The organism is Streptococcus sp. HMSC034E03, from assembly GCF_001811505.1.
Taxonomy (GTDB): Bacteria; Bacillota; Bacilli; order Lactobacillales; family Streptococcaceae; genus Streptococcus.
This window is the reverse complement of record NZ_KV804964.1, coordinates 1-42,712: the sequence shown is the minus strand read 5'-3', so window position 1 is coordinate 42,712 and position 42,712 is coordinate 1. Positions and strand designations below refer to the sequence as shown.

General features: G+C 39.9%; 35 protein-coding genes and 1 pseudogene. 8 read left to right on the top strand and 28 right to left on the bottom strand.

Translation table 11 applies throughout. The features are described from left to right. Positions 1-495 precede the first annotated feature (495 nt). The 4 genes and pseudogenes from HMPREF2805_RS02185 to HMPREF2805_RS02170 all read right to left on the bottom strand — a co-directional run bounded on the left by HMPREF2805_RS02185 (position 496) and on the right by HMPREF2805_RS02170 (position 5,218). The gene (locus HMPREF2805_RS02185) at positions 496-2,487 is read right to left on the bottom strand and encodes an ABC transporter permease (RefSeq protein ID WP_075231212.1); all 1,992 of its coding nucleotides are present in this window, start codon (positions 2,485-2,487) and stop codon (positions 496-498) included. Between the two features lies 1 nt (position 2,488). Continuing rightward, complete coding sequence (locus HMPREF2805_RS02180; protein WP_006152604.1) at positions 2,489-3,247, bottom strand: ABC transporter ATP-binding protein; 759 nt, start codon at positions 3,245-3,247, stop codon at positions 2,489-2,491. A 327-nt stretch (positions 3,248-3,574) separates the two neighbouring features. Next, a pseudogene (locus HMPREF2805_RS02175) lies at positions 3,575-4,548 on the bottom strand (sensor histidine kinase). Continuing rightward, a complete protein-coding gene (locus HMPREF2805_RS02170) occupies positions 4,541-5,218 on the bottom strand; it encodes a response regulator transcription factor (protein ID WP_000548968.1) in 678 nt (225 codons plus the stop codon). The pseudogene HMPREF2805_RS02175 and the gene HMPREF2805_RS02170 overlap by 8 nt, the downstream one beginning before the upstream one ends. A 95-nt stretch (positions 5,219-5,313) precedes the next feature. Here HMPREF2805_RS02170 and HMPREF2805_RS02165 point away from each other — a divergent pair, with 95 nt between their 5' ends. Together HMPREF2805_RS02165 and HMPREF2805_RS02160 are read left to right on the top strand one after the other, a co-directional pair. Continuing rightward, positions 5,314-6,390, top strand: coding sequence for a DUF2974 domain-containing protein (locus HMPREF2805_RS02165; RefSeq protein ID WP_075231211.1), 1,077 nt, complete (start codon positions 5,314-5,316; stop codon positions 6,388-6,390). Positions 6,391-6,492: 102 nt separating this feature from the next. After that, positions 6,493-7,122, top strand: coding sequence for an MBL fold metallo-hydrolase (locus tag HMPREF2805_RS02160; protein ID WP_075231210.1), 630 nt, complete (start codon positions 6,493-6,495; stop codon positions 7,120-7,122). 39 nt (positions 7,123-7,161) lie between these two features. Here HMPREF2805_RS02160 and HMPREF2805_RS02155 read toward each other — a convergent pair whose 3' ends face one another. Next, positions 7,162-9,054 carry a M13 family metallopeptidase gene (locus HMPREF2805_RS02155; protein ID WP_075231209.1) on the bottom strand — a complete coding sequence of 631 codons (1,893 nt, stop codon included), beginning with the start codon at positions 9,052-9,054 and terminating at the stop codon, positions 7,162-7,164. 179 nt (positions 9,055-9,233) lie between these two features. On the opposite strand from HMPREF2805_RS02155, the gene HMPREF2805_RS02150 reads away from it, so the two are divergent. The 5 genes from HMPREF2805_RS02150 (at position 9,234) to HMPREF2805_RS02130 (ending at position 13,115) form a co-directional block, all read left to right on the top strand. Beyond that, positions 9,234-9,956, top strand: a complete 723-nt coding sequence (locus tag HMPREF2805_RS02150) for a metal ABC transporter ATP-binding protein (protein ID WP_075231208.1) — start codon at positions 9,234-9,236, stop codon at positions 9,954-9,956. Then, positions 9,953-10,801 carry a metal ABC transporter permease gene (locus HMPREF2805_RS02145; protein ID WP_075231207.1) on the top strand — a complete coding sequence of 283 codons (849 nt, stop codon included), beginning with the start codon at positions 9,953-9,955 and terminating at the stop codon, positions 10,799-10,801. The genes HMPREF2805_RS02150 and HMPREF2805_RS02145 overlap by 4 nt, the downstream gene beginning before the upstream one ends. Before the next feature lie 31 nt (positions 10,802-10,832). Beyond that, positions 10,833-11,762, top strand: coding sequence for a metal ABC transporter substrate-binding protein (locus HMPREF2805_RS02140; protein ID WP_075231206.1), 930 nt, complete (start codon positions 10,833-10,835; stop codon positions 11,760-11,762). A gap of 118 nt (positions 11,763-11,880) precedes the next feature. Then, complete coding sequence (tpx, locus tag HMPREF2805_RS02135) at positions 11,881-12,375, top strand: thiol peroxidase (protein WP_075231205.1); 495 nt, start codon at positions 11,881-11,883, stop codon at positions 12,373-12,375. Between the two features lie 89 nt (positions 12,376-12,464). After that, positions 12,465-13,115 (top strand): metal-dependent transcriptional regulator, encoded by a 651-nt coding sequence (locus HMPREF2805_RS02130; protein WP_075231204.1) that lies wholly within the window; start codon positions 12,465-12,467, stop codon positions 13,113-13,115. A gap of 43 nt (positions 13,116-13,158) precedes the next feature. Here HMPREF2805_RS02130 and dtd read toward each other — a convergent pair whose 3' ends face one another. The 23 genes from dtd to HMPREF2805_RS02015 form a co-directional block, all read right to left on the bottom strand. Then, positions 13,159-13,602 (bottom strand): D-aminoacyl-tRNA deacylase, encoded by a 444-nt coding sequence (gene dtd / locus HMPREF2805_RS02125; RefSeq protein WP_075231203.1) that lies wholly within the window; start codon positions 13,600-13,602, stop codon positions 13,159-13,161. A gap of 29 nt (positions 13,603-13,631) precedes the next feature. Further along, positions 13,632-15,848, bottom strand: coding sequence for a RelA/SpoT family protein (locus tag HMPREF2805_RS02120; protein WP_075231202.1), 2,217 nt, complete (start codon positions 15,846-15,848; stop codon positions 13,632-13,634). A 145-nt stretch (positions 15,849-15,993) separates the two neighbouring features. Continuing rightward, positions 15,994-17,124: an ABC transporter ATP-binding protein gene (locus HMPREF2805_RS02115; protein WP_075231201.1), complete on the bottom strand. Its 1,131-nt coding sequence runs from the start codon at positions 17,122-17,124 to the stop codon at positions 15,994-15,996. Positions 17,125-17,237: 113 nt separating this feature from the next. Then, complete coding sequence (locus HMPREF2805_RS02110; RefSeq protein ID WP_075231200.1) at positions 17,238-18,107, bottom strand: helix-turn-helix domain-containing protein; 870 nt, start codon at positions 18,105-18,107, stop codon at positions 17,238-17,240. Positions 18,108-18,110: 3 nt separating this feature from the next. Next, positions 18,111-18,497, bottom strand: coding sequence for a Mini-ribonuclease 3 (locus tag HMPREF2805_RS02105; protein WP_075231199.1), 387 nt, complete (start codon positions 18,495-18,497; stop codon positions 18,111-18,113). Beyond that, a complete protein-coding gene (cysS, locus tag HMPREF2805_RS02100) occupies positions 18,490-19,833 on the bottom strand; it encodes a cysteine--tRNA ligase (RefSeq protein WP_075231229.1) in 1,344 nt (447 codons plus the stop codon). The genes HMPREF2805_RS02105 and cysS overlap by 8 nt, the downstream gene beginning before the upstream one ends. A gap of 228 nt (positions 19,834-20,061) precedes the next feature. Further along, on the bottom strand, positions 20,062-20,823 hold the full coding sequence (locus HMPREF2805_RS02095) for a nucleoside phosphorylase (protein WP_075231198.1): 762 nt from the start codon (positions 20,821-20,823) through the stop codon (positions 20,062-20,064). 3 nt (positions 20,824-20,826) lie between these two features. Continuing rightward, positions 20,827-21,693, bottom strand: a complete 867-nt coding sequence (locus HMPREF2805_RS02090; RefSeq protein WP_075231197.1) for a GNAT family N-acetyltransferase — start codon at positions 21,691-21,693, stop codon at positions 20,827-20,829. 11 nt (positions 21,694-21,704) lie between these two features. After that, on the bottom strand, positions 21,705-22,322 hold the full coding sequence (gene cysE, locus HMPREF2805_RS02085; protein ID WP_061088317.1) for a serine O-acetyltransferase: 618 nt from the start codon (positions 22,320-22,322) through the stop codon (positions 21,705-21,707). Positions 22,323-22,337: 15 nt separating this feature from the next. Beyond that, positions 22,338-24,551 (bottom strand): polyribonucleotide nucleotidyltransferase, encoded by a 2,214-nt coding sequence (gene pnp / locus HMPREF2805_RS02080; RefSeq protein WP_075231196.1) that lies wholly within the window; start codon positions 24,549-24,551, stop codon positions 22,338-22,340. A gap of 354 nt (positions 24,552-24,905) precedes the next feature. Next, positions 24,906-25,772 carry a methylenetetrahydrofolate reductase [NAD(P)H] gene (gene metF / locus HMPREF2805_RS02075; protein WP_075231195.1) on the bottom strand — a complete coding sequence of 289 codons (867 nt, stop codon included), beginning with the start codon at positions 25,770-25,772 and terminating at the stop codon, positions 24,906-24,908. A 62-nt stretch (positions 25,773-25,834) separates the two neighbouring features. Next, a complete protein-coding gene (metE, locus tag HMPREF2805_RS02070) occupies positions 25,835-28,084 on the bottom strand; it encodes a 5-methyltetrahydropteroyltriglutamate--homocysteine S-methyltransferase (RefSeq protein ID WP_075231194.1) in 2,250 nt (749 codons plus the stop codon). Positions 28,085-28,436: 352 nt separating this feature from the next. Beyond that, the gene (locus tag HMPREF2805_RS02065; RefSeq protein WP_075231193.1) at positions 28,437-28,730 is read right to left on the bottom strand and encodes a helix-turn-helix domain-containing protein; all 294 of its coding nucleotides are present in this window, start codon (positions 28,728-28,730) and stop codon (positions 28,437-28,439) included. Continuing rightward, on the bottom strand, positions 28,720-29,085 hold the full coding sequence (locus tag HMPREF2805_RS02060) for a type II toxin-antitoxin system RelE/ParE family toxin (RefSeq protein WP_075231192.1): 366 nt from the start codon (positions 29,083-29,085) through the stop codon (positions 28,720-28,722). The genes HMPREF2805_RS02065 and HMPREF2805_RS02060 overlap by 11 nt, the downstream gene beginning before the upstream one ends. 155 nt (positions 29,086-29,240) lie before the next feature. Continuing rightward, positions 29,241-29,606: a TIGR02328 family protein gene (locus HMPREF2805_RS02055; protein ID WP_075231191.1), complete on the bottom strand. Its 366-nt coding sequence runs from the start codon at positions 29,604-29,606 to the stop codon at positions 29,241-29,243. After that, positions 29,590-29,994 (bottom strand): YbgA family protein, encoded by a 405-nt coding sequence (locus HMPREF2805_RS02050; RefSeq protein WP_075231190.1) that lies wholly within the window; start codon positions 29,992-29,994, stop codon positions 29,590-29,592. Before HMPREF2805_RS02050 ends, HMPREF2805_RS02055 begins: the two co-directional genes overlap by 17 nt. Before the next feature lie 81 nt (positions 29,995-30,075). Then, on the bottom strand, positions 30,076-31,677 hold the full coding sequence (locus HMPREF2805_RS02045) for a type I restriction-modification system subunit M (protein WP_075231189.1): 1,602 nt from the start codon (positions 31,675-31,677) through the stop codon (positions 30,076-30,078). A 44-nt stretch (positions 31,678-31,721) separates the two neighbouring features. Next, the gene (locus tag HMPREF2805_RS02040; protein ID WP_075231188.1) at positions 31,722-33,587 is read right to left on the bottom strand and encodes a DUF4435 domain-containing protein; all 1,866 of its coding nucleotides are present in this window, start codon (positions 33,585-33,587) and stop codon (positions 31,722-31,724) included. A 9-nt stretch (positions 33,588-33,596) separates the two neighbouring features. Further along, positions 33,597-34,823 (bottom strand): restriction endonuclease subunit S, encoded by a 1,227-nt coding sequence (locus HMPREF2805_RS10490; RefSeq protein ID WP_083301264.1) that lies wholly within the window; start codon positions 34,821-34,823, stop codon positions 33,597-33,599. A 19-nt stretch (positions 34,824-34,842) separates the two neighbouring features. Beyond that, positions 34,843-37,044 carry an AAA family ATPase gene (locus HMPREF2805_RS02030; protein ID WP_075231187.1) on the bottom strand — a complete coding sequence of 734 codons (2,202 nt, stop codon included), beginning with the start codon at positions 37,042-37,044 and terminating at the stop codon, positions 34,843-34,845. Between the two features lie 236 nt (positions 37,045-37,280). Then, entirely contained in the window at positions 37,281-38,042 is a 762-nt protein-coding gene (locus HMPREF2805_RS11230; protein WP_075231186.1) for a DUF6261 family protein, read from the bottom strand. A gap of 22 nt (positions 38,043-38,064) precedes the next feature. Then, entirely contained in the window at positions 38,065-38,277 is a 213-nt protein-coding gene (locus HMPREF2805_RS02020; RefSeq protein WP_075231185.1) for a hypothetical protein, read from the bottom strand. Positions 38,278-38,685: 408 nt separating this feature from the next. Beyond that, on the bottom strand, positions 38,686-41,676 hold the full coding sequence (locus HMPREF2805_RS02015; RefSeq protein ID WP_075231184.1) for a type I restriction endonuclease subunit R: 2,991 nt from the start codon (positions 41,674-41,676) through the stop codon (positions 38,686-38,688). 156 nt (positions 41,677-41,832) lie between these two features. On the opposite strand from HMPREF2805_RS02015, the gene HMPREF2805_RS02010 reads away from it, so the two are divergent. Next, positions 41,833-42,453, top strand: coding sequence for a TVP38/TMEM64 family protein (locus HMPREF2805_RS02010; protein WP_075231183.1), 621 nt, complete (start codon positions 41,833-41,835; stop codon positions 42,451-42,453). The last annotated feature ends 259 nt before the right edge of the window (positions 42,454-42,712 follow it).

Sequence of the window (42,712 nt, the reverse complement as noted above, 5' to 3'; positions counted from 1 at the left end):
GTGGTTTGAATTTGATTTTCGAAGAGTATTAAATATCCATCAGTCTATCCTTGATATTATATCAAAAATTTTACAGCCTTTCTCTGAAGAAATCAATTAATTTAAAAGATAGAGAAAAGAAGAAATTTTTGTATCCTTATCCGAATAAGAAGAAGAAAAACGATATCTCCTCTGAAAGTGAATACCGTTTTAATGTTTAAACATGATGAGTTTGTAGCAGCAATCCTAGCTGATATCGCCAACAAATCACGTGTTGTGAAATAAGAGATAAAACCTTGTACAAAATCCCAGCTCTAGAAAAGAGGCTGGGACAAAAGTCCTAGCCTCTCAATTGTCTTTGGATTGTCGAGCAAGACGCAGTGGTTGAGTGGGCTCTACTACGCTGATTTCATCAGCTTTTACAGCCCTACTCAACTGTGCGGAGGTGGGACGACGAAATCGAATTCTAACGAATTAACGATTTCTGTCCCACTCTCTTTTTTGATGTTTCTGTTTTTACATTTGAACAATTTTGCGATAGCTTCTTGAAGTAATCATAAAGATTAGGACATAGACTAAAGCAAAGATACCACAAATGGAAAGAGTTACGCTTAACATCATGGCTGAATCAACAACACCAACGACCTTGAGAATCAGGCTCAACATGTGATAAGCAAAAGCCAGATGAAGGAAGGCAAAGGCCAGAGGTAGGAAGAAAACAGTCAAGACCTGCTTGTTAATGGTTTGCTTGATTTGTTTTTGATCCAAACCAACCTTTTGCAGAATGACAAAGCGTTCACGGTCTTCATAACCTTCTGAAATTTGTTTATAGTAGATAACGAGTACAGTACCTACCATAAAGATGATAGAGAGAAAAATACCGATAAAGAGGACTCCACCAAAGAGAGCGTTCATTTCGACAGTTGACTCACTCGCAATGTTTGCACCGTAAACCATACCATTCTCGTTCTTGAGATTGTGACTGAAATTATTCACATACGCATCGAAATCATCAGATAGCTTTAACTGTTCCTCTTTACTTGCTGTCACATCCATTCCACCATATAGCTGAGTGTATATAGCAGAATCCTGGTATTTATCTAAAAAGTCCTGCAAATTTGAGACAACAAGGTAGTTATAATCTGAGATCAAAAGTACATACTGGTTAGCAACATGGTCTCTGAGGAAATCTTGCTGGATTGCTTCCTTGATAGTATAGTTCTGATTGTTAAGACTGAATGCTTTTTGACCTTTAAGGCCATCGTTCTTAGCGAATAGTCCCACCTCATTATTCGTAAGGTTCAGCTTTTGTCCAGTCATTTTTTCATAATCTTTTTGATCAAAAACCAGGAAGACTGTCTTAGGCATGACATTGTTTTGCCCTTTTTCAAAGGCGGTTAATTTTGTCCCGTCTTGACTAGAAAGGCCGAAACTTGCATAGCTAAGAACATCCTTAGTGCTGATTGTTAGGTTCTTTTCCTTGGCATACTGAGTTAAAAGTTGGTCTAAATCCTCAACTTCTACATTTTGTCCTGAAATTGACATATCGTGAGGATACAGGAGTTTTTTAATATTTTCAGAACCATTGTAGATACTGGTTGCTGCCGACATGGTGACCAAAACCATGGTGGAAAGGATGGCGATAGTCGCTAAACCAACCGCATTTTTCTTCATACGGAAAATGAGGTTAGAAACAGAGATGAGATTGTTAGGTTTGTAGTAATATTTCTTGTTTTTCTTGAGCATTTTCAAGAAAACTGTAATCCCAGCATTGAACAAGAGATAGGTTCCTAAAATGACCAGTATTACAGCTAAAAAGAAGGTAGAAATAGCTAATAGAGCATTTGTTACGCTTTGAGCTAGATAATAGCCACTACCTAAAGAGAGTAGTCCCAAGATTGTCTGAAACACTAGGAAACGGCCCTTCTTCTCACCTTTTGCTTTCTCACGAGATAGTTGGAGAGCATCCATACGGATAATGCGGATAGCATTTAGGAGGACAATGACTAAAAAGATAAGTCCAAATACCAAAAGAATTGAAAGTACTACGGACCATTGGAAGGTTGCGACTAGATCTACCTTCATCTTTGAAAGTTTGAGCAATAAAGCAAAGATGAGATTGTCAAAGAGGGCACCAATCCCAATCCCAGCAGTGACTGTTACTAGCCCAAAAATCAAGAGTTCCTTAAAGGTCATGCTAATCAAATGACGCTTTTCTAGTCCCAACATGCCATATATACCCAGTTCTTTGGAACGGTTTTTCATGACAAAACTATTGGCATAAAGCACGATAATGGCAGATGCAAGTGTCACTACGATGAGACCTAGTTGTAGGGTAAATTGAATAGAAGATCCACCCCGCATTTCTACCATTTTAGGATTAAAAGTTAATGAATAAAATAGATAGCTGATAGTAACTGCAAGGAGAACTGCTAGTGCAAAAGGATAATAGAGTTTGCGGTTTTTGATTAAGTTGGAGATGGCCAACTTATTGGTTAATCGAAACATACTAGTTCACCTCACTTGCCATAACAGTCAAGGTGTCAGAGATTTCTTGGAACATCTGACGATCCGTCTTTTCACCACGGTAGATTTGATTATAGAGAATACCGTCCTTGATGAAAAGAACACGTTTTGCACGGCTAGCTGCTGCTGTTGAGTGGGTCACCATGAGAATGGTTTGCCCTTGCTCGTTGATCTGATCAAAGATATCAAGGAGGGCTGCAGACGATTTGGAGTCTAAGGCACCTGTTGGCTCGTCCGCAAGAAGAATTTCTGGTTCTGTGATGATAGCCCGTGCAACTGCAACTCGTTGTTTTTGCCCTCCAGAGATTTCATAAGGGTACTTCTCCTGCAATTGATTGATGCCAAGATTTTCGGCCGTCACGACCAATTTTTTCATCATTTCTGTAATAGGCTTTCTAGACAATACCAAAGGGAGTAAGATATTGTCTTTGACAGAAAGTGTATCTAATAAATTGAAGTCTTGGAAGACAAAGCCTAACTTTTCGCGACGGAAGCTTGATGCTTCAGAATTTTTTATGGTAGCTGTATCAGTTCCGTTTAGGAAGACCTGCCCACGCGTTGGCTTGTCAAGCATAGCAAGAATATTGAGTAGGGTCGATTTACCAGATCCAGACTCACCCATGATAGCGACGTAGTCGCCTTTTTCAACGGTAAAGTGAATATCTTTCAGGGCTTCTACTTGGTTGCCTTGAAAGCGAGTTTTATAAATCTTTTGAACGTGTTTTACATCTAATAGTGTCATTTTAACTTCTCCTTTTTAATATCCCATTAATTGAAACTGAGCTTGCATCATTTCGATGCCGATTTGAACTCGCTCGATATCCTTTGGACTCGGCTTACTTGTTTGTTTCTTTTGTAAAATTGTTTTCATGGTTCCTCTCCTTTTTCTTTATGCTCTAAGTTTACTCCAAAAAAAGATGGCTTGCCATAACATAACCTTACAAAAGAGGCCTTTAATCTTACATTTTTGTAAGATTACATTTTTTATCTAATTGAAGCCTTTTTTCTCACCATATCAAGGTCTAAAGAAGAGCTTGAAAGGTTTCTTCCAAGCTCTTCACAATTCTTTTCATTCAATCAGTAAATTCACTTCAGAGAACTTAATCCTCACCGTTGTTCCTTGCCCAAGTTCGGATTCTATTTGAATCTGATGTCCTAATTCTTGGCTGATTTTCTGGGTTAGATAGAGCCCAAGTCCAGATGACTGCTGGGTCATTCGACCATTATATCCTGAAAATCCACGTTCAAAGACTCGCAACCGATCACTGTTTTTGATACCAATCCCAGTATCTTTGATACAAAGGTCTGAACCTTCCATGTAGATTTCAACCCCACCTTCATTTGTGTACTTGAGGCTATTTGACAGGATTTGTTCAATGACTACCAACAGCCATTTTTTATCCGTCACAATCCTTCTGTCCAAGTCATGCAGATTAATACTTAGAGATTTCTGGATAAAGAAAATGGCATATTTGCGAATGACTTCCTTGACCAGATCTTCTATATTTTCTTTTTTCAACACCAAATCATCATGGAAGCTTTCTAAGCGCAGATATTGGAGTACGAGGTTGGTATAGGAATCAATCTTAAAAATTTCCTGCTCCAACTGTTGTTTCAGTTGGCGATCTGCCACCTCACTTACAAGGAGTTTACTGGCTGCAATTGGTGTTTTTATCTGATGAACCCAGAGTGTATAGTAGTCCACCAAATCATTATAGCGGTTTTCAGCATCTGATTTCTTTTGATAGAGTTCAGATTCGCTTTTCTCTAATTTTTCAGTTAGAAGGACTTCCATTGGTGACTTAGCTTTTCTTTCGCCATAGAGCAATTCCTTACGATAACGTTGCAATTCTATCAAGAAATCAAATACCAAAAACAAAAATGTCAAAAATGTAGATAGAAAGAAGAAATAGTTAAAGTAGGGCCCTTGCTTATCAAACAAGATTTCAAATAGAAAAAGCAAACCTGTTAGCGATAGAATAAAAGCAAAAAACGGCTACGCGAACGGATATAAGCTAGAAAAAAACTTTTAAGTTCAAGCATGTTTCAATCCATACCCTATCCCTTTCTTAGTTTCGATAAAACCAATCAAACCTTCTTCCTCCAGTTTCTTGCGCAAGCGAGCGACATTAACAGATAAGGTATTGTCGTCGATAAAAAAGTCACTGTTCCAGAGTTCCCGCATCAAGTCGTCACGCGCTACGATATTTCCTGCATGCTCAAATAAAACTCGTAAAATCTGAAATTCATTCTTTGTTAAACTGATAGCTTTGCCATTGACATGCACATCCATAGACTTGGTATTGAGGATAACTCCTGCATATTCTAAAAGACTCTCATCCCTTCCAAACTCATAAGAGCGGCGCAACAAACCCTGTACCTTAGCTAAAAGGACCTGCTGGTCAAAAGGCTTGGTCACAAAATCGTCTGCTCCCATATTAATAGCCATCACGATGTCCATAGCCTGGTCTCTTGAAGACAAAAACATAATAGGAACTTTGGAAATCTTGCGAATCTCCTGGCACCAGTGATAACCATTAAAGAGAGGCAATCCAATATCCATGAGAACCAGATGAGGCTCAGATTGAACAAATAGCGTCAGAACTTCCATAAAGTCTTCTACCATGACTACTTCAAAACCCCATTCGGAAAGCATTTTCCCAACTTGCTGACGGATTACTGGATCATCTTCTACTAGTAAAATCTTATGCATCTGCTCCTCCTTTTTTTATATTATAGCAAAATTCTTCTGACTACTAGCGAAATTGATGTAAATCTGATATGATAAAAGTTAAGAAAGGAATTCTCATGGCCAATATTTTTGACTACCTAACTGACGTTCAATACGATTCTTTTTATGATCTTCCCTTAAATGAACTGGATATACTTGCTCTGACTGAGTTGACCTATCTTTCTTTTGATAACCTATTGGACCAGCCTGTCAATCGTTTAAGCGATGTTGCAACACGTGTCCCTCGAGAAAGTACCATGTTGACCAATAAAGAACGACTTCAGCTCCTCAATCAGTTATCCCAACACAAACGTTTTAAAAATAGCAAACTTTCTAATTTTGTCAACGAGGTCGACACAGAACTTCAAAAGCAGTTCGCTGCTATGACCTATCGTCTGAACCTAGATACTTATCTGATTGTCTTTCGTGGCACAGACGACAGTATTATTGGCTGGAAGGAAGATTTCCATATGACCTACATGAAGGAAATCCCTGCCCAAAAGGATGCTCTTGAATACTTGGAAGATTTCTTTACCCAACATCCAAAACAAAACGTCATGCTTGCTGGACATTCTAAAGGTGGGAATCTAGCCATCTATGCCGCTAGTCAAATCCAACCTGAATTGCAGGAAAAGATATCTGCGATTTATACCTACGATGCCCCTGGTTTGCAGGCTCATCTGACTGAAACCACTGGTTATCAAGATGTTATTCCAAAAATTCGCCGCTATGTCCCACAGGGATCTGTTATTGGCATGATGCTAGAAGTCCCTGATACACCTATCGTCGTCAAGTCTACAGCTCTCGGAGGAATCGCTCAACACAGTACCTTTAGTTGGCTGACAGAGGGACACCACTTTGTCCAACTAGAGGCCATCAGTAGCGAAAGTCTCCAAATCAAAGACACTCTTAAAAAATGGGTGGACAGTGTTCCCGATGAAGAACTGGAACTCTACTTTGATCTCTTTTTCGGAACCATCCTAGAATCTGGAATCAGCTCCATTAATGAACTGTCTTCTAAAAATGCTATTGACCATGTTCGACAACTTGTTTCTCAAGCTCAGACTCTAGAGCCTGAGCAAGTTGAAATCTTAAAAAATCTGACACAACTCCTACTAGATGCTCGTTTCCATGCCTGGAAAAATCATTTTTAATCAATAACAAGGTCTCTTCTCTGAAGGGACTTTCTTCTTGATTCCTTATTTTATTCTTCTGTGTTATACTAGTAGGAGTAAATTCTTTGAAAGAGGAAACCTATGAAAATCCATAAAACTGTGAATCCTGTTGCTTATGAAAATACTTATTATCTCGAAGGGGAGCAACACCTGATTGTAGTCGATCCTGGTAGCCATTGGGAGGCCATTCGCAAGACTATCGAGAACATTAACAAACCAGTCTGTGCCATTCTTCTGACCCACACTCACTACGACCATATTATGAGTCTTGACTTGGTCAGAGATACTTATGGAAATCCTCCAGTCTATGTGGCAGAAAGTGAAGCTAGCTGGCTCTATACTCCTGTTGACAACCTTTCAGGACTCCCTCGACACGATGATATGGCGGATGTCATCTGCAAACCAGCTGAACACGCTTATGTCTTTCATGAAGAATACCAGATTGAAGAATTCCGCTTTACAGTCTTACCAACGCCAGGCCACTCTATCGGTGGAGTTTCATTGGTTTTCCCAGATGGACACTTGGTCTTAACGGGAGATGCCCTTTTCCGAGAAACCATTGGTCGGACAGATTTGCCAACTGGTAGTATGGAACAACTCCTTCATAGTATCCAAACACAGCTCTTTACCCTTCCTAACTACGATGTCTATCCAGGACATGGTCCAGCTACGACTATCGCGCACGAAAAAACCTTCAATCCATTTTTCTAGCAAGAGAAAAACCAAGGACAATCATCCTTGGTTTTTTGATTACCAAATAATCACACGGTCTTCTGGTGAACGCCACATACCGTCGCCTTCTTTGACATCATAGGTCGTAAAGAAGTCATCAAAGTTTGGCACTTGGACGTTGACACGGAGTTTAGCTGGAGCGTGTACGTCGACGCTAGCCATGAGTTTCATCAACTCTGGGCGACCTTTCATACGCCAGATACGAGCAAAGTTATGGAAGAACTCTTCAGCTGAGAAATCTGGTTCTCTCTTGGCAGCTTCTAGCGCTGCAGCGATTCCTCCAAGGTCCGCAACGTTTTCGGATACAGTTAGTTTTCCGTTGATCCTTGCACCGTAAGATTCTTGACCATCAAACTGGTCGATAACCTTCTGCGTTTTTTCTTTAAAGGCAGCATAGTCGTTCTCTGTCCACCAGTCCTTGAGGCTACCATTTTCATCAAAGGAAGCCCCATTTGTATCAAAGGCATGAGAAATTTCATGGGCGATAACCGCTCCGATACCACCATAGTTGGCAGAAGATGACTGATGCAAATCATAGAATGGAGCCTGTAAGATAGCAGCAGGGAAGACAATCAAGTTCTTTTGTGGATTGTAGTAGGCATTGACCATATGAGCAGGCATTCCCCACTCCTTATAGTCAACTGGCTGGTTCCACTTGCTCCAGCTGTGCTTGATTTCCACACGCGCAAAGGCAAGAGCATTCTCAAAGAGGCTAGAAGATTCATCCACTACCTTGTCCTTATAGCGAGCTGGTAGCTCTTCTGGATAACCAATATAAGGCTTGATAACATTGAGTTTGACGATAGCTTTTTCTCGTGTTTCAGGAGTCAGCCAGTCATTCTTAGCTAAGCGTTCCTTATATACGTCAATCATGGTCGCTACTTTTTTCTCTACATCCGCCTTAGCTTCAGGAGAGAATTTTTCGTGGGCATACCAAAGTCCAAGGGCTTGTTTGAATGGTCCTTGCGCTAAGTGGTAAGCAGCCTTGCGTTTATCTTGGGCTTCTGGAACACCTGAAAGAGCACGACCATAAGCACCTGACAAGATACGAATCTCATCTGTCAAATAGCTCGTTGAAAGATTGACCACACTCAAGATCAAGCTTGCCTTGAGCAAAGGCCAAGCTTCTTCACTATAGAATTGCTCTGCTGCTTGCCAGAAACGTTCTTCATCTACAATGACCTTATCAGGTACTTGACCAAGAACAGCTTGGAAAAAGTCATCCAATGGAAGGGCAGGAGCAAACTTTTTGAAATCGTCATAAGAATATGGATGATAAAGTTTAGCATATTCTGAACTTTCTTCGTTAGAGAGGACCACAGCTGCGATACGGCGGTCCAATTCCAAACGTTTCTCTAAAAGATCTTCGATTTCTTCATCTGAAAAGTTATAGGCTTTGAGGAGATTAGAAGTACTTTCTTTCCAAAGGTTCAACAATTCCTCACGCTGTGGATGGTCTTCCGCATAGTAGGTTGTGTCAGGTAAGATTGTTCCTGGAGCACTAGCCCAAAGAACATTGGTTCTAGCATCCATAAAGTCTGGTGATACTCCAAATGGAAGGAAGTTTGGTTTACCAGCTAATTCGAATGCAGCTAGTTTACTTGCGAAATCCGCAAAACTTTCCAAATCTTGATATTCATTCAGTAAAGGGAGGACTGGTTTGATTCCATCTGCTTCTCGTTTGTCAAAATCTCTGACCATACTATGGTACTTAACAAAATTTGCTAATATGGCATCTTCAGGAACATCTTCTCCAGCCAACCACTTGTCAGTTGTTGTTAGCATCAACTCTTCAATTTCTTCGTCAAGGTCGATAAAACCACCTGTTCGTGATTTGTCAGCTGGAATGACGGCAGTCTTTTCCCATTCACCATTTATAGCATCATAAAAATCATCTTGATAACGTGTCATTTTATTCTCTCTTTCCTATTTTAACTTATTCCTAGCTTAGCAAAAATCCCTGGGGAATGCAATTAAAAATGCCGTCTTCTTCTGATTGTTTTCTAGTTAATATTTTAAATATTTACAAAAATTAACTTGACTTAATTTTTATTTTAAGGTATATTAAAAGATAGGAGGAATATAACTGTATGATACGTATCGAAAACCTCAGTGTCTCCTACAAAGAAACGTTGGCACTAAAGGATATTTCACTAGTGCTCCAAGGACCAACGATTACCGGAATTATTGGCCCAAACGGCGCTGGGAAATCAACATTATTAAAAGGTATGCTGGGAATTATCCCACATCAAGGTCAGGCATTTCTCGATGACAAGGAAGTTAAAAAATCCTTACATCGAATCGCCTATGTCGAACAAAAAATCAATATCGACTACAACTTTCCCATCAAGGTCAAGGAATGCGTCTCGTTAGGACTGTTTCCCTCTATTCCTCTCTTTCGAAGTTTAAATGCTAAACATTGGAAGAAAGTGCAAGAGGCCCTTGAAATCGTCGACCTAGCTGACTACGCTGAACGGCAAATCAGTCAACTCTCTGGAGGTCAATTCCAGCGGGTCTTGATTGCCAGATGTTTGGTGCAGGAAGCCGACTATATCCTCTTGGATGAACCCTTTGTTGGGATTGACTCAGTCAGTGAGGAAATCATCATGAATACGCTGAGAGATCTGAAAAAAGCTGGGAAGACGGTTCTCATCGTCCACCACGACCTCAGCAAGGTTCCCCACTACTTCGATCAAGTCTTGCTTGTCAATCGAGAAGTGATTGCCTTTGGTCCGACCAAAGAAACTTTTACCGAAGCCAATCTAAAAGAAGCTTACGGTAATCGACTCTTTTTCAATGGAGGTGACCTATGATTGCAGAATTTATCGATGGATTGCAAAAATTCCATTTCCTACAAAATGCCTTGATAACAGCTATTGTCGTCGGGGTCGTAGCTGGAGCTGTGGGATGTTTCATCATTCTACGCGGGATGTCACTCATGGGAGATGCCATTTCACATGCTGTCTTGCCAGGTGTAGCCCTCTCCTTCATCTTGGGCCTTGACTTCTTTATCGGAGCCATTGTCTTTGGATTGCTAGCTGCCATCATCATTACCTACATCAAGGGGAACTCGATTATCAAAAGCGATACCGCCATCGGCATTACCTTTTCTTCTTTCTTAGCCCTCGGTATCATCTTGATTAGTGTCGCTAAAAGTTCAACTGACCTTTTCCATATCCTTTTTGGTAATATCCTAGCCGTCCAAGATACGGATATGTTTATTACTATGGGTGTAGGGGTAGCCATTCTCTTGTTAATCTGGATTTTCTTCAAGCAACTCTTGATCACTTCCTTTGATGAACTCTTGGCTAAGGCCATGGGAATGCCTGTCAATTTCTATCACTACTTACTCATGGTACTCCTAACTCTGGTGTCTGTGACAGCTATGCAAAGTGTCGGAACTATCCTGATTGTAGCCATGCTGATTACCCCAGCAGCAACTGCTTATCTCTATGCTAATAGCCTGAAAAGTATGATTTTCCTTTCCTCAACCTTTGGAGCTACAGCTTCAGTTTTGGGACTCTTTATCGGCTATAGCTTTAACGTTGCGGCAGGTTCTAGTATCGTGCTTACAGCCGCTAGTTTCTTTCTTATTAGCTTCTTTATCGCTCCAAAACAACGATATTTGAAACTGAAAAATAAACATTTGTTAAAATAAGGGGCAAAACCCCAATAAATTGGAGGATCTAATGAAAAAATTAGGTACATTGCTGATTCTCTTTCTTTCCGTCATTGCTCTTGTAGCATGTTCTACTGGAAAGAAAGATGCAGCTTCTGGTCAAAAACTAAAAGTTGTTGCTACAAACTCAATCATCGCTGATATTACTAAAAATATTGCTGGTGATAAGATTGATCTTCACAGTATCGTTCCTGTTGGTCAAGACCCACACGAATACGAACCACTTCCTGAAGATGTCAAGAAAACTTCTCAAGCTGATTTGATTTTCTACAACGGTATCAACCTTGAAACTGGTGGCAATGCTTGGTTTACAAAATTGGTAGAAAATGCTAAGAAAACTGAAAACAAAGACTACTTTGCAGTCAGCGAAGGCGTTGATGTTATCTACCTTGAAGGTCAAAACGAAAAAGGCAAAGAAGACCCACACGCTTGGCTTAACCTTGAAAACGGTATGATCTTTGCTAAAAACATCGCAAAACAATTGAGCGCTAAAGACCCTAGCAACAAGGAATTCTACGAAAAAAATCTCAAAGAATATACTGATAAGCTAGACAAACTTGACAAGGAAGCTAAAGAGAAATTTAACAACATCCCTGCTGAGAAAAAATTGATCGTAACCAGCGAAGGATGTTTCAAATACTTCTCTAAAGCCTACGGTGTCCCAAGTGCCTATATCTGGGAAATCAATACTGAAGAAGAAGGAACTCCTGACCAAATCAAGACCTTGGTTGAAAAACTTCGCCAAACAAAAACTCCTTCCCTCTTTGTAGAATCAAGTGTGGATGACCGTCCAATGAAGACCGTTTCACAAGACACAAACATCCCAATCTACGCTCAAATCTTTACTGACTCTATCGCAGAACAAGGTAAAGAAGGCGATAGCTACTACAACATGATGAAATACAACCTTGACAAGATTGCTGAAGGTTTGGCAAAATAAACATTTAAAAAACGTCGTTCTCACGGAATTGGCGTTTTTTTGATTCAAATTCCGGTCAAATTATTGGAAGAGTCTGAACATTTAATGTAAAATGAAAGAAAAAAGATTGGAGTAGCTTATGACTACATTCCTTGGAAACCCTGTTACTTTTACGGGAAAACAACTACAAGTAGGAGACAAGGCACTTGATTTCTCTCTCACAACGACTGACCTCTCTAAAAAAACACTAGCTGATTTTGAAGGCAAGAAAAAGATTTTGAGTGTCATTCCTTCTATCGACACTGGTATCTGCTCACTTCAGACTCGTCGCTTTAACCAAGAATTGGCTAGCTTAGACAACACTGTTGTCTTAACGGTGTCTATGGACCTCCCCTTCGCTCAAAAACGCTGGTGTGGTGCTGAAGGAATTGAGAATGCCATCATGCTCTCAGACTACTATGACCATTCCTTTGGACGCGATTATGCCCTCTTAATCAATGAATGGCATCTGCTTGCACGCGCAGTTTTTGTTCTCGATGCTGATAATACCATCCGCTACGTCGAATACGTGGATAATATCAACAGCGAGCCAAACTTTGAAGCAGCCATTGAAGCAGCAAAGTCGCTTGACTAAAAGAAAGCCCACTTGTAACAAGACAGAAAGCTAGAGAAATCTAGCTTTTTTTGGTATACTAGATGGAGATAATAAACAAGGAAATACGAATGACACCAAATAAAGAAGATTACTTAAAATGTATTTATGAGATTGGCATGGAAGTTCCTAAGATTACCAACAAGGAAATCGCTGCTCGGATGCAGGTATCACCTCCTGCGGTAACTGAGATGATCAAGCGCATGCAATCCGAAAATCTTATATTAAAGAATAAAGAAAATGGCTATATACTAACGGATATTGGCTTAAAGCTGGTCTCTGAGCTTTATCGTAAGCATCGACTGATAGAGGTCTTTCTAGTTCACCATCTAGACTATACCAGCAACCAGATTCACGATGAGGCTGAGGTATTAGAGCATACAGTTTCAGATCTTTTTGTGGAGAGACTGGAGAGTATGTTAGGCTTTCCAAAGACCTGTCCCCATGGAGGAACCATTCCTGCTAAGGGTGAGCTTCTAGTTGAGGTTAATAACCTGCCACTTTCTGATATCAAAGAAGTAGGAAACTACCTTCTGACAAGAGTTCATGACAGCTTTGAAATCCTCCAATATTTGGATAAACATGCCATCCATATTGGAGACCAACTCCATGTCAAGCAGTTCGATGGCTTCTCTAATACCTTTACCCTGATTCACAATAATGAAGAACTTCAAGTCAGCCTCGAAATCGCTAAACAACTCTATGTTGAAAAAATGAACTAAAGTCTTTATCAGCAAAAAACCAAGCCCGCTAGCTTGGTTTTTCTTATCTATTTTTGGTGTCAAGGATGATGGTTACAGGACCATCATTGACCAGTTCCACCTGCATATCTGCTCCGAAAATACCTGTTTTCACAGGAACTTCCTTGGCTAGTTCTCGGTTAAAATCTTGATAGAAGGCCTCAGCCATATCCGGTTTAGCTGCACCTGTAAAAGCTGGGCGATTCCCTTTTTTGGTATCGGCAAAAAGAGTGAATTGAGAGATGGAGAGTATTTCTCCTTGGATATCCTTGACTGATAAATTCATCTTGCCTTCGGTATCTGAAAAGATACGCATATTGACAAGTTTTCTCACTGCATAATCCAAATCTTCTTTTTGATCCTCAGGGCCAACACCAACTAGGAGTAATAATCCCTGCTGGATTTGTCCATATACCTGACCTTCAATGCTAACTTGGGCTTTTTTGACCCTCTGAATAATGATTTTCATAATAGCCTTTCTAGATCTATCGCTCCAACTTAACCATTGGTCCGTTTAACAGAGTAGACTTCTGGTACACTCTTAATCTTATCAACTACCGTTGTCAGAGTTGAAAGGTTAGAAATCCCAAAGGAGACATGGATATTGGCAAATTTCATATCTTTGGTAGGTTGGGCATTGACCGTTGAGATGTTTTTAGTTGTATTTGACAAGACCTGTAAAACATCGTTCAAAAGTCCAGTACGATTGAGACCGTAAATATCGATATGAGCCATATATTCCTTGCTTGAGAATTGATCTTCCCACTCAACATCTAATAGACGTTGCTCGTAGTTTTCCTGCGAACGAAGATTCATACAGTCAACACGGTGGATAGCAACACCACGACCTTTGGTAATATAACCAACGATATCATCACCAGGAACAGGGTTACAACATTTGGCAATCCGGACCAAGAGCCCAGAAGCACCTTGGATGACAACTCCACCCTCATGCTTCACCTTAAGCGTGTCCTTGTTCTCTACTTTGACTTCGCCACCCTTGACCAGTTCTTCTGCTTCTGCCTTAGCCTTGGCGCGTTCTTCCTCACGGCGCTCTTTTTCAGTTAAACGGTTAAAGACTGTGATGGCTCCAATTTCCCCAAAACCAATAGCCGCAAAGAGAGCTTCCTCAGTCTTGTAGCTAGTTTTTTGGAGGACTTCATCCATATGACGCTTGTCCATGAATTTATTAGCCACATAGCCATTCTCCTGGAATTGACTCATCAGCATTTCACGGCCCTTGTTGATGGACAATTCTTTGTCTTGGTTCTTAAAGAACTGACGAATCTTGTTCCGAGCTTTGCTGGTCTTGACCATGGTAAGCCAGTCACGGCTTGGCCCAAAGGAATTTGGATTGGTGATGATTTCAACCTGGTCACCCGTTTTTAGCTTGGTAGTCAAGGGAACCATACGACCATTAACCTTGGCACCAGTTGCTTTTTCACCGATTTTGGTATGAATCTCATAGGCAAAGTCAATCGGTCCAGAATCCTTTGGAAGAGAGCGAACGGCTCCGTCTGGAGTAAAGACGTAGATTTCTTCTGCTAGGTAATTCTCTTTAACCGTCTCTACGAAATCCTTGGCATCATCGGACTGGTCTTGAAGCTCCATCATCTCCTTGATCCAGTTCATACCGATAGCAGATTCCTTGCCATTAACCTGCCCCTTGATACCTTTTTTATAGGCCCAGTGAGCAGCAACACCGTACTCAGCAACCTCATGCATTTCCTTGGTTCGAATCTGGAATTCAATAGGTCCCTTTGGCCCATAAACAGTTGTATGGATGGACTGGTAACCATTGGCCTTACGGTTGGCAATGTAGTCCTTAAAGCGTCCAGGCATTGGTTTCCAAAGCTCATGGACATATCCCAACATAGCATAGACATCACTCTGAGTGTCTAGGATACAACGAATAGCAATCAGGTCGTAGATCTCTTCAAAGCGCTTCTTCTTATCCTGCATCTTACGATAAATCGAATAGATATGCTTGGGACGACCATAGATTTTTCCTGTAAGGTGACGTTCTGATGAATATTCCTCAAGTTTTGTCACAACCTCATCTACCAAGGCTTCACGTTCTTGACGTTTTTCCTTCATCATGTGACTAATCTTGTAAAACTCAGTTGGATTTAAATAACGGAAGGATAGGTCTTCTAGTTCCCACTTAACACTTGAAATCCCCAAACGATGGGCAAGCGGAGCATAGATTTCCATGGTTTCTCTGGAAATTCGTTCCTGCTTATCTTTACGAAGGTGATTAAGGGTTCTCATGTTATGCAATCGGTCAGACAGTTTGACCAAGATAACACGGATATCCTCTGACATAGCCATGAGCATCTTGCGGTGGTTTTCAGCTAGCTGCTCCTCGATAGACTTGTACTCAACTTTCCCTAATTTGGTAACCCCATCCACGATAATGCGAACATCGTGACCAAACTCTCTCTCTAAATCATCCAAGGTCGTTTCCGTATCTTCAACCACGTCATGCAAAAAACCACAGGCAACAGTGACAGCGTCTAGCTTGAGCTTAGCCAAAATACCTGCCACCTGAATAGGATGGATAATGTAGGGTTCGCCAGATTTACGATATTGACCACTATGGCATTCTACAGCGTAAACCAAGGCTTTATGTACAAAAGCCACATCTTCTTTCGATAAATATTTCTGTGTTAAAGCGACGACTTCATCGCCTGAATAAATTACTTCTTTGGGCATGCATACTCTCCAGTTCTTCCTACCATTTTAACACTTTTTTGACAATATGAAAACTAGAAAAGCCTAGTTCTGTAAGAGTTTGCTTATCTTAGCAAAAAAGCACTACTAGAAAACTCTAGCAGTGCTAACACATTTAAAATCTATCTTAGTAAACTGTTTTTTCAGTTTCTACGTCAAAGAAGTGTGCTTTGTTTAGGTCAAATCCAAGTTCAACTGTTGCACCTGCTTGCAAGTAGTCACGAGCGTCAACTTTTGCAACGAATTCATCTTTACCAACTTGGCAGTATAGGTGAGATTCTGAACCAAGCAACTCTGATACAGAGATCGTTGCTTTCACAACTGATTCTGGGAATGTTTCAAGGAAAGCAGGTTCTGCATTTACGTCTTCTGGACGGATACCGAAGATCAATTCTTTACCTTCGTAGCCTTTTTCACGAAGAACTTTCAAAGCACCTTCTGGAACTTTCAAGTTAAAGCCGTCAGCAACGATGTGGTCGCCGTTCAATTTAACGTTGATGAAGTTCATAGCTGGGCTTCCGATAAATCCTGCTACGAATTTGTTAACTGGGTTTTTGTAAACTTCTTGAGGAGTACCGATTTGTTCAACACGTCCGATAGTACCTGTTCCAGCAGGGTTCTTAGTTGCTGACATGATAACGATACGGTCTGCAAGTGTCATTGCTTCTGTTTGGTCGTGAGTTACGTAGATAGTTGTAGCTCCGATACGACGGTGGATTTTAGCGATTTCAGCACGCATGGATACACGAAGTTTTGCATCCAAGTTTGACAAAGGTTCGTCCATCAAGAATACTTTAGCGTCACGGACAATGGCACGTCCCATAGCAACACGTTGACGTTGACCACCAGAAAGGTCAGCTGGTTTACGATCCAAGAATTCTTTCAAACCAAGAATTTCAGCTGCTTCTTGTACACGTTTGTCAATGTCTTCTTTGCTGTATTTACGCAATTTCAAACCGAAGGCCATGTTATCGTATACAGTCATGTGTGGGTAAAGAGCGTAGTTTTGGAATACCATGGCAATGTCACGGTCTTTTGGAGCCACGTCGTTGACAACCACGCCATCGATAGATGCAGTACCTTCTGTGATGTCTTCAAGACCTGCAATCATACGAAGAGTAGTTGATTTACCACATCCTGAAGGTCCTACGAAAACGATAAATTCTTTATCTTTGATGTTCAAGTTGAAATCTTCAACTGAATAGTGTTCGCTATTTGGATATTTTTTGTAAATATTTTTAAGATTTAATTCTACCATTTCGGTGAACTCCTTTTGTCATTTGATAGTTTTATTATAGATGAAAACGCTTTACATTTCTATGGCAAGGTGACCAAAAAAATAAAAAAGTTCTGTGCAACTTGCACAAAACTTTAGATTATATCTGGTAAAATCAACTGATAACACAAGGTGAGGTCAGTCAATTCTTTCAACTGAAGACCGGTCAATTCTTCCCATTTATCAATCTTATATTGGAGAGAATTACGGTGCAAATACAACTGCTGAGCTGTTTTTGTCAAGACTGCACTGTTTTCCCACATTGAAAGGACGATTTCCTGAATCTGATCTTGATCTAGAATTTGCTGACGGAGATAGTCCTTGATAAGTCTAAGATCAACCTGTCTTTCTCCCAAACTCCAAAGATAAAGTTGAGAAAAAGTATGAACTCCTTGATGACCTTGACGCCACCAAGTCTTAAAGAGCTCACGCTCTGCCTTAATCAAGGCCGCTAAGGTTTGGTGGGCATTCTGAGCCCAGACCTGTCCCAGCATGATTGATAGACGAACTCCAAAGTCATACTCTACCGCTTCGATAGTGTCTGTTAGGATAGAACGAACTGACGAGTACTTATCCTGTTGAAGAACAAAAATGTAATCTTGGGCTCCCACCTGAAGAACTGTTTGACAATTTGGAAAGAGGGTTCCCATCATCTCTAACCAAGACGTTAAATTTTCCTGTTGGAAATAGGATAGGTGACAATAGACAAGTTGCAACTTTTTAAAGTTTTGCGGTGCCTGTCCCTTACCTTCGATCAGATAAGTATACCAGGGATTCAGGGAAATGGTTTGCTCCTGTTTGGTTAAGAGAGCCACCAGTTGTTTTTCACGCTCGCTAAGACTAGCTTCCTCAAGCAAAAGCCACTGATAATTTGACAGAGGTAGGCTTAGATAACCCTCTTTATCAACTGGCTGATCTAAGATTTTACCGTCAGGAAACCAATCTAGTAGTTCTTTTGCAATCATGGGCTATTCCTCCACTTTTTGGATGCACCAAGAGATCAAAGCTTCTAATCGCTCCATATTTTCAGTCATATGGAGATAGCCCATGACCGCTTCAAAACCTGTAGACATACGGTAGGTAACAACATCTGCGTTCTTTGCCTTGGTATGGCTATTGGTGTTACGGCCCCGTTTATAAATTTCTTCTTCTTTTTCCGTTAGGACTTTTTCTTCTAACATAAGGGAAATCAAGCGTGCCTGAGCCTTGGCCGACACATACTTGGTTGCCTCTTGGTGGAGTTTATTGGGCTTGGTCATGCCTTTGAGAATGAGATGGCGACGAATATACATAGAGTAAACCGCATCTCCTTCAAAGGCTAGAGCAATCCCGTTAATGAGATTGACATCAATCACGTGTCCACCTCACTCCATCCTTAGTGTCAAGGAGCTTAATTCCTTGAGCAGCTAGTTGGTCACGGATTTGGTCTGCTGTCGCAAAGTCACGATTGGCACGCGCTTCTTGACGTCTTTGAATCAAGACTTCAATCTCTGCATCCAAAACTTCCTCAATAAAGACGATTCCAAAGACTTCTAACATAGCCGCAAGAGTTTCCTTAACGGCTGCATCATAGTTACCTGAATTGATCCATTTGGCCATTTCAAAGACAACTGTAATACCATTAGCTGTATTGAAATCCTCATCCATAGCAGCTACAAACTTATCTTTAAAAGCTTGCAATTCTTGAGCATCTACATCTCCAGTAAATGGTTGCTCGTAAGTGTTCTTCAAATACTTGAGATTGGTTTCGGCATCGCGCACTGCTTTTTCTGTAAAGTTGATAGGTTTGCGGTAGTGTTGAGTCGCAAAGAAGAAACGTAGCACCTGCCCATCGATCATTTTGAGGGCATCGTGTACTGTAATGAAGTTCCCCAAAGACTTAGACATCTTGACATTGTCGATATTGACAAAACCATTGTGCATCCAGTAATTGGCGAAGGTCTTACCTGTCTTGGCTTCTGACTGGGCAATTTCGTTGGTGTGGTGTGGAAACTCAAGATCAGCACCACCACCGTGAATATCGATGGTATCGCCCAAAATCTCAGTTGACATAACCGAACACTCGATATGCCAGCCTGGACGACCTGGTCCCCAAGGACTGTCCCAAGAAATCTCACCTGGTTTGGCAGCTTTCCAAAGGGCAAAGTCTACAGGATTTTCCTTGCGAGCCGTTTCCTCATCTGTGCGACCTGAAGCACCTAGCTCCAAGTCTTCTAGTGTTTTATTAGCTAACTTAGCATAGTTGTGGGATTTTTCTACACGGAAATAGACATCCCCTTTACTCTCATAGGCAAAGCCTTTTTCAATCAGGTCTTCCACAAAGCGGATGATGTCAGCCATAAACTCGACTACACGAGGATGACGAGTCGCAGGCTTGACACCCAAAGCTGTCACATCCTCACGAAAGGCAGCGATATACTTGTCCGCTACTTCCTGAGGTGTGATGCCTTCTTCCTTGGCACGGTTGATAATCTTATCATCCACATCCGTAAAATTGGAAATATAGGCAACCTCATAACCACGGTACTCAAAGTAGCGACGAATGGTATCGAACGCTACTGTCGAGCGAGCATTCCCTACGTGGATATAGTTATAAACTGTCGGCCCACATACATACATTTTAACCTTGCCGTCCTCGATTGGGACAAATTCTCGCAAATTACGAGACATGGTGTCGTAAATTTTAATCATAAAATAATAGTCAGGAAAGCTAAAAATCATAAACAGATATTTTCATAACTAACTGTTCAACTAAATTTTAGTCCGATTGCCTGTCACAAATCGGATTTCCTTGCTCCTTTCTAAACATAAAAGAAGAATGAAGTAAAAATATGAAGGGAGTCACTACGGAAGTTTTATTGCTATCTTTTCCGTTAGGCTCCCTTCCTTTCTTGTTTCGAATTTATCGTAAAGACTAGTCTAAACTAACTCTCGAGCAATGACTAGGGCAATCTCAAAGAAAGTCATAGCATCCGCTTTTCTATCCTCGCGTCTAGCATCCCATTCGTGATTGTGATGATCAACATAGTCAGCTGTGTAGAAAAATTGATAGACATTGGCTTGGCGATATTGGGCCCAGGCCATGATAGCTGAAGCTTCCATATCTACAACTCTAGCTCCTGCTGCTAGTCTTCGTTTGACCTTAGCAGCTGTCTCACGATAGAAGGCATCTGTGGTCCAAGACTTGGTTCGAATATGCTCAATACCAGCTTTATCCAAGGCTTTTTCCATAGTTAAGAGTAGAGATCGCTCATAAGCTATTTCATCACTTGCTGGAGCATAGTGATAACTAGTACCTTCATCACGTAAAGCCGAGCTTGGTAGGATAATCTTATCTGCTTGAATAGACTGGTCCAGAACTCCGCAAGATCCCAAAACAATAAAGTTCTTAAATCCTCTTGCTTTGAGTTCTTCTAAGAGTCCAACAACCATTGGAGCACCAATCGTAGCCATAGCAACTGCTACCTTACTCCCATCTTTTTCATAGATATACCATGGCAGTTTGCCATTTAGATTGGTAAGATAGCCACCTTTGTAGACACCATCTATCTGCTTTACTCGTTCAAGGATTTCTCCATTAAAAGACAAGATAATGGTACCACAGATTTCTCCACCACTAAGAAGGCTTCGATCAGTTGGCTCTATAACAGCAGGTACATTTTCAAATTCTTCTAATAGCATTTATTACTCTTTCGTATTCAGATAAACCACTTGGGTCTGTTTAACAAAGCCAATCTTTTCATATAAGCGTTTGGCACCTACGTTGCTGTCCTCTACTGCAATCTGAAATTCCTTATCATTTTGCTCAATCAGTTGGTTGACGAGGGATTTAGCCAAATAGCTTCCATAGCCTTTTCCACGTTCAAGCTCAGCTATTGCTAAACCATAGAAATAATTCGTATTACTCGATAAATCAACCGTGCAAGTTCCAATAACCTGACCGTCTTTTAATAAAATATATAAGCGACTTTCTGGATCTTTCAGAGCTTCAGCGACATATCTATCCACAACTTCTCTAGATTCATGTTCCTCTGAAAATGCCTGAAATTTTAACTGACTAATTTGATTTTGATACGAACTATCTGCTAACAAAACTTCAAGATTGGAAAGCTTTTCTAACGGATAAGGTCTCCTATCCTTACCTAACCAGGTTTCTGTATCCTCGTCCTCGACCAATTCCCAGTTGCTGACAAAATCAGGATGGCGGTCTAGAAAAACACGCTCTGTCTGAAAAGTCACAGACTCAATTGGATAAGATGCCGTTTCTTTCTCAAAACTTCTATACAAAGCCCGCGCAATTCCCTGACGGCGATGATCTGGATGAACCAGTATCGTCACTTCCACATCTTGGTCATCTGCATAGACAGTTAATAAACCAACAAGTTCGCCTTTTTCATAATAAAGGAAAAAGGCGGGCATGTTTCGGTCAAAATTAAGCATGTTAGAGAGATAAGGATCACGATAGGTACCGTCATAGTTTTGGCAACAGTTAATTAGTTTTTTCGCCTCAGATAGCTCCTCTTGGCTTAACTTGTTTCTTGCTTGAATCATATAGGTATCCTCTACAAACCAGACGATCTGTGACTGGCTTCTTTAGCCTGCTCGAGTTTATTGACGTAGTACTCTCGTTTTTCTTCGACTTCGTGAATGACCGGCTCATCCTTTTTACCATGAACACGGACAATCTTAGCAGGAATACCGACAACCGTCACATCACTGGGTACGTCTGCTACAACAACTGCTGCAGCACCGACCTTAGCATTTTCGCCGATTTCCACTGGTCCGATAACTTGGGCATGAGCGGATATAAGCGCTCCTTTGCGAACGGTAGGATGGCGTTTGCCACAGTCTTTACCTGTTCCACCAAGAGTCACTCCGTGATAAAGGAGAACACCTTTTTCAACAATCGCTGTCTCCCCAATCACCAGACCCGAACCATGGTCGATAAAGACACCTGAATCAATCTGGGCACCTGGATGAATCTCAATCTGAGTCCAAAAGCGCCAAAACTGGCTGTGCATGCGAGCTAAAAGCTTGAAGCCGTGCTTCCAGAGAAAATGCGAAAGACGGTGGGCCGCCAAGGCCTTGACACCTGGATAAGTCAGCAAAACCTCCAAAGTGGTGCGGGCCGCTGGATCATTTTCTTTTACGATATCAATGGTTTCGCGCCACCATCCCATACATTTCTCCTTTTCTTATTCTGAATCTTTTGGTGTTTCTGTAAATTCTTTCTTAGGTTTGTGGTCCTTGTGATGACGTGGGCGGTGAGGACGTTCAGACTTCTCACCTTTTTCATCATGCTCAGGTTTTGGTGGACGAGGGAGAAGGGCTTTCATAGAAGCATCCACACGGCCTTTTTCATCAATCTTAATAACCTTAACATCGACTTCATCACCGATTTCTACCAAGTCTTCTACACGGTTAGTTCGCGTCCAAGCCATTTCAGAGATATGAACAAGGGCATCTGTCTTATCAAAGAGGTTGACAAAGGCACCAAATTTCTCGATACGAACAACCTTAGCATGGTAAACTTCGTCCACCTTAGCTTCACGAACCAAACCAGCAATAATCTCTTTAGCACGATTGATGGCATCTTGGTCGCTAGAGTAGATAGAAACATTTCCTTCTTCGTCAATATCAATCTTAACGCCTGTTTCAGCGATAATTTTGTCGATGGTTTCTCCACCCTTACCGATGACAATCTTGATTTTATCCACATCAATCTTGATGGTATCAATTTTCGGAGCAGTTGGAGCCAATTCTGGACGAACTTCTGGAATGGTTGCTTCAATCACATCAAGAATTTCAAAACGGGCTTTCTTGGCTTGGGCAAGAGCCTCAGTCAAGATTTCTGCAGTAATCCCTTGGATCTTGATATCCATTTGTAGGGCTGTAATCCCGTCACGAGTTCCTGCAACCTTGAAGTCCATGTCTCCAAAGTGATCTTCCAAACCTTGGATATCTGTCAAGACTGTGTAGTTATTTCCATCTGAGATAAGTCCCATGGCAATACCAGCTACTGGCGCCTTGATTGGCACACCACCAGCCATAAGGGCAAGAGTTCCTGCACAGATAGAAGCCTGAGATGAAGAACCGTTTGATTCCAAGACTTCTGCTACCAAACGGATAGCATATGGGAATTCCTCCAAGCTTGGCAAAACTTGAGCAAGGGCACGCTCACCGAGAGCACCGTGACCGATTTCACGACGACCTGGTGCACCATAACGACCAGTTTCCCCTACAGAGTATTGTGGGAAGTTATAGTGGTGCATAAAGCGTTTCTTGTACTCTGGATCCAAACCATCAATGATTTGAGTTTCACCCATCGGAGCCAAGGTCAAGACTGAAAGGGCTTGAGTTTGGCCACGAGTGAAGAGACCAGAACCGTGTACACGAGGAAGGAAGTCAACAACCGCATCCAAAGGACGAATTTCATCGACCTTACGACCATCAGGACGTACCTTGTCTTCTGTGATCAAACGACGCACTTCAGCGTGTTCCATTTGTTCCAAGATTTCAGCAACATCACGCATGATACGGTCAAATTCTTCATGATCTGCATATTTTTCTTCATAAACAGCAGTTACTTGATCCTTAACTGCTTGAGTTGCAGCTTCACGAGCCAATTTTTCTTCTACTTGGACAGCTTTTTGGAGGTCGCTGTTGTAGGCTGCGATGATTTCAGCCTGCAAGTCAGCATCCACATGAAGCAATTCTACTTCTGCTTTTTCTTTACCAACTGCCGCAACGATTTCTTCTTGGAAGGCAATCAATTCTTTGACAGCTTCGTGCCCTTTCAGAAGAGCTTCCAACATGATTTCTTCTGACAATTCTTTGGCACCAGACTCTACCATGTTGATAGCGTGCTTGGTACCTGCTACTGTCAATTCAAGAAGCGATTGCTCTGCTTGTTCTTGAGTCGGGTTGATGATGATTTGGCCATCGATATAACCTACTTGTACCCCAGCGATTGGTCCGTCAAATGGAATATCTGAGATAGAAAGTGCCAATGATGAACCAAACATAGCTGCCATTGGTGCAGATGCATTTTCATCGTACGAAAGGACCGTATTGATGACTTGCACTTCATTACGGAAACCTTCCGCAAACATCGGACGGATTGGACGGTCAATCAAACGCGCTGTCAAAGTCGCATCTGTTGAAGGACGTCCTTCACGTTTCATGAAGCCACCAGGAAACTTCCCAGCCGCATACATTTTTTCTTCGTAGTTGACTTGAAGTGGGAAGAAATCCCCAGTTGCCATCTTCTTAGACATAACAGCAGCAGTCAAGACAGTTGACTCACCATAACGCACGACAACAGAGCCATTTGCTTGCTTAGCAACCTGACCAGTCTCTACAATCAACTCACGACCCGCAAAAGTCGTTTGAAACACTTGTTTTGTCATTTTAATCCCCTTTGGATTGTTAATATTATACGCCTTGCCTACAAAGATCAAGATACTAAGGACGTCAAAAGCAAAGTAAAAATAGGAAACTGGTGAAGTCTTCGATGAAGACAAGACAGCTTATCTTTTTTACACAGCTTTTCGGCCGGGTTCAACTCCGAAATTACTTTAGTTCTGATTCTTTAACTTACATCTCTTTGACATAAGATTAAGACTGCTTAAATATCGTTTATACCCTCATCTTTGTATCAAGTACGTACAGAGTCTATTTTATCATATTTTTCTTAAAAAGTGCTGGCTTTTCTATTAAAAAGGAACCATTCCTCCATGAAAAGAAGAATGGTTTGCTTTTTATTATCCTAAAGATTGGTGATTAAACAAGGCATGGGTTGCTTGGTGAATGTACTGAGCAGTATCTGCATTGTTCATGGTGTAGAGATGCACACCTGCTACGTCTTGCGTTACCAAGTCCACGATTTGGTCTACGGCATAGGCAAGTCCTGCTGCTCTGAGTGACTCAGGGTCATTCTCATACTTGTCCAAAATAGCCTTGAACTTACGTGGAAGATGGATATTCTCACAAGTCTTCAAGAGACGAAGCGCTTGGTTACGGTTGAGGATTGGCATGATACCCGCATGAATAGGCACATCAATTCCAGCTAAGGTACATTTATCTTGGAAATCGTAGAAACGCTCATTGTCAAAGAAAAGCTGAGTGACAAGACTTGAACAGCCTGCATCTACTTTTCTTTTCAGATTTTGAATATCTGAGATTTGGTTTGGCGAATCAGGGTGTCCTTCAGGATAACAAGCACCAATGATATCAAAGTGTGGAGCCTGTTCCTTGATGAACTCAATCAAGTCTGTCGCATAACGGAAATCCTTCTGTGGCTCAACACCTGGAATGATATCTCCACGAAGGGCCAAGATTTTCTGTACTCCCACCTTATCCAAATCTGCAATGGTCTCAGCCACCTTATCCTTAGTCAGATAAATAGCTGGCAAGTGAGCAATGGTTGGAATCTCCAAGTCATTTTGGATATAATCAGCCAAACGAACCGTCGTCTCTTTGATATTAAATTTATTATTGCTGGCAGTCACACTGATGAAGTGTGGGGCCAAGTCCTGCATATCTTTCAGGGCTGCAATAATTTTGTCATTGCCTACTGCTGGGTTTGGAGGGAAAACTTCAAATGAGAGGGACGGTGTTTGACGTGACATATGTATGAACCTTTTCTAGTTGATTTCTTACTGATCAACCATGTATGGAGAAATGTCTTTTCTTACAATTTCTCACGCGCAGCTTTAGCAGCTTCTACAAGGCGGATCAAGCTTTCTTTAGTTTCTGGAATACCACGTGTTTTCAAACCACAGTCAGGGTTAATCCAAACTTTTCTGCTTGGTACTTTAGCAAGAATTGCTTCGATGGTGTGGTCGATTTCGCCTTCATTAGGCACACGAGGTGAGTGGATATCGTAAACCCCAGGTCCAACTTCTGTTTGGAAGTTTTTCGCTTTGAGTTCGTCCAAGATTTCAAGGTTTGAACGGCTTGCTTCAAATGAGATAACGTCGGCATCCAAGTTGTCGATAGCTGGGATGATATCTGTAAATTCTGAGTAACACATGTGAGTGTGGATTTGTGTGTCTGGTGCTACTGTTGAGTGTACCAAACGGAAGGCTGGAATAGCCCAGTCAAGGTAATCTTCGTACCAGTCGCTACGACGGAGTGGCAATTTCTCACGAAGAGCAGCCTCGTCGATTTGGATGATTTTCACGCCTGCAGCTTCAAGGTCAAGAACCTCATCCTTGATTGCAAGAGCGATTTGAAGAGTAGAATCCTTGATAGAAATGTCTTCACGTGGGAATGACCAGTTAAGGATGGTAACAGGTCCAGTCAACATACCTTTAACAGGTTTGTCAGTACGGCTTTGTGCATAGCTAGACCATTTGACAGTGATTGGGTTGAGACGAGTGACATCACCCCAGATAATTGGTGGTTTAACCCCACGCATACCGTATGATTGTACCCAACCGTTCTTAGAGAAGAGGTAACCTGACAAGTTTTGACCGAAGTACTCAACCATGTCATTACGCTCGAATTCACCGTGTACAAGCACGTCAAATCCAACTTCTTCTTGCCATTTGATCCATTCGTCAATTGTTTCAGCAAGGAAAGCATCATACTCCTCTTGAGACAATTCACCTTTACGGAAGGCCAAACGTTTCGCACGAACTTCCTTAGTTTGAGGGAATGAACCGATGGTTGTTGTTGGAAGAGCTGGAAGTTTGAATGCTTCTTCTTGGATAGCTTCACGTTCTGCGAAGGCTGGCAAACGAGTGTAGTCTGCGTCAGTCAATCCAGCGATACGAGCACGAAGTTCCGCATTTTCACCAACACGTTCAGTCGCAAAGAGTTCTTTGTTAGCTGCAAGAGCTTGTTCACCTTGACCGTTGCGGATAGCATCCAAGTCACGGATCTCATCTAATTTTTCAACTGCAAAGGCGAAGTGGTTCAAGATAGCTGGTTCAAATTCTTCGTTAGCAGTTGTAAATGGCACATGAAGAAGTGAACATGAGCTTGTCAAAACAATGTTTTCAGATGGAATTTGCTCAAGAACAGCCAAGCTCTTTTCGTAATTGTTGCGCCAGATGTTCTTACCATTGACAATACCCGCATAAAGAGTCTTGTCAGCTGGGAATCCGCCTTTAACCAATTCAAGAGTTTTCTTACCTTCAACGAAGTCCAAACCGATAGCATCCACTGGCAATTTCACAAGGTCAGCGTAAACGTCACGAACGTCACCGAAGTAAGTTTGAAGCAAGACTTCAAGACCTTTTTTGTCAGCCAAGAGTTTGTTGTAGATGTTCAAGAAGAGGGCTTTTTCTTCTTCTGTCAAATCTTTGACAAGAGCAGCTTCGTCGAGTTGGATACGAGTTGCACCAAGTTCAGCCAATTTCGCAAAAACATCTTGGTAAGCAGCCACTAAGCTATCTACGAAATCTTCTGCTTTCACACCTTCTTCAAAGTCTGACAATTGAAGGAAAGTGAATGGACCTACAAGGACAGGACGAGTGTTAAGACCAAGTTCTTTTGCTTCTTGGAACTCATCGAAAATCTTGTGACCAGCCAATTTAACTTGAGTGTCTTTTTCAAATTTAGGAACGATATAGTGGTAGTTCGTATTGAACCATTTCTTCATCGGAAGGGCACGAACATCCCCTTTTTCTCCTTGGTAACCACGTCCCAAAGCAAAGTAACGTTCAAGATCAGATAATTCCAAGTTTTGAACAGATGCAGGAACTACGTTGAAAAGGAAAGCAGCATCAAGGAAGTTGTCATAGTGAGAAAAGTCATTTGATGGAATTTCAGTGATGCCTTTTTCTTTGACGATGTTCCAGTGTTTTGCACGCAAGTCTTTTGCTGCTGCCAAAAGTTCTTCTTCTGAGATTTCTTTTCTAAAGTATTTTTCAGTTGTAAATTTTAATTCGCGGAATTCGCCCAAACGAGGGAAACCGATGATTGTAGTTGACATGATGTGTCCTCCAAAATTTGTTGTTGAAACTATCTTAACAGAAAAGAAATCATCTGTATAATTGTAAAAAATTAGGCTTTGATATAGTTTGAAACTATATCTCCGTTTTAAACAAAAGAAAAAGACCTGAGACAAATACCTCAAATCCTTTGTGTAGCTTGTTTTATAGCTGTATTTTAGTTAGATTGGTAAAACGTGTTATTAGTAATTCTTATAAGTGACTATGGCTTGCTATTAGAAAAGACTATAGGTTGATTTTTCTTTTGTAATTCTGATATTTCTCTGAAAAGTGCGGACGGGAGGTGAAATTATCCAGTGGATGATTTTAGCCAACCAAGTAATTTCATTCCTATCAACTCTTTCTCTGTTCAAGTGGGACGACTGCTAGTGTCTTTCCTAAACTGGCTAAAACTTTCAAGACTGTATCCAACTGAGGACTAGTCTTTCCTGTTTCCATTCTAGCTATGACAGGCTGGCTTACTCCACTAAGTTCTTCTAGCTTTTTCTGACTGATTCCTTGTTCATGTCTAGCCTCAATCAGCTCACTCATAATAGCCACTCGCATATCACTTTCAAGGATTTCCTCCTCGGTAAAGAGTTCAGATCGGACATCCTTCCAATTACTCCCAACGGCACTATTCTTCATCACTTACCCCTCTTTCTTTTATGTCCTTCAGTTCACGCTTGGCTTTTTCAATTTCTCTTCTAGGAGTTTTCTGAGTCTTTTTGACAAAATGATGTAAAAGAACAAAACTACCATCAACCCATGCTACAAATAAAATTCGATCTCTCAGTGGTCTTAGTTCCCAAATCTCATCTTCCAAATGTTTGATATAGGGTTCACCAGCTCTCGTACCATGTTGACTAAGCAACTCGATATAGTCATTTAATTTATTGAGTTTGATGCGACTATCCTTACTTTTCTGACTAGCTAATTCTCTCATATAATCCAATACTGGCTCATTTTCATTTTTGTCCTTATAGAAGTAAATCGTATGCACCAAGCAACCTCTTTCTAATCAAATTATAACTCAAAAGTTATTAAAAGTAAATCCTAACATTCATAAAAAAGACCTTAGAAAAATTCCAAAGGTCTCATCTTTATTATTCGAAAAAAATTACGGGAAGAGTTATAAATCGAAGACAATTCTTACTATTATTCCAGCTCTATCCCCTTCTCACGGAGATTAGCCAGACACTCCTCGTAGTAGACATCGTCATGTTCACTATAGGTAGGACTTTTCAGCTTTTCCTCTACTAAGTCTTCATAGGAAGGACAGGTCTTCCCTCGGTAGTTCTTATCTAACCACTCTGAACTGACATTATAGCCCCGGATAGCCATCTCCTCCATAATCAAACGATGATAGGCATAGAGTCGATAAGGCGAATGGGTAAAGACATAGTCCACTGTCGCATGCTTTCTGCCCCAGCCATTGCCACGAAGAGCACAACATTCTCGATGTTGCCCTAAGAGCTGAGGACGGGGAAGCTGTGAAATCAAAGCCTCATGCCAAAGTCTCATGGGAGTCTCCTTTCAACAAGGTAGAATGTTGCAGATAAGCATTTGGGTAACGTTCAAGCAACTCTCTCGTCTTCGCAATCAAATCCTCCTTGGAAGCCTGACCAAAGCGGTAACAATCCAGCAAGAGCATATAGTCTTTGCGCTCGTCAAGGCTGGCTTGCTTTTTAAAATAGCCCCAAATATGCTGAAAGGCATTGCAAACCTGACCTCTATGTTCTGGAATCTGGCAGGCACGGTCAATCATCTCTTGAACCTGACTCACCTCCACCACTTCTTGCTTGAGATACTGGCGAATGTCCTTGTAAATATTGCTGGAATGGCTCAAAACAAGGTATTTATTTTCCGCCCAGAGTTGCTGACAAAAGGCACGTTGGTTGTTGTTTTCCATATTTCTCCTAACTTTTTACTAGTTTCCAGGAAATACGGAAACAAAGTTGTAAATTAATAATGAGCGAATCAATTAAGCCTATCACCCTTTAAAGTTTTTCAAAAACTCTTTGAGTTCAGCATCAGCTTCTGGTGTGGTTCCGTGGAGTTGGTTCAGCGTTTCCAGTAATGAAGCTGTTTGGCTTTCGATTGCTTTATTTGTCTCGTTAATCTTGCTGACGATGTCTGTCAGTGGCTCTACTTCTTCTTCCTCAAAGGTATCTACGTAGCGAGGGATATTGAGGTTATAGTCATTTTCGACAATTTCTTCATAGCTTGCTAGGTGGGCAAACTTATCAATCTCCTCACGTGACTTGTAGGCTTCCAAAATCTTCTCAATATGGGCATCCGTCATGATATTCTGGTTTTTCCCCTTATCAAACTCCTTAGAAGCATCGATAAAGTAGACATCACGGTTAGTACGGTTCTTTTTGAGAATGATAACCGTAGTTGGAATGCTGGTATTAAAGAAGATATTGGCTGGTAGACCGATGACCGTATCAATGGCTCCTTCTTCTAACAAGGCCTTACGAATGGTTCCCTCCGCATTGCCACGGAAAAGGACACCGTGGGGAAGGACGATAGCCATGACCCCATTATCCTGCTTGAGGTGGTAATATCCATGCAAGAGAAAGGCAAAGTCAGCCTTGGACTGGGGTGCCAGTTTCCCAAAAGGAGAGAAACGAGGGTCATTAAGGAATCCAGAACTTGCTGACCACTTGGCAGAGTATGGTGGGTTCATGAGAACACCGTCAAAGTTGGTCGGCTCTTGAGTCGGCCAGTCTTCATCCAGTGTATCGGCATTGTGGAGAAATTGATTCTCAACTGGAACGCCGTGTAGGATCATATTCATCCGAGCTAGGTTATAGGTCGAGGTATTGAGCTCCTGACCAAAGTAGACAACCGTCTGCGGTTTATGAGAGTATTTTTTTGCATTGAGCAAGAGAGAGCCAGACCCCATAGTCGCATCATAGATGGTAAAGCCTTGCTGGTCCTCACGACCTAAAAAGGCAATCTGAGTCATAAGCTTGGCAACGGGCTGAGGCGTATAGAACTCACCAGCCTTCTTACCAGAGTCAGTCGCAAACTGACCAATCAGATACTCATAGGCATCCCCCAGCATATCACCAGCATGACCAGCCACATCTAGCACAGCCAACTCTTTCATAACTGCTGCTACCGTTTGGTTTTGCTTTTGCGGAGTTGCCCCTAGCTTTTTAGAGTAGAGGTCGATATCTTCAAAGAGATTTTCATAGAGGTCGTCACTCTGCTCAATATCACGAAAACCTTGAGCCAAGTCTTCCAGCTGGAAAGTCCCCTCATTGACACGTGCTACCAGAGCCGTAAAGGTCAGGTCTGGCTTGATGATATAGCTGAGCTCATCATTCATGACAGAGACCAGATCCTCATGGGTATCCGCATCCTCGTAGTAGTTGCGATAGACCTCAAGGGCATCCTCAAGACTATCTGTCCCCTCTTCCATAGTCTCCGCCACGAAAAAGAGCATCTTGTCTGACAGATACTTATAAAAGACCATGCCTAAAAGATAGGACTTGTAGTCATTGGCATCCATCTTAGAGCGGAGAACATCCGCTGAGTTCCACAGGGCTTGATAGAGCGACTGGGACGTTTGTGTTGTTTCCATAATGTTTCTTTCTTTTTACTTAATTCAAAATATCAAAAATTAATTTAATGGTTCAATAGTTTTGCTTCCAATTCTTCAAAATATTTATGCCGTAATTTTTTCTGTAAATCATTATCCAATGCAATACTACTTAAAGATTTTTCTTTTAAGTTAGAAACTATTTCTTTAATTTCTTTAGAACCAATTATTTCATTTTTCAAGTTACAAATCTTTAAAATTGTCGAAAAATCTGAAGAAGCTATGCTATCTTCCACCATTTTAGTTATATTTTCTAATGTTACAGTTATATCAAATTTTTCTGATAAATTTTCTAAAAATGTCCGTGCTTCATCCTCGGTTGGTTCTCTTGTTTCTATCAAATTCCCTTCCATAAATTCATCAAGTTTCTTTTTCAAGGCAATTCGTATTATTTTATCTTTATTTGTTATACACAAACCAATAACAGTGTCTCGAAGTTTTTTAATTTTTTGTTTTTTATCCTCCTCATCATCAGATAAAACATAATTCACTATTTCTTCATCTATCAAAAACATCTCTATCTCATTAAAAGGGAGCACAAAAATATTTTTCTTTTTATAATTTTGAATTCTTGCCTCATCCATCCAGTCATAATCAATAATGCCATAAGCTTCATTACCATGTGATTTCTTTAATTTATTATAAGCTTTTGTGTATTGAATAACTTGTTTATGCCCTTGAACTGGTTTTACAAAACAAAATTCACTGAATAGTTTAGAATAAATCTGATAGTCTATACTATTTTTAGTTCCTTCACAAAATAAAATTGGCTTTCTTGTCCCAGATACTTCAGTTAACAAGGATAAAGGCATTTCTTGTGTCTCTTCCAATACCTGATAATCCAAATCATAAGGTGCTTCAAATTTCTTACACCATATATAGGTTGCATTAGTTCTGGATTGAACAAAGTCCATGTTATGCGAAGCAAAAATGAATTGACAATCAGGTCGTTCTGATATTAGCAAATCCCATAATTCATTATAGACGGCAGCATTTAGAAATGTTTCTGGTTCGTCAACGACAATATAGCTATTCTCTGGAGCTAGAAGAACATTTCCAATATAAAACAATATACAACGTTCTCCATCACTAAGACCATTTATACTATATTTAGAGTCATTTTTTTTAACATTTACAATTATTTTTATAGGATCAATTTCAAAACTAATTTCTGGTTTAATTTTATTCCATATTCTTTCCAATTTTTGCCACAAAGATAATGACGAATCATTTTGTCCTCTGAATTTATAAGTAGCTACAACCATAATATCTTTTACTAATAGTGTTATTAAGTTAGTAAACGTATTTGAAAAATTATCTTGAATATTTAATGGATACAAATCAATAGTGTCATATTTAATATTTGTATTTTTCAAATCTCGTATATAATTCTCTTGTTCAATATTATTACGATTAGAAATATTAGACACAAAATATAATAGTTTCTGAGCTGGCAAAACATACATCTCATCTATACTATTCTTCCGCAATTCATTAATAAGACTACTTTTCCCTGCTCCATTAGCTCCTATAATAACTGTTGTAGAATCCACTTTCGAAATAAAAGAAAAAAGTTTAATTACTTTAAAATTCTCTAAAATTTGAGGTAAGGTTGTTTCATACATATAAATATCACTATCATAACAATTCGATAGGCTTTCTAACCAATTATCACGAAGGTTTTTATACTTTTTTGTTACATCATCAGATAAAAATTCATCATCTAGTTCGTTATCAATCAAATCAATAAGGGTTGAAAAATCATTATCTACTTGCTGGTATTGACTCTTATATACTTCTCTGTCATAATCAGCCAATTGACTAAAGTTATCTTGAAGTCTTTTCTTTTCGGATTCTAACTTTTCAATTAAATCTTTAATAGAGCTATACATAACTTCTCCTTAAATAAACATATCCTGCAAGAGTTTCTTTTTCAAAGTCTCAAGCTGAGAAATTTTTTCTTGATGAGAGTTGATGAGGTTATCGAGATTTGAGAAATAGGAGCCGATTGCACGTTGTTCCTCTAGTTCTTTAGGTACTACTAATCTAGTGTTGAAAAAATCAGCAGGCGCAATGTTTAATAATCCATGATTTCGTGCTCCCTCAGCAGCACACATTGAAACCTCTCTATGCCATTTATCACTTTCATAATAATGAGCAAGATAGTCCGAATCAACATCTACTGCTTTAAAAAGAATGTACAAAGTAGATAATACTCCATTCTCATACTTATCAAGACGCTTTATTGCTCCTAAGGGATAACCTGTCGAATAGCTTTTATTATATGCAAACTCCCCTTTTTTTATAAGATAATATCCACTTACATCTTTCGAAGCTATCTTTTTCTGAAAGAATTCCTCCTGATCTATCAAACCGAATTGAGCCGATATCGTTAAGGCTCTTTCTGACACTAAATCATTATTCTTTCGTGTAACACGTTTAGATATATCTTTTAATCTTTTTTCAACCCACTCACCTTCAAATCCATCCAAACGAATCTCAGGGACTGTCTGTCCAGCTTTTGGAAACATCTTGGAGAGCATGGTAACCTTGAGAGATTGGTAATTTGTGAGATTATCCTTGTAGCTCGCTAGAAGGTCGTCGATGGTGCGGAAAAGAGAGCCGATGGCGGTTTGTTCAGCTAGAGCAGGAACTGAGGTTTTTATAGAGTAAAAATCGCTATGATTTAAATCAGGTATAGTTGAGTTTCCTGCTCTAATTATGATTTCTTTTTGAATATCATTTGATGTTAACAGATAATATAAAAACATTTTAGAGGTTTCAAATTTATCATAATCAACCTTAAAAAAATTGTTATGAAATGCACCAGAAATATTTGTAATCACTTTTCCTGTATTTCCAGTTCTAGTCATTAAAATATCATCTACAGTGCAAATAACATTCTCAGATGGAGATTCGATATAATATTTCTTTGTAGAATTTGGATTTAAAAATTCATTTGTAATATAAAAATATCTATGTTCTCCATCTTCTAAAAATCTACTAGAAATTGCAATTTGTAGACCTTGAGACAATTTAGTAAAATCTTTAAATCTCTTTCTATCCCATTCTTCTTTAAAATAATCGAACCTAATTTCAGGCACATTATCATTTTCTTTTAATTTCATCCATACTCCCACACTTTATTTAACAGCTAGTATCAAATTTCCAATAATGTTCAAAATGCTCTTCATAGTGATTATCTTTAAAAATTTGATAAAAAAGAGCTCTCATCTCATCAATAGTTTCTGTATATTGAACTGCAGTTGTATCATCTATTCCATGAGAATTGACATTAAATAATTTCAAATACTGCTCATTGTCTTTATAAAAAATTTCTTGATTCAATGCATTAAACTTCAAAAATGTTTCTATTATTCTTCTCATCGTATTTAACATTGAGAGTTTATGACCACACTCATACAAATCCTTCAGTTCTACCCACATGGCTTCATAATTAGTTTTAAAATCGTCTTTTTCACTCAAAATTTTAATAAACTCGTGATGATCAATGCGATAAAAATTATTTTTATCATATTTGGTTCTATCATTCTTGTCTTTGAAATTTCCATGAGGCTGAACATTTAAATAAAAATGAATATTATGAGTCAAAATTACCATAATGTCTCTATCTTCATTAAATTTATCTCTATCTTTACCTTGGTAAAGTCTTTGTAGTTCCCAAATAATTAGATATTGCATTTTATCATCATTCGAACTCATTGGGTCGTCAAATACTATTATTTTATTCTTCTTTCGTCCTTCTTTCACTTCCTCCAAACGCTCAATAAAATATAAAAATGCAATAACATTTTTTTCACCTGTTGATAATTGTTTTACACTTCTATATCGTTCCCCTTCTTTTATTCTGTAATATCCAAGGTTATCATCATCTACATGATCTAACTCCCAAGAAACTTTTAAACGAAGTTTTTTATTTATTCTCTCAATAGCTTCTTTTTCTGCCTTTGGTTTTAATTTATCAACCTGGCTCCGATATTCAGCTAAATTTTGTTCCAATTCTTTCTTTTTATCTTCTTTTTGACTATATACTAATTCTTTTTCCTCTTTTTCACTCTTAAGAACAGTTAGTCTTTCTATTTGAACATCATATTGGAAGTTCTCAAGTAACAATTTTATTTCATGATATCGAATTGCATCTCTAGCCTCTTTTTGTTTATTTTTAATATCTAAAACATTTTTATTATGTATTTCAATAAGTTTATTTATTTCAGCATAATTCACATTATTTGGTACAAATAACTCTAACTTTTCACTTTCCACAAAGAGATTGCTCTCTTTCTGTTCTAATGTTTTAAGTAGTATTTCTAAATAGGATTTCTGCTCTGCTAGAGACTCATTCACTTTCTTACTTTCTTTTTCAACCTCGTCTTTAAGATCTGGAAAAAAATCATCAGTACTTATCTTGTCATTTGCCGCAATCTCATTAAGCAAGTAAGTAATTTTTTCTTTACCAGCTTTAATCCGATTTTGTAGTTCCTTAACCTCATCTGCTGAAAAATATCTCTCTAACTCTATCAATACTTCATCAGAAAGTTCATTCCCACAAAACGAACATATGTTTTCTTCTTTATGGATTTCTAATCCTTCTTTAGCGAAGTTGATTTTTCTTTGGTTGTCTAATCTATCAATAAGGACTCGTTCAACGACTTTACTTGAAATAATTTCATTGACAGCTTTTATATAATTTTCAAAATTAATTTTCTTCTCGCTAATGCGAGCAATTTCTTTCGGAACGCTCTGCAATATCTTCCTATAAAGATTTATATCAGTTTCCTCTAAACGACAGGCACTTTTAATTTCTGATTCAAAATTTTTTTTATTATATGACCTTGGGTTATCTACAATAACAGGATCCGTTTTTAATGAAATAGTTCTGGCAGAATCCTTATAAAAATTTTGTATTTTCCTATCTTGTTCATTAAATACTCTACTTTTCTCTAAGCACTCATCATACAAAGTTGGTTCTTCATTCTCACCATTTTTTTCAACAAGTAGTTTTTTAACTAAAGACAAGTCCTGTTCTGTTTTTGTAATTTTTTCTTTTAACTCTTTTATTTCTGCCTCTTTTTCACTTGCATTAACAGCTAATGAAAAAGCATCTAGATTCTCATTTTCTCCTATCAAAGAATCAAAACCATTAAAAACATGTACTTCAAATTCCGATTGTTTTTGATTATAAATTGCTTTACTTAATGTTGATTTACCTGACCCGTTTCTTGCATAAATAAAATTCTTTGAAGATAACTCTAATTGCTTACCTTTAAAAAGCGGAGTTACAGAATCTTCAAATTTGATCTGTTCCAAGTTGATAATAGTACTTGCCATAATATAACCTCTATGTATATTGTTAAAAATTAATTTCCATCAACCACCAACATGATTCTTCGCTATTTAGCAATTAACTTAGATAAATCATAATCTGTCTTCTCATCATTCTGACACAAAAAACATTGAAATATTGAATATCCATTATTATTCCTCCATTATCTCATAATAAAATTATACCACGAATCTACCCAAAAACGCCTTTAGATAATAATATATCCAAAGACGTTTATTTTTTATCCTGCCACTGTTATTGCTTCTTCTACTTTAACTTTCTTATCCTTCTTATTTGGTCCACTCAATCGTCTCTTACTATCTCGGATTGTGTTTAGATCTTTGAGGAGTTGAGTCAGGTGTTCCTTTTCAGGATAGGCTTCTGCGCTGGCTGCGGTATAGCGCAGAAAGAGGTCGTAAATACTAGTTAGTTCGATACGGACTTGTTTGGTCTTGCCTACTTCCTTAGCAGACTTAAGCGTACGCACCTTACTTTCCACTCGGTCATATTCCTCTTGAGCATTGACAACTGCCGTAAGCATAGGTGTCAGTCCTAGACTGGTTACTGCTCCATAGTAGGGTTCCTCACTCAGTGTTTTAAGCAGGCTTTTGACCTCTGCTGTTTCAACATCGTTACTGTGCTTGGTGATATCCTTGTACTTAGTAAAGACTGGCTTAAGTGTCTCATAGGCTTCCTTAAAACTGCTTTCCTTGATTTTAGCAAATCCTCTATGAAGGGTAAAGAGACCTACTAGAGCACTATCTCTTTCCTTATCCACTATGGTCAGACTTGTAGTCTCTTTTTTCTCCACACTAGCAAGTTGAGCTTGATAATCTGATAGCTTACTTTTGAAGGGATCAAGATGCTTGCCGTACATAGTCTCATCCTTGTGAGACTTTGTGAAATCTTCTAAAACTTGACTTGTATCAATCATGAGACTTTCAAATTCTCGATTAGTAAAGTTAGTATAGCTTAGCGGACGGATGTTATAAGTTTTTGTCATGTTGTGACCTTTCTATTTTAAATTATTTAGATTCTATTTGTTCAAACAAATCGTGGATTAACTCTGACAGATAAAAATGTTTTTGATTTGTCTTTACAATACTTTCCTGTCTTTCCTTTGGAACCAAAAAACTTCCCTCTGTTTTATAGGCCTGTATTAAAATAGCCATTAGTCCGACTAGACATATCATCATAAAACTATAGTACCAATCATCAACTGTTTTGTTTTTCTTCATCAGAATTTCCCCTTTAAGTTTATAAATAAATAGTAACAGATAAAAATGAAATTTTAAGCACCGTTAGCTCAACTGACTCTTTTTTCAGCTCAACAGCACACTTTTAGATTTTTTGTAATGTTCACAGGACAAATCTGACATTTCAAAAAGAAAAAATCCCTATCTGACTAAACCAATACCTTGTCTGTCAGATAGAGAGTTTTATTATTCCTAGATTTTAACCTTTCTAGCCTTAGAATACATCTAAGCTTTAGGAAACACGACTATTCGAAAGTTCGAAGACCTCAAAACTTTTTCAGCTTGAGCATTCGAAGCTTAGAACACTAATAAATTTATTCATCCCTTATCGTTCTATGTTCAAAATACATATAAACTTTGGATGATTTATGTTTTCGAGACTTCGAAGGACTATCTCCCAACCCTCAACGGCTCAATCACTTCTTCGATCAGTTGGGTATAGGCTTCTTTGATTTGTTTTTTATAGAGGAGTGGATTGAGGGCATCTGCCACCTCAACTTTATAGTCCTTGTAGCGCTGACTCTTGGTCAACTGACTTTCTCCTAGTTGTTTTTTTGCTCCCTTGCGGTAGTGATTGACATAGTAGCGGAGTTCATCTTCACCGACATACCAGTTCTTACTAAAGTCTTGGATATGCTGCTGGATGACTGCCTCAATCATCTGATCAAGGATATTGGCGATGGATTGCCCTCTGTAGCGGTCTGGATTTGCCTGTACTTCTTGCCAAAGCTCTGAGATGATCTGTGCAAGATTTGGATTGGTCTTCTCCAGACTTTGGATATAGGTATCCACTGCTTCTCTATCCTGTGCACTGAGACTCTTTTCCGGACTCTGCTCTTGCTCGAGCAGGCTTTGGATCAAGGTCAGGATATAAGCGTAGTTAATCTCATCTACTTGGATAGACTCTAGTTCATAGTGGATATCAAGTGGTTCTCCATCGTCGTTATCATCTTCAGAACGACTTTTCAACTCTGCTAGGATATTCTGATAAAAACCAAGATAAGCTTCCAACTCTTCTGCACTGAGTCCCGTTTGAGCGTAAATTTCGTCCTCATCATACTCTTTATACACGCGGATAGAGGCTAGATATTTATCAAATCCTTGATAGGCCTTGGCGATTTTTCTCAACTGAGGCGTAGAGATTTGTTCCAGTTGGAGTCCTTCGACGGGATCATCAATGATGAGATTTTGGAAGTCGCTACAACTTCTCAAAAAGTTTCTCTTTTCCTCTTCCCAGCTAGGGGCTAGGACATCATTTTCACCACCATTTGAGTAGAGCTTGAGGGCATTATCGACTGCTTCCTTAAAGGCTAGTGGCTTTTGGAAGGTGATGATATGACCATAGGTCTTACTAGAATCAAAGATACGATTGGTTCGGCTAAAAGCCTGAATCAAATCCTGCGGTTGCATGGGCTTTCTGTCGATAAAGAGAGTCGATAGACAAGGGGCATCAAATCCCGTTAGGAGACGATTGACCACGATGACCAAGTCCAACTGTTCATTGCGATAGAGATACTTGTCCTGTTTTCGGGCTAGACGGTTATTAACATCGGTATTAAAGCCACGAAGATCTGCCATGGTAAAGTGAGTATCAAACTCTCGGTTATAGTCTTCTAAGACCTGTTTCATATGGTCTTGGTTGGCTCTTGAGTCCTCTTCATTTTCTGTGACAGAGTAGGTAATGGTAAATTTCGGAAAGTCTGGCAGAACCATCTTGACTCTCTCTGATACCTTGACCCGTGTTTGACCAGCCTTGACTCTTTTGAGAAGGTCATAGTAGGCTTGAGCTTGAGGGATAGACTTGACCGTCAGGATGGCATTGTAGGTATTGCCCACACCTTTTTGGAAGCCTAGTTGATGGCGGGATTTATTGATAATGGCATCTAAGACTTCCAGCATGTGCTCCTCATTCTCGTAGACAGTATCTGGTATTTCATTTTCAGACTGGTCTGTGATGAGGGTATTGCGATAATCCACCTTAAAGCCTAAGACAGCTCCGTCATGGATGGCTTCCTTGACTGTATACTCATGGAGGCGGTCTCCATACTGTTGCTGGGTGGTTTGGGCTAGGTCGCCGACTTGCTGGCGTTTATTTTCCTTAAAGATAGGTGTACCTGTAAATCCATACCAAAGGGACTGTGGGAAAAAGGCTTTAATGTCTTTTTGTGTTTGTGGGGTCACTGCACGGTGGCATTCATCTACAACAAAGGCCACTCGGAGTCCCTTGATTTTGTCCGCATCTCGTTGGTAAAGACCTTGGTCAAACTTGCGCATCATGGTAGTGATTTTCTGGATGGTTGTCACCACCACACGCTTATCATTACTACCTAAGCGCTTGACCAAATCATGTGTATTATCCGTCTCATCGATATCAATGACATCATTGGTCGCATATGAGAGGAAGGATGATGTGGTTTGTTGGTCCAAGTCCCTGCGGTCAACGACAAAAATCGTCTTTTGGATAGAAGAAATCTGAAGGAGATTCCTCGCCACCTTATAAGAAGTCAAGGTCTTCCCTGAACCTGTTGTATGCCAAACATAGCCTGATGCTTGCTGGCGAGAGGCTTCCTGCACCGCTTCGATAGCATGGATCTGGTAGGGCCGTAAAAGAATGAGAGATTTCTTGCTATCATCAATAACAGAATACTGCATGACCATCTGGTGCGCACGAGGAATAGAAAGGACTTCGTGGGCAAAGCTAGTCAAGTTTGTCACAGGATGATTGTCCTTATCCACCCACTTAGTTAGAAATTGCTTGTTGAGTTTATTTTCACGAGCTGCAGCGATATAGCGAGTGTCTACCTTATTGGTCACAACAAACATCTGCAAGCTAGAGTAGATACCACGGAATTTACCTTCACGGTCATATTTTTTAATCTGATGAAAGGCATCGATAAATGCTGCTTGGGAACTCTTGAGCTCAATTTGAATCATGGGTAAGCCGTTAATGAGAAGAGTAACATCCAATCTACGGTCTTGGTCCAGAGGGTTTACTTTTTCTCTCTGGACTTGATTGACAACTTCGTAGCTAGACTTTCCTGCTGCGATATTGTCACGCCAAATGACTGACAAACGGATGGTACCTAGGCTCGCATCCTCTCTTTGAACCTCGACTTTGGCAATGCCATTTTCTCCGACCAACCACTTGGCAGCATCATAGTAGCTGACAAAGTTGAGTTGGTTCTGAATCTGGCGTTTTTCCTGCTCAGTTAAGGGATGGTCTGCTAGCAGAGCAACGTTGTTTTGGGCTAGTTTCTCAAAGAAATTGTCCCATAGTTGTTCTTCTATTTTTAGGTCTTCTCTATAAGTCCATTGGCTTTCACCAGTTACCAGCTGGTTTATCAGTTGTTTTTCTATTTCCAGTTCTGGTTTTACCTGCATGTTTATTTCTCCTTCAGAGGTTGACATTCTAGTTATTATTATATCATAGTCCTATCAGAAAAACTTCTGATTTCACTATCTTCACTTTAATAATACAAATAGTCTTTCTCCTAAAAATATGGTATAGTAGAATCATATTACTCAAGAGGAGTTTACATGTCACACGATAAACAAATGAAAGCTGTTTCTCCCCTTCTACAGCAAGCAATCAATATTTCTTCCATCATCGGTGGAGTTGGTACTTTGATTTTCTGTATCTGGGCCTATCAGGCTGGAGTCTTGCATTCCAAGGAAACCCTATCTGCCTTTATCCAACAGGCCGGTATCTGGGGGCCACCACTCTTTATCTTTTTACAGATTTTGCAGACGGTTGTTCCTATCATTCCTGGTGCCCTGACATCCGTTGCCGGTGTCTTTATCTACGGGCATATCGTAGGGACGATTTACAACTATATTGGTATTGTTATTGGTTGCGCCATTATCTTTTACTTGGTGCGTCTCTACGGAGCCCCCTTTGTTCAGTCTGTCGTCAGCAAGCGCACCTATGACAAGTACATTGGCTGGTTGGATAAGGGCAATCGTTTTGACCGTTTCTTTATCTTTATGATGATTTGGCCAGTTAGCCCAGCGGACTTTCTCTGTATGCTGGCTGCTCTGACCAAGATGACCTTCAAGCGCTACATGACCATCATCATCTTGACCAAGCCCTTTACCCTGGTTGTTTACACTTATGGATTGACCTACATCATTGATTACTTTTGGCAAATGTTCGCCTGATCACTAAAAAGAGGTTGAGCAAAAACTCAATTTTATACTCAATGAAAATCAAAGAGCAAACTAGAAAGCTAGCCGCAGGTTGCTCAAAGCACTGCTTTGAGGTTGTGGATAGAACTGACGAAGTCAGTAACATATATACGGCAAGGCGACGTTGACGCAGTTTGAATTTGATTTTCGAAGAGTATTATCAGAAAATGAAAAAAATAAAACGCATAGTATCAAGGCTTTTCTGTACTGACCCCAAAAAGTTAGACAATTA

Bases quoted from the DNA above. Each gene is read 5' to 3' on its own strand.
- HMPREF2805_RS02185 (WP_075231212.1), bottom strand. From the start codon at position 2,487: ATGTTTCGATTAACCAATAAGTTGGCCATCTCCAACTTAATCAAAAAC.
- HMPREF2805_RS02180 (WP_006152604.1), bottom strand. From the start codon at position 3,247: ATGACACTATTAGATGTAAAACACGTTCAAAAGATTTATAAAACTCGC.
- HMPREF2805_RS02170 (WP_000548968.1), bottom strand. From the start codon at position 5,218: ATGCATAAGATTTTACTAGTAGAAGATGATCCAGTAATCCGTCAGCAA.
- HMPREF2805_RS02165 (WP_075231211.1), top strand. From the start codon at position 5,314: ATGGCCAATATTTTTGACTACCTAACTGACGTTCAATACGATTCTTTT.
- HMPREF2805_RS02160 (WP_075231210.1), top strand. From the start codon at position 6,493: ATGAAAATCCATAAAACTGTGAATCCTGTTGCTTATGAAAATACTTAT.
- HMPREF2805_RS02155 (WP_075231209.1), bottom strand. From the start codon at position 9,054: ATGACACGTTATCAAGATGATTTTTATGATGCTATAAATGGTGAATGG.
- HMPREF2805_RS02150 (WP_075231208.1), top strand. From the start codon at position 9,234: ATGATACGTATCGAAAACCTCAGTGTCTCCTACAAAGAAACGTTGGCA.
- HMPREF2805_RS02145 (WP_075231207.1), top strand. From the start codon at position 9,953: ATGATTGCAGAATTTATCGATGGATTGCAAAAATTCCATTTCCTACAA.
- HMPREF2805_RS02140 (WP_075231206.1), top strand. From the start codon at position 10,833: ATGAAAAAATTAGGTACATTGCTGATTCTCTTTCTTTCCGTCATTGCT.
- tpx (WP_075231205.1), top strand. From the start codon at position 11,881: ATGACTACATTCCTTGGAAACCCTGTTACTTTTACGGGAAAACAACTA.
- HMPREF2805_RS02130 (WP_075231204.1), top strand. From the start codon at position 12,465: ATGACACCAAATAAAGAAGATTACTTAAAATGTATTTATGAGATTGGC.
- dtd (WP_075231203.1), bottom strand. From the start codon at position 13,602: ATGAAAATCATTATTCAGAGGGTCAAAAAAGCCCAAGTTAGCATTGAA.
- HMPREF2805_RS02120 (WP_075231202.1), bottom strand. From the start codon at position 15,848: ATGCCCAAAGAAGTAATTTATTCAGGCGATGAAGTCGTCGCTTTAACA.
- HMPREF2805_RS02115 (WP_075231201.1), bottom strand. From the start codon at position 17,124: ATGGTAGAATTAAATCTTAAAAATATTTACAAAAAATATCCAAATAGC.
- HMPREF2805_RS02110 (WP_075231200.1), bottom strand. From the start codon at position 18,107: ATGATTGCAAAAGAACTACTAGATTGGTTTCCTGACGGTAAAATCTTA.
- cysS (WP_075231229.1), bottom strand. From the start codon at position 19,833: ATGATTAAAATTTACGACACCATGTCTCGTAATTTGCGAGAATTTGTC.
- HMPREF2805_RS02095 (WP_075231198.1), bottom strand. From the start codon at position 20,823: ATGCTATTAGAAGAATTTGAAAATGTACCTGCTGTTATAGAGCCAACT.
- HMPREF2805_RS02090 (WP_075231197.1), bottom strand. From the start codon at position 21,693: ATGATTCAAGCAAGAAACAAGTTAAGCCAAGAGGAGCTATCTGAGGCG.
- cysE (WP_061088317.1), bottom strand. From the start codon at position 22,322: ATGGGATGGTGGCGCGAAACCATTGATATCGTAAAAGAAAATGATCCA.
- pnp (WP_075231196.1), bottom strand. From the start codon at position 24,551: ATGACAAAACAAGTGTTTCAAACGACTTTTGCGGGTCGTGAGTTGATT.
- metF (WP_075231195.1), bottom strand. From the start codon at position 25,772: ATGTCACGTCAAACACCGTCCCTCTCATTTGAAGTTTTCCCTCCAAAC.
- metE (WP_075231194.1), bottom strand. From the start codon at position 28,084: ATGTCAACTACAATCATCGGTTTCCCTCGTTTGGGCGAATTCCGCGAA.
- HMPREF2805_RS02065 (WP_075231193.1), bottom strand. From the start codon at position 28,730: ATGAAGAATAGTGCCGTTGGGAGTAATTGGAAGGATGTCCGATCTGAA.
- HMPREF2805_RS02055 (WP_075231191.1), bottom strand. From the start codon at position 29,606: ATGAGACTTTGGCATGAGGCTTTGATTTCACAGCTTCCCCGTCCTCAG.
- HMPREF2805_RS02050 (WP_075231190.1), bottom strand. From the start codon at position 29,994: ATGGAAAACAACAACCAACGTGCCTTTTGTCAGCAACTCTGGGCGGAA.
- HMPREF2805_RS02045 (WP_075231189.1), bottom strand. From the start codon at position 31,677: ATGGAAACAACACAAACGTCCCAGTCGCTCTATCAAGCCCTGTGGAAC.
- HMPREF2805_RS02040 (WP_075231188.1), bottom strand. From the start codon at position 33,587: ATGTATAGCTCTATTAAAGATTTAATTGAAAAGTTAGAATCCGAAAAG.
- HMPREF2805_RS10490 (WP_083301264.1), bottom strand. From the start codon at position 34,823: ATGAAATTAAAAGAAAATGATAATGTGCCTGAAATTAGGTTCGATTAT.
- HMPREF2805_RS02030 (WP_075231187.1), bottom strand. From the start codon at position 37,044: ATGGCAAGTACTATTATCAACTTGGAACAGATCAAATTTGAAGATTCT.
- HMPREF2805_RS11230 (WP_075231186.1), bottom strand. From the start codon at position 38,042: ATGACAAAAACTTATAACATCCGTCCGCTAAGCTATACTAACTTTACT.
- HMPREF2805_RS02020 (WP_075231185.1), bottom strand. From the start codon at position 38,277: ATGAAGAAAAACAAAACAGTTGATGATTGGTACTATAGTTTTATGATG.
- HMPREF2805_RS02015 (WP_075231184.1), bottom strand. From the start codon at position 41,676: ATGCAGGTAAAACCAGAACTGGAAATAGAAAAACAACTGATAAACCAG.
- HMPREF2805_RS02010 (WP_075231183.1), top strand. From the start codon at position 41,833: ATGTCACACGATAAACAAATGAAAGCTGTTTCTCCCCTTCTACAGCAA.